This window comes from Sessilibacter corallicola (assembly GCF_021290925.1).
In the GTDB taxonomy this organism is placed as follows: Bacteria; Pseudomonadota; Gammaproteobacteria; order Pseudomonadales; family Cellvibrionaceae; genus Sessilibacter; species Sessilibacter corallicola.
The window spans coordinates 332672-390342 of sequence record NZ_JAJSLX010000002.1 but is presented as its reverse complement, the minus strand read 5'-3'; the positions used below and the strand labels follow the sequence as shown (position 1 = coordinate 390342).

At 42.1% G+C, this 57671-nt stretch carries 42 protein-coding genes and 2 tRNA genes (2 of these 44 running past the window's edge); 20 read left to right on the top strand and 24 right to left on the bottom strand.

The window, feature by feature from the left end; translation table 11 throughout:
• Positions 1–1435, bottom strand: the 5' portion of a protein-coding gene (locus LU361_RS08990; RefSeq protein WP_233088517.1) for a TonB-dependent receptor. 596 nt of this gene lie to the left of the window's left edge; only the first 1435 of its 2031 coding nucleotides appear in the window; the start codon lies at positions 1433–1435; its stop codon lies off the left edge, out of view.
• 750 nt (positions 1436–2185) lie between these two features.
• Here LU361_RS08990 and LU361_RS08985 point away from each other — a divergent pair.
• The 4 genes from LU361_RS08985 to LU361_RS08970 all read left to right on the top strand — a co-directional run bounded on the left by LU361_RS08985 (position 2186) and on the right by LU361_RS08970 (position 9580).
• Complete coding sequence (locus LU361_RS08985; RefSeq protein WP_233088516.1) at positions 2186–3367, top strand: porin; 1182 nt, start codon at positions 2186–2188, stop codon at positions 3365–3367.
• 369 nt (positions 3368–3736) lie between these two features.
• The gene (gene exaC / locus LU361_RS08980; protein WP_233088515.1) at positions 3737–5254 is read left to right on the top strand and encodes an acetaldehyde dehydrogenase ExaC; all 1518 of its coding nucleotides are present in this window, start codon (positions 3737–3739) and stop codon (positions 5252–5254) included.
• Between the two features lie 455 nt (positions 5255–5709).
• Positions 5710–6903 carry a nitric oxide-sensing protein NosP gene (nosP, locus tag LU361_RS08975; RefSeq protein ID WP_233088514.1) on the top strand — a complete coding sequence of 398 codons (1194 nt, stop codon included), beginning with the start codon at positions 5710–5712 and terminating at the stop codon, positions 6901–6903.
• On the top strand, positions 6896–9580 hold the full coding sequence (locus tag LU361_RS08970; protein ID WP_233088513.1) for a hybrid sensor histidine kinase/response regulator: 2685 nt from the start codon (positions 6896–6898) through the stop codon (positions 9578–9580). The genes nosP and LU361_RS08970 overlap by 8 nt, the downstream gene beginning before the upstream one ends.
• 133 nt (positions 9581–9713) lie before the next feature.
• On the opposite strand, the gene LU361_RS08965 is transcribed toward LU361_RS08970, so the two are convergent.
• The 3 genes from LU361_RS08965 to exaA all read right to left on the bottom strand — a co-directional run bounded on the left by LU361_RS08965 (position 9714) and on the right by exaA (position 13587).
• Positions 9714–10358, bottom strand: coding sequence for a response regulator (locus LU361_RS08965; RefSeq protein ID WP_233088512.1), 645 nt, complete (start codon positions 10356–10358; stop codon positions 9714–9716).
• A gap of 459 nt (positions 10359–10817) precedes the next feature.
• Positions 10818–11432, bottom strand: coding sequence for a pentapeptide repeat-containing protein (locus LU361_RS08960; RefSeq protein ID WP_233088511.1), 615 nt, complete (start codon positions 11430–11432; stop codon positions 10818–10820).
• 259 nt (positions 11433–11691) lie between these two features.
• Positions 11692–13587, bottom strand: a complete 1896-nt coding sequence (exaA, locus tag LU361_RS08955; protein WP_350338009.1) for a quinoprotein ethanol dehydrogenase — start codon at positions 13585–13587, stop codon at positions 11692–11694.
• Between the two features lie 589 nt (positions 13588–14176).
• Here exaA and pedF point away from each other — a divergent pair.
• Positions 14177–14614 carry a cytochrome c-550 PedF gene (gene pedF, locus LU361_RS08950; protein ID WP_233088510.1) on the top strand — a complete coding sequence of 146 codons (438 nt, stop codon included), beginning with the start codon at positions 14177–14179 and terminating at the stop codon, positions 14612–14614.
• A gap of 91 nt (positions 14615–14705) precedes the next feature.
• Positions 14706–16787 (top strand): NosR/NirI family protein, encoded by a 2082-nt coding sequence (locus LU361_RS08945; protein WP_233088509.1) that lies wholly within the window; start codon positions 14706–14708, stop codon positions 16785–16787.
• A gap of 472 nt (positions 16788–17259) precedes the next feature.
• Here the strand turns inward: LU361_RS08945 and LU361_RS08940 are convergent, their stop codons facing one another.
• Positions 17260–17727: a hypothetical protein gene (locus tag LU361_RS08940; RefSeq protein WP_233088508.1), complete on the bottom strand. Its 468-nt coding sequence runs from the start codon at positions 17725–17727 to the stop codon at positions 17260–17262.
• A 550-nt stretch (positions 17728–18277) separates the two neighbouring features.
• Positions 18278–18826 (bottom strand): TFIIB-type zinc ribbon-containing protein, encoded by a 549-nt coding sequence (locus LU361_RS08935; RefSeq protein ID WP_233088507.1) that lies wholly within the window; start codon positions 18824–18826, stop codon positions 18278–18280.
• 629 nt (positions 18827–19455) lie between these two features.
• Here LU361_RS08935 and LU361_RS08930 point away from each other — a divergent pair.
• From LU361_RS08930 to LU361_RS08885, 10 genes are all read left to right on the top strand, one after another.
• Positions 19456–20532, top strand: a complete 1077-nt coding sequence (locus tag LU361_RS08930; protein WP_233088506.1) for a TRAP transporter substrate-binding protein — start codon at positions 19456–19458, stop codon at positions 20530–20532.
• 152 nt (positions 20533–20684) lie between these two features.
• Entirely contained in the window at positions 20685–21215 is a 531-nt protein-coding gene (locus tag LU361_RS08925) for a TRAP transporter small permease subunit (protein ID WP_233088505.1), read from the top strand.
• Entirely contained in the window at positions 21212–22501 is a 1290-nt protein-coding gene (locus tag LU361_RS08920; protein ID WP_233088504.1) for a TRAP transporter large permease, read from the top strand. Before LU361_RS08925 ends, LU361_RS08920 begins: the two co-directional genes overlap by 4 nt.
• Positions 22502–23070: 569 nt before the next feature.
• Entirely contained in the window at positions 23071–24462 is a 1392-nt protein-coding gene (locus LU361_RS08915) for a cache domain-containing protein (protein ID WP_233088503.1), read from the top strand.
• Positions 24459–25130, top strand: a complete 672-nt coding sequence (locus LU361_RS08910) for a response regulator transcription factor (protein ID WP_233088502.1) — start codon at positions 24459–24461, stop codon at positions 25128–25130. Before LU361_RS08915 ends, LU361_RS08910 begins: the two co-directional genes overlap by 4 nt.
• A gap of 240 nt (positions 25131–25370) precedes the next feature.
• A complete protein-coding gene (locus LU361_RS08905) occupies positions 25371–25871 on the top strand; it encodes an SRPBCC family protein (protein WP_233088501.1) in 501 nt (166 codons plus the stop codon).
• 729 nt (positions 25872–26600) lie between these two features.
• Entirely contained in the window at positions 26601–28103 is a 1503-nt protein-coding gene (locus LU361_RS08900; RefSeq protein ID WP_233088500.1) for a CoA-acylating methylmalonate-semialdehyde dehydrogenase, read from the top strand.
• A 142-nt stretch (positions 28104–28245) separates the two neighbouring features.
• The gene (locus LU361_RS08895; RefSeq protein WP_233088499.1) at positions 28246–29028 is read left to right on the top strand and encodes an IclR family transcriptional regulator; all 783 of its coding nucleotides are present in this window, start codon (positions 28246–28248) and stop codon (positions 29026–29028) included.
• Positions 29029–29370: 342 nt separating this feature from the next.
• Positions 29371–30336 carry a glycoside hydrolase family 19 protein gene (locus LU361_RS08890; RefSeq protein ID WP_233088498.1) on the top strand — a complete coding sequence of 322 codons (966 nt, stop codon included), beginning with the start codon at positions 29371–29373 and terminating at the stop codon, positions 30334–30336.
• Positions 30329–30931 carry a hypothetical protein gene (locus tag LU361_RS08885; RefSeq protein ID WP_233088497.1) on the top strand — a complete coding sequence of 201 codons (603 nt, stop codon included), beginning with the start codon at positions 30329–30331 and terminating at the stop codon, positions 30929–30931. The genes LU361_RS08890 and LU361_RS08885 overlap by 8 nt, the downstream gene beginning before the upstream one ends.
• A gap of 107 nt (positions 30932–31038) precedes the next feature.
• Here the strand turns inward: LU361_RS08885 and LU361_RS08880 are convergent, their stop codons facing one another.
• From LU361_RS08880 to dctP, 4 genes are all read right to left on the bottom strand, one after another.
• Positions 31039–32064: a porin gene (locus LU361_RS08880; protein ID WP_233088496.1), complete on the bottom strand. Its 1026-nt coding sequence runs from the start codon at positions 32062–32064 to the stop codon at positions 31039–31041.
• Between the two features lie 663 nt (positions 32065–32727).
• A complete protein-coding gene (locus tag LU361_RS08875; RefSeq protein ID WP_233088495.1) occupies positions 32728–34131 on the bottom strand; it encodes a TRAP transporter large permease in 1404 nt (467 codons plus the stop codon).
• Between the two features lie 2 nt (positions 34132–34133).
• On the bottom strand, positions 34134–34772 hold the full coding sequence (locus LU361_RS08870) for a TRAP transporter small permease subunit (RefSeq protein WP_233088494.1): 639 nt from the start codon (positions 34770–34772) through the stop codon (positions 34134–34136).
• A 150-nt stretch (positions 34773–34922) separates the two neighbouring features.
• Positions 34923–35972, bottom strand: coding sequence for a TRAP transporter substrate-binding protein DctP (dctP, locus tag LU361_RS08865; protein ID WP_233088493.1), 1050 nt, complete (start codon positions 35970–35972; stop codon positions 34923–34925).
• 502 nt (positions 35973–36474) lie between these two features.
• Here dctP and LU361_RS08860 point away from each other — a divergent pair.
• The gene (locus LU361_RS08860) at positions 36475–38598 is read left to right on the top strand and encodes an ATP-binding protein (protein ID WP_233088492.1); all 2124 of its coding nucleotides are present in this window, start codon (positions 36475–36477) and stop codon (positions 38596–38598) included.
• A gap of 21 nt (positions 38599–38619) precedes the next feature.
• Positions 38620–39984: a sigma-54-dependent transcriptional regulator gene (locus LU361_RS08855; RefSeq protein ID WP_233088491.1), complete on the top strand. Its 1365-nt coding sequence runs from the start codon at positions 38620–38622 to the stop codon at positions 39982–39984.
• A gap of 20 nt (positions 39985–40004) precedes the next feature.
• Here LU361_RS08855 and LU361_RS08850 read toward each other — a convergent pair whose 3' ends face one another.
• The 12 genes from LU361_RS08850 to LU361_RS08795 all read right to left on the bottom strand — a co-directional run bounded on the left by LU361_RS08850 (position 40005) and on the right by LU361_RS08795 (position 51805).
• A complete protein-coding gene (locus LU361_RS08850) occupies positions 40005–40493 on the bottom strand; it encodes a P-loop nucleotide/nucleoside kinase family protein (protein ID WP_233088490.1) in 489 nt (162 codons plus the stop codon).
• Positions 40494–41054: 561 nt separating this feature from the next.
• A complete protein-coding gene (locus LU361_RS08845) occupies positions 41055–41327 on the bottom strand; it encodes a hypothetical protein (RefSeq protein WP_233088489.1) in 273 nt (90 codons plus the stop codon).
• Positions 41328–41684: 357 nt separating this feature from the next.
• Positions 41685–41761, bottom strand: a tRNA-Arg gene (locus LU361_RS08840).
• A 235-nt stretch (positions 41762–41996) separates the two neighbouring features.
• Entirely contained in the window at positions 41997–44315 is a 2319-nt protein-coding gene (locus tag LU361_RS08835) for a methyl-accepting chemotaxis protein (RefSeq protein WP_233088488.1), read from the bottom strand.
• A gap of 199 nt (positions 44316–44514) precedes the next feature.
• A tRNA-Ser gene (locus LU361_RS08830) sits at positions 44515–44605 on the bottom strand.
• 255 nt (positions 44606–44860) lie between these two features.
• The gene (gene csrA / locus LU361_RS08825; RefSeq protein WP_233088487.1) at positions 44861–45046 is read right to left on the bottom strand and encodes a carbon storage regulator CsrA; all 186 of its coding nucleotides are present in this window, start codon (positions 45044–45046) and stop codon (positions 44861–44863) included.
• Positions 45047–45351: 305 nt separating this feature from the next.
• Positions 45352–46590 carry an aspartate kinase gene (locus tag LU361_RS08820; protein WP_233088486.1) on the bottom strand — a complete coding sequence of 413 codons (1239 nt, stop codon included), beginning with the start codon at positions 46588–46590 and terminating at the stop codon, positions 45352–45354.
• Between the two features lie 205 nt (positions 46591–46795).
• Positions 46796–49429 (bottom strand): alanine--tRNA ligase, encoded by a 2634-nt coding sequence (alaS, locus tag LU361_RS08815; RefSeq protein ID WP_233088485.1) that lies wholly within the window; start codon positions 49427–49429, stop codon positions 46796–46798.
• A 419-nt stretch (positions 49430–49848) separates the two neighbouring features.
• Complete coding sequence (locus LU361_RS08810; RefSeq protein ID WP_233088484.1) at positions 49849–50202, bottom strand: histidine triad nucleotide-binding protein; 354 nt, start codon at positions 50200–50202, stop codon at positions 49849–49851.
• A 91-nt stretch (positions 50203–50293) separates the two neighbouring features.
• Positions 50294–50500, bottom strand: a complete 207-nt coding sequence (locus LU361_RS08805; protein WP_233088483.1) for a Trm112 family protein — start codon at positions 50498–50500, stop codon at positions 50294–50296.
• Positions 50501–50548: 48 nt separating this feature from the next.
• On the bottom strand, positions 50549–51370 hold the full coding sequence (locus tag LU361_RS08800; RefSeq protein ID WP_233088482.1) for a M23 family metallopeptidase: 822 nt from the start codon (positions 51368–51370) through the stop codon (positions 50549–50551).
• A 33-nt stretch (positions 51371–51403) separates the two neighbouring features.
• Positions 51404–51805 (bottom strand): MAPEG family protein, encoded by a 402-nt coding sequence (locus LU361_RS08795; RefSeq protein WP_233088481.1) that lies wholly within the window; start codon positions 51803–51805, stop codon positions 51404–51406.
• A gap of 725 nt (positions 51806–52530) precedes the next feature.
• On the opposite strand from LU361_RS08795, the gene LU361_RS08790 reads away from it, so the two are divergent.
• Positions 52531–53427 carry a choice-of-anchor L domain-containing protein gene (locus LU361_RS08790; protein WP_233088480.1) on the top strand — a complete coding sequence of 299 codons (897 nt, stop codon included), beginning with the start codon at positions 52531–52533 and terminating at the stop codon, positions 53425–53427.
• 67 nt (positions 53428–53494) lie between these two features.
• Here the strand turns inward: LU361_RS08790 and LU361_RS08785 are convergent, their stop codons facing one another.
• Entirely contained in the window at positions 53495–54034 is a 540-nt protein-coding gene (locus LU361_RS08785; RefSeq protein ID WP_233088479.1) for a carboxymuconolactone decarboxylase family protein, read from the bottom strand.
• Positions 54035–54937: 903 nt separating this feature from the next.
• Here LU361_RS08785 and LU361_RS08780 point away from each other — a divergent pair.
• Positions 54938–55801, top strand: coding sequence for a choice-of-anchor L domain-containing protein (locus tag LU361_RS08780; RefSeq protein ID WP_233088478.1), 864 nt, complete (start codon positions 54938–54940; stop codon positions 55799–55801).
• A 123-nt stretch (positions 55802–55924) separates the two neighbouring features.
• Here LU361_RS08780 and LU361_RS08775 read toward each other — a convergent pair whose 3' ends face one another.
• Positions 55925–57671: the 3' portion of a methyl-accepting chemotaxis protein gene (locus LU361_RS08775; protein ID WP_233088477.1), read on the bottom strand. It continues 224 nt past the right edge of the window; 1747 of the gene's 1971 nt are visible here — the last part of the coding sequence; the start codon falls outside the window, past its right edge; the stop codon is at positions 55925–55927.

The window sequence follows — 57671 nt, the reverse complement described above, 5'->3', positions numbered from 1 at the left end:
CTAAATCAGTGACCTGTTGATCACGTTGCAATCGGTACAACTCGGTTGCTTGTGGCGCTCTGAACCCTTGAGAAAGTCTGGAATAAACCAAGACATTCGAATTCACTTTATACGCTGCACTTAATTTCGGTGAAAAATTATCGAAGCTATCTACATCGCTGGCAGGTCGGGAATAGCGACAACCACCAAAACCACATTCAGTGCCGTCGTCACGAGTTCTTCCGGTTAATGTGTTATTGGTGTAGTCGTATTCGGTATCTTCGTAACGCACGCCTAACGTCAGATTTAATTTTTCACTCACATCCCAAGATAAATGAGCGAACGGAGCAACAATTGTCGAATCGACGTCGTAATCGTAGTGAATGCCTACAGGAATGGTTTCTTGTAAAAACGCCGAGCCTTGCGTTGGTTCATCTTGAGACTGCACTAAAGAGCCTTCGGCGTATTCGAAATCTAAGCCAGTAATTAAATGCAATTGGTCGTTGAAAATGTGTTTCCACGAAGCTTGAACACCAAATCCGTCTTGCTCATTTTCTTCCAAGGGTGTGCCCGGTAAAAAATGCTGGAGAAAATCCATGTCTGTGTTGCGATAAAACGGTGTTACCAACAATTGGTCTTGCTCGGATAAATCAAACGAGATTTTTGACCAAACACGCAAGGATTGTGTATCTCGAAAAGCTTCAGGGTTTGGATTACTTTCGGCAATCGAAGAGCTTTTAAACGCATTTAATCCAGTAATAAAACCCGCGGTTTCCTGATTTAAATTGGTAAAGGTTAAGCCTGAATCAATGGAATAATTGCTGTCAGCGTAATGATGTTTAACGGTTATTTTTTGCTGATCGTAACCGGAGCTGTCTCGATAACCGCCGTCACGAGTGGCACTGGTATAAACCCCAATGCGATTATTGTCTTCACCAGCGGCAACACCAAATTTTAATCGAGAAAAATCATTGGAGCCCGATTCAATCTGAATAAAATCACGACTGGTTAACGGGTCTGGCGTGATAACATTAATAACACCGTGTAAGGCATTGGAGCCGTGAAAAGCCGACCCTGGCCCCTTTAATACCTCAACTTGATCAGCCAACTCTGTGTGTGCATCAAACAATTCATTGATGTTGCAAAATCCCGAAGAGCGCACCGGTATCCCATCTTGAGCAATTAAGAAAGCACCGCAGGCACCAGCGCCCGTGAGCACTGGCGATCGAATTGCGGGTAGATACTCTTGTCCTTCACCACGCTGCAAACTCACACCAGAAACCCGAGACAGTGCCTGCTGGATATGGCGGTGTTGAATTGCCGAGAGGGCTTCGTCATCAATCAAAGACAAACTACCGGGATACTCAGAATTATCGACTTCGAATCGTTGCGCTGTGACGTTCACTTGCTCAATCTCGCCAGTGCTGGCAGCGGCTTGCTCCACGGTAAGAGCCATTGAGGAAACAACAAGTACTCTCGTTATTGTATTAGTAACTTTCATCGCTATTAACTCAACCTATTGAAATTGTTATTACAAACCCTTACGACGTTTGTTATTATCTTTTGGTTATTTGAATATTTCGCTTCAACGAACGCTATTCTATTCTTATTTTATATTTTACGTGTAAATACAATCAAAACAGTTTTATAGAAGTATCTTTTATATAAAATATATTATTCATTAAGCAACGGTTCGCTGAACATTTGTATTTTTTATAAGTTCTCAAAGTATATAGCGCGAGGTATTTTTAACAATCTCATCTGCCCGAATTATCGTATATGAACATTCAGGGCACATTACTTGGCGACTTTTACGTATTAACCAGCAATTTAGTACGTCTTCCACTGAATAAAACTTCATCAAAATCCACTTTTCAGATACTTAAGGTGAGAATTTTTACCACCAAAGTATTGGTCACAAGTCGTAGTACTTGGGAACTAATCTAAAGTTCTGTTTTTTAACTGGCCCAAAGTGTTATCGAAATTACTCCATTGACGAATTTCACCAGAGCACCTAGCGGGCAATACTCAACTGTAATTATTGCTTAGCTTGGAAATTGAATTTGTTATCCAAGCGTTTGTATTTGAGAGCATCTATTAAGGCACGTATTTAAAGGTTTTTTCTAAGCTTTCTTAGGAAAAATTAATTACAGAGTCTTTGCAGACTAAAACTATTAAAAATAATAACAGCTAGGAAAACAGAACCATGACTAAAAATAATAAAAGCGTTAAACCGCTTGTGCTTGCATCTTTAATCTCAGCAATTAGCGCTCCAAGTATGGCAGCGATAACTTTTTTTGATGATGAAAAGATTGGTACTGTTTCGGTAGACGCATCATTCAACACCTTTTATTCACAAACTAGCATTGAAAATGACATCACAGGCCAGGATCGAGACCAAGCGCGTGTTCGCTCAGGTTTCCTACCTAACTGGGTTGGCTTTAATTTTAAAAAGGAATTGGAAAACGTCACCATTGGTGGACGTTCGTCGTTTTGGGTAAGCATTAACGACAGTAACCAAAGAATCACCGACACCGGTATTGATGTTCGTCAATTCTACGCAACATTAGACTGGAAATGGGGACAGGTATTAATTGGTAAAGACTTTACCTTATTCAGCCGTTCCAATATTTTCCTAGATGAAATTCTACTGGGTTACGGTAACGTAAACGATTCTTTGGGCTTGGTTGACGGCACCGGCGTATCGTTCGGTAATATTGGTTCTGGTTATATTTATCCGTTACCAACCTCGCAAATTACCTACCGTACACCAGAATTTGGCGGTGGTTTTAAATTGGCTTTAGGTGTTGTTGATCCAGGTAACACATCAGAAGATCGCAACCCAACCGGTCGCAGCAGTGAAGAAAGTGCGCCACGATTTGAAGGTGAATTAACCTACAATACGAAATTTAGCGGTGGCTCATTCCACGCATTCGCAGGTTTCCTAACTCAATCAACCGATCAAGAAAATGAAGATTCCATCGATTCAAACGGTTTCTCATTTGGCGGCAAAATTTCAGTCGGCGGTTTCTCATTACACGCCTCTGGTTTTGACGGTCAAGCATTGGGTCTTTTACTAGGACCTGGTGGTGACGCAGGCTTGGGCCTTAATAACTTCTTAGTTGAAGACGGCGATGAAGTTGATAGCAACGGTACGCTAACTCAGCTTGCCTACAAACACGGTAAAAACCGTTTTGTTTTCTCATACGGTGAAACCGAAGTAGAAACCGATACCGTTGTTGAGAACGAAGGTACTCAAGTCGCTTGGTTCCACGCATACAACAAAAATGTGACGTTTGTTGCTGAGTACAGCATCAATGAATTCTCTGTGGGTTCAGCCACTGAAGAAGCCGACACATTAGCGCTGGGTGCGGTTGTTAACTTTTAAGTGAAATGCTCCGATTAATTCTTTCACGAATTAATCGGAGTTAAAAAGATTTATAAATTCAATTATGCGATTGAATTGAACGGCATTGGTGCCGTAGGAAAGTCTGAATTACCCAGTCAGTCCAATAATAATTCTCGAGTGAAGACCAGAGAAAATAAAAAACGATTTACAAATTTCCGAATGTTGAATTCGGAGGATGCGTGAAGGTTTTCGAATTACCTTAAACAACTTCATTCATCAATTATTTTGGCGTATGTTTTTTCGGGTTAATCATACGTCATCGTCTACCGATAAAACCCATAACAGATAAAACAATTGCGCTTGGTTTATCAAGCCAGTGAACAAATAACTCAATCTGGAGTACTCGTTATGATCTATGCTGCACCAGGACAAGAAGGTTCAGTCGTCACCTTTAACAAACGTTACCAAAACTATATTGGCGGAGAGTGGGTAGCGCCAGTAAATGGTCAATACTTCGAAAACTCTTCTCCGGTAAACAACGAAGTTTTCTGTGAAATTCCACGTTCAGACGAAGCAGATATCAATCTTGCATTAGACGCTGCACACAGAGCAAAATCTGCTTGGGGCGCAACCTCGGCCACCGAACGCTCAAACATCTTATTAAAAATTGCTGACCGCATTGAAGAAAACCTTGAGAAGCTCGCAGTAGCAGAAACTTGGGACAACGGTAAAGCAGTTCGCGAAACACTAAACGCTGATATTCCACTTTCAGCCGATCACTTCCGCTACTTCGCCGGTTGTATCCGTGCTCAAGAAGGTAGCATTGGTGAAATCGACGCAAACACCGTTGCTTACCACTACCATGAGCCATTAGGCGTTGTTGGCCAAGTTATTCCTTGGAACTTCCCATTGTTGATGGCTGCTTGGAAATTAGCGCCAGCATTGGCTGCAGGTAACTGTATTGTTCTTAAGCCTGCTGAACAAACTCCAGCGTCCATTCTTGTACTTATGGATGTAATTGGCGATCTACTTCCAGCGGGCGTTTTAAACGTTGTTAACGGTTTTGGTCGCGAAGCCGGCGAAGCATTAGCAACCAGCACTCGCATCGCTAAAATTGCATTCACAGGTTCTACCCCAGTCGGTTCACACATTCTAAAATGTGCCGCTGAAAACATCATTCCATCGACGGTAGAACTTGGCGGTAAATCTCCTAACATCTACTTCGACGATGTTACTAACTACGAAGACGAATACCTAAGCAAAGCCGTTGAAGGTATGGTACTTGCGTTCTTCAACCAAGGTGAAGTTTGTACGTGTCCTTCACGCGCATTGATTCACGAAAAAATCTACGACGATTTCATTTCTCTAGTCATTAGCCGCACGCAACAAATTAAGCGTGGCGACCCGCTCGATACTGAAACTCAAGTAGGTGCGCAAGCTTCTGCTGCTCAGTACGAAAAAATCTTGGGCTACTTGGAAATTGGCCGTCAAGAAGGCGCTGAAGTACTTATCGGCGGTGGCCCTGCAAACGTTCCTGGTTTCGCCAACGGTTTCTACATTGAGCCAACACTACTTCGCGGTAACAACGACATGCGCGTTTTCCAAGAAGAAATCTTCGGCCCAGTGGTTGGCGTAACTACTTTTAAAGATGAATCAGAAGCATTAGCAATCGCTAACAGCACTGAATTCGGTCTGGGTGCCGGTCTTTGGACTCGTGACATGAACCGCGCATTCCGCGTTGGTCGTGGTATTGAAGCTGGCCGCGTATGGACCAACTGTTACCACCACTACCCAGCTCACGCTGCATTCGGTGGTTACAAAAAATCAGGTATCGGCCGTGAAAACCACAAAATGATGCTTGATCATTACCAACAAACCAAAAACTTGTTGGTGAGCTACGATATTAACCCACTAGGTTTCTTCTAAGTCGATTCGATTTAGAGAAGGTTAGAAACCTTAGGTTAACGGGCACAAGGACGTGCCTTGAAAACCGTGAATACGGGATGCGTTCATGTACGACTTTCCTCTTTTGACGATAGCGTAGGCGTTTAGTTTGCTTTAGAGCAATTAGCTGCCCACCCGGAGTTATACCCTCCTCAATTTAAAGCAAACTCTTGGGCCTCTGTTCACGGGCCCTTTTTTTCTGCTTATCCCGCCAAACTCAAATTTCCATCCAAAGTAGAGTGTCTTACCGACACTTGTTCTCATAAACTTACTAAGGCCATTTAGGCAAATCCGTTTTTTCGGGTCGAGACGCGTTATTAAAGGTCTAGCGGGTGACATCGACAAAAGAGATCAGATCCGTATGATCGGATACTAGAGCCAGTAACCAGCTCTAACGATGCTGCATGACAATTTTCGACTCAACGAATAGGTTTATCATGGAACGCTTATATACAGACGAACCAGACAAAATCAGTCATTCATTATTAACCAGCCCCACAGTACTTAAAGCCAGCTCCAGTTGCTGGAATGCCTCTGAGGCGGTGAAAGAAATCTTCGAATCGTTGGGTCGTATTGAAAACGCTTGCGTGTTTTTCTTCTGCTGTGCAGATTATGATTTGAATTTGTTAGCCGCAGAAATTAATCGCTTCTTTACCGGATGTAACGTGGTTGGTTGCACAACCGCTGGCGAAATTACTCCTCACGGACTCGCTAAACGTTCCATCACCGCATTTTTATTACCGCCAGACCATTTTGTTATTGAATCGAACTGCGTAACCAATTTAGCCGAATTTACCGAAGAAGACGCCAAGCTGCTGGTCGACGATATAATGGGTAAGCTAGAAGCCAAAGCCGTTGCTCCCATTAAAACCCACAGTTTTGGTTTGACACTTCAAGATGGCATGTCGATTCGTGAAGAGCTGGTGTTAAAAGCTTATCGAACCGCGTTAAATAATATTCCGTTGGTGGGTGGTTCGGCTGGCGACAATTTACACTTTCACCACACACAAGTTTTTTACGACGGCCGCTTTCACAGCGACGCCGCTATATTATTATTGATTAATACTAAGCATCCTTTTCGCGTATTTCAGTCTCACCACTTGGTGTCGACTGGCGAAAAACTGGTGGTGACACGAGCCGCACCCAGCGCGCGACGAGTGTATGAACTCAACGCCGAACCGGCGGCATTGGAGTACTGCCGAATCCACAATTTGGATTTAAAAGATTTAAATTCGGAAACCTTTGCTCTCAACCCGCTGGGAGTGCAATTGAGTGACTCCATTTACGTACGCTCAATTCAGCAAGTGCACGAAGACTTAAGCCTCACCTTTTTCTGCGCGATCGACGTAGGTATTGTGTTAACCCAGTTAAATTCTTCCGGTGTTCTCGATCACACCAAATCGCTTTTTTCCGAAATTACCAGTGAAATTGGCGTTCCTGAATTATTGTTCGCCTGCGACTGCATTTATCGCAGAATAGAAATTGAAAAATTTGATCTTTGCAAAAAAATCTCAGACCTGTACGCTCGCCACAATGTAATTGGATTTAACACTTATGGCGAGCAACTTGATGGCATGCATTTAAATCATACTTTTACCGGCGTCGCTATTGGCAGGCATTTAGATGACTAAATTAGATGCGTACAAATCCCACTCTCACTCGGTTGATTCGCGCAGCTTACAAGCGCGAATTGATGAGTTAGAAAAAGAAAACAGCAAACTCAAAAAAATCAATTCCGTATTGATTCAGCGCGTGGAAATGGGCTGGGGCAACCACAGCGATGCCTATCGCTCTTTTGAAAGTGCGGCAATGTTGGCGGCAAAAGTCCAAGAACATTTTTATCAACTGCGCCAAACTCACATTCGCCTTGCCGAAAGTAACGAAAAACTCGAGCGCTCCCAAACCGAATCAAAAATTACGCGTCAACGTTTGAAAGACGCTATCGATAGTATTTCGGAGTCGTTGGTATTGTTTGACGCTGACCGACGTATGATTCTCGCCAACGCTCGATTTAAAGAAATGTGGGGCGCGGGTGCTGATGATTTTATCGCCGGTGAAACAACCTTTAACGACATTTTAAACAGCTCTATTGAGCAACGCGTTATTGATACCACGGTAAAATCCAGCGCAAAATCTGCGTTTAACAATGGCCGTACCGCACCGTTGGTTTTTAAAACTCAATCCGGTCGCTGGATTCAAATGTCAGAACGACCCACCGCAGAAGGTGGTTTAGTGGTTGTTTATACCGATATTACCGCGCTCAAAGCCAGCGAGCAGTTACGCCAAGAACAGGTCTTAAAAGAACAAGCCGAAATTTTGCAGTCCACCTTAGAAAATATGTCGTTGGGTGTGGCGCTGGTCAACAGCGATCTCAAAATTCAGTCTTGGAATCGCCGCTTTATCGAGATGGCGAAAATTGATCCAAAAAATGTTGCTCAAGGCGATCACTTTCCCAATTTAATGGCAGACAGTGAACTGCAAGATGTCACGATACGGCACGCATTAGCAGGAAAAGAGCCCGACTATCAACACCGGGAATTTATTAAACACTTATCCAACGGCCGGGTTATTTTAGTTCGCAGGAATATTATGTCCGGCGGAGGCTTTGTAAATACCTACACTGACATCACCGAACGCTTCCAACAAGAAGCCGCCTTGCGAGAAAGTGAAGAACGAATTCGATTAATCACCGACGCCATGCCCGCGTTGATCGCGTACATGAATAAAAATTTGGTGTACGAATTTGCCAACCGATCTTTTGAAGATTGGTTCGGCGTGAAAAAGAAAGACATGATCGGTCGTCATTTACGCGACTTATACGAAATTGAAGATTACGAAGCTCACCTTCCCCACATTCGCCGAGTCTTAAAAGGCCAGCGAGTAACATTTGAAGTTGAACAACTAAGCGGCGTTGGCAAAGGAAGAATTTCTAAAAAAACCTACGTTCCAGATTTTGGCAGCAACGGCCAGGTATTGGGGTTTTTCAGTCTTGCACACGATATTACCGAGCAGAGAAAAACCGCCCTGGCTCTGGAACACGCATACCATTACATGGAACAGCGGGTTGAAGAGCGCACCCACCAAATTTCAAAAATTAACGAGCAACTACGCAAAGAAATCAGTGAACGAAAAATCATTGAAATTAATTTGCTGAACGCCAAAAAAGAAGCCGAACAAGCCAACGAATCGAAAACAAAATTCCTGGCAGCGGCCAGTCACGACGTATTGCAACCGATGAACGCAGCGCGTTTATTTGCAACAGCGTTGTCGGAACTGAATATGCCCGGCGAAGGCAATGAGTTAGTCAGCTCATTGAATTATTCGCTGGAGAATATGGAAACGTTAATCAATTCATTATTAGACATTTCTAAGCTTGAAGCCGGTGTGGTTGAAGCTGTGCCAGATTCATTTAATGTCGACGATTTATTGAGTAAGCTCGTCGGCGAATTTTCACGGCTGGCTGATAAATCCGATCTATCACTGACTTACGTCCCTTCCAGTGCCTACGTCTATACCGACAGCCAACTGTTGGCGAGAATCATCAGAAATTTACTCACCAATGCCATTCGTTACACAGAAACCGGCAAACTGCTGGTCGGCTGTCGTCGACGCGCCAACGGTTTGGAAGTTCAAGTTTGGGACACCGGCATTGGTATTGCCGAAGAAAAATTAGAAGAGATATTCCAAGAATTCAGACGTCTTGATCGAAAAAATAACCGCTTTGATAAAGGCTTGGGACTTGGCCTTGCTATCGTCGATAAAATTGCCGGTGTGTTGGGTCACAAGGTTAACGTCTCATCTCGCCCAGGCAGTGGCTCTTGTTTCTCGGTTGTTATTCCTTATGGGAAAGCAAAAGTGCCAACAATCATGCCCGCGTTTCCTGCCGACATTCTCAGTGAATCGATTCAGTATTCAAATATTTTAGTGATCGATAATGACCCAGAAATTTGTCAGGGTATGGAATCGTTATTAAAACGCTGGGAATGCAAAGTGACTACAGTACAAACATTGGAAGAATTAAAAAGCCACCTTCTCAAAGGCGGCGATTTACCCGATGTTGTGGTAGCGGACTATCACCTCGACGATAACACAACGGGTATTCAAGCCATCGATTTAATCAAAGAATATACCCTTGCCCAGAATCCCAATAATCCGAAAAATATTCCGGTGATTCTGGCAACGGCAAATTATTCTAATGATTTAAGGCAATTAGCAAAAAGCTTTGGCTTTGTTTTATTAAACAAACCCATCAAGCCGTTAAAGCTTAAAACAGCAATTGCTAATCGGCTACGATTTGTTGAAACCTAAAAATTCTTAGGTTTCACATCGTCCCATAAGTCCGAGCTAATACCTGAATATTTATTATTGAATGGAGAAAATGCCAAATAAAATGCGGTTTTTTGGCAAAGAGTGGACGACGATAGGACGGTAGATAGCCGATTTATTTTGCGTCAGTGGATGATTGTAGAATCGCCTGAACACGGTTGGTTACGTTGAGTTTACGTAAAATCGACGAAACATGAGATTTAACCGTAGCCTCAGCAATGTTCAGCTCATAAGCAATTTGTTTATTAGAACCACCTTTGGCCATAACTTCGTACACTTGAAGTTCTTTTTTACTGAGCTTGGCAAGTAATTCTGGCTCAATTTTTATCGGCTTATCACCACTGGTTTTCTTTTCGTCGGTGTTGCGAATCACATCTGGTGGAAGGTAAACCTGACCATCGAGAATTTTTTCGATCGCTTCGCCAATTTGCGCTCTGTCAGTTGATTTAGTAATAAAACCAACGGCGCCATAGGTCATAGCCTGCAATACCACACTTCTGCCTTCTTCGGCGGAAACAACAACAACTGGGGTCGCGGCAAATCGATTGCGTAACTGAACAATGCCGTTAAGCCCTTCCATGCCAGGCATATTTAAATCCAACAGGATCAAATCTAACTCTGGGCAATTTTCAGCGGCCTCTAATGTTGATTCAAAGTCGTGACTATAGAGTGTTTCTACTTCACCAAGTTGCTTTTCCAATACAGAGGCGATTGCGAATCGAAATAACGGATGATCATCAGCAATAAGGATTTTATACATAGTCAGGTCGCTATTTATTATTATTCGAACACACTTTTGATTTTACCACCGATAGAAACGCATGAGCGTTAAAATGTAACAGGCAGTGTCTCATATTAATTCGAATAATCAATTCCTACAAATGTAACAGATCAATGACTTGCGTCTAAAAGTCGAACAATAATTGAAAATTGTAGCACTGTTACAAGTTTTAAATAAAAACTTTATAAGAAAATAAATTATTATAAAAGAAATATCTACAAGAGATGAATTTAATGATGACAGGAAGTTAGACTTTAGTCGATGCTTTAGTCAAAAGCAGACTCATAGTCGCTGAGCTGGCTCTAAGGCTCTACAAACCCTGTCGCCTTACCTCTAAACCTTGAGAAAAACCAGCGTCAATCAACTACTTTTTGGAAGATAGGGATTCGAAACAAACAAGTATTCGCATGATTGAAAATCAACCATGCGAGATCAATTTTACCAATCGTGCGGGCAGTGCTCGCAGCCTTCCATAATCGCTTCTTGGAAGATGGCGTAAGGGAAGCGCGCACCTTCAAGTTCAGCGTTGGTAAAATTCGCGTTGTAGAACTTAGCTTCTTGTAAGTTCGCATTTTTTAAAATAGCACCGGTCATGTTTGCCTTTGGCAACCAAGCGGCTTCAAGATTAGCGCTGCGTAAATTAGCGTCGATTAAATGAGCGCCTGAGAGACGAGCGAAATTTAGGTTAGCGCCCTGCAAATTCGCTTTATCTAATTTGGCACCTTGCAAAAACGCAGCCCACGCCTGAACAGATTCCATATTAGCGCCGCGTAAATCAGCACCGCGTAAATCGGCGTGACGTATATCCGCTCTTGCTAGATCAGCACCACGTAAATCAGCGCCAGATAAATCCGCGTTATGCAGTTTCGCATGGCGTAAATCGGCATTTTTTAAGTTCACTTTTTTACAAACAGTCTCTGGCTTAATTTCACAACCGTTGATAGTTGGAAATTCAGATGTGCTCTGCTGTTCATCTTCAGCCATGCTTTGAATTGAAAACGCAGATAAAACACCACAAAGCGCAAAGGTCGTAATTTTTCGAATGATGGCCATACTGGCTTCCTTTTTGAGTATTTATTCTTTTAATTATTCAAGGAAATTCTGAGTGAGCCAGAGTTTCCCTCGACACAAAAGTGTGTCGGCTATTTCGAAAACGTTCAGTTGTTGAAACAATTGAGGAATTGAAATTGTCTTCCCAATTTCTGCTCTCTGATTAAATTCAGGATGAATTCATCAGAAATTCCTTTTTAGTTTTTAGCCCCAGACGAAAAACAGGCCATGACGGCCTGTTTTTCATACTACTGAATAACGATTAGTTACCAGCTACTTTTGCACCTTCACCTTCTAGCGCCCAAGAAGGAATCTTGAACACCCAGAAAGAGCCACCTTGAGGAACAGGCTTAGTTAACTCAGCCATGTCACCACCCCAAAGAGGTACAGCACCACCGTAACCAGAAGCTACACCGATGTACTGCTCACCGTCTTGCTCCCAAGTTACAGGAGAAGAAACGATACCTGAACCAGTTTGGAAGCTCCAAAGCTCTTCACCAGTTTTGGCGTTGAACGCTTTGAAGTAACCGTCACCAGTACCGGTGAACACTAGGTTACCTTTGGTTGCTAAAACACCTGCCCATAGAGGTAGACGCTCTTTGTGCTCCCAAGCAACATCACCCGTGATTGGGTTCATTGCACGCAAGATACCAACGTGATCGTCGTACATACGCTTGATACGGAAGCCCTGACCTAAGTAGGCAGAACCTTTCTTGTAGTGTACTTCTTCAGTCCAGTAATCTTCTTTCCAGTGGTTAGCACCAATGTAGAAAAGACCAGTGTCTTTGCTGTACGCCATTGGGTTCCAGTTTTTACCACCTAGGAATGGCGGAGAAACTTCAATGGCCTTACCGCGTTTTTCACCGGGTTCTGGCTTAGGAGGACGTTGACCTTCAACTTCAACCGGGCGACCAGTTTTTGGATCGATGTGAGTTGCCCAAGTGATGTTATCAACGAATGGGAATGCACGGATGAATTCACCGTTTTCACGGTTAACAACGTAGAAGAAGCCATTACGGTCTGCGTGAGCAGTCGCTTTAACTTTTTTGCCTTTCTCTTTGTATTCGAACAATACAAGTTCGTTGTTACCAGAGAAATCCCATGCGTCGTTAGGCGTGTGCTGGTAGAACCACTTAACTTCACCAGTGGTTGGATCAACACCTACTTGGCCAGAAGTGTATAGGCTGTCGTAGTCTGCTGGGTTACCGTCTTTAGCGGTACGCGCCCAACCATTCCAAGGAGCTGGGTTACCAGCACCAATGATGATGGTGTTGTTTTCGATATCGAAGCTCGCACTTTGCCATGGAGCGCCACCGCCGTGGTGCCATGCTTCAACAAGCTCACCGTTTTCATCACGCGGCCATGAAGGTGCGTTGATGTCACCGGTTGGCGTGCTTTCTTTACCGTTTAGACGACCCATGTGGCCTTCAACGAAAGGACGCATCCAGATCTCTTCACCAGTGTCTGGGTCACGGGCGAACAAACGACCGACAACACCGAACTCATCACCGGAAGATCCGTGAATAACCATCACACGACCAGTTTTTTGGTCTTTAACGATGGTCGGCGCACCAGTCATGGTGTAACCAGCTTTGTGATCGCCGAATTTTTTGTTCCAAACACGCTTACCGGTGTTTTTATTTAACGCAACAACACGTGCGTCTAGCGTACCGAAGAATACTTTGTCGCCGTAGATAGCAACACCACGGTTTACAACGTCACAACATGGACGAATGTCTTCTGGTAGACGGTGTGAGTAGCTCCAAAGTTGCTTACCAGATTTCGCGTCTAGCGCAAATACACGTGAGTAGGAAGCTGTCACGTAAATAACGCCGTCGTGAACAACTGCTTGAGTTTCCTGACCGCGTTGCTTCTCGTCACCGAATGACCAAGACCACGCAGGAACTAATTGTTTAACTGTTTTTGTATTAACTTGTTTTAGAGGGCTGTAACGCTGAGCGTTAACGCCCATACCGTACTGGAGAACGTCATCGGTGGTTTTGTGATCGTTGGCGATGTCTTTCCAGGTCACTTCACCGGCGGTTGCACCCAATGACAGTGCGGTCAAGGCTACTCCGGCGATGCTCCCTAGAGCGATTTTTTGTAAGGTAGATGATAACTTGGTGTAGCGAAATTGCCGCTCGCTGATGGGTTTCATACAATTCTCCTTATTATAATTTATAAGAAAATCGGAAAAATAGAAGGATGTATTTGTAGGTGTTGCTCTAATGCAAATACTACAATTACTACATTTAATATAATTAATTTTTTTAGTTTGCACTGTCAGAAAAGAATTTACCAAGCATTCAACAAAAAACGGTATATTTTCAGTGAAAGTACAGCTCAAAAATTATTTCCAACCTAGCGTGATAAAAACTAACTCACGGCCCAGTGCGTTAAAATACCCATTAAGCACCTATTTATTCATCACTAAGTATTAGTTCTTGGGTGGGATAAAATTGCCACTTTTTGCTATCACTAACCGGAATGTTTTTTTCTGCCACCAATTAACCAATTTTTTCCTTACTTAGTAATATTTGGTATAACAACACATTTGGTACACTGTGAAAGTCGGATAAATTAAAAGTTTTGAACGCTACTAACAGTTATTAATCAGTTATTAATCACGTCCAGACAATTATTTTAGAACGGAACAATAATAATTGAAAATGTTCAAAAATGTGGGCTCAGTGCTTTAAATTAAGCGTACACTTAAAATTAAATAATAACCTCTTGAGAGGAAGACTATGATGGATTTTAAATTTAAACGTCTACGCAGTTCTCTAGTTGGCATTTCTTTTCTAGTATGCGGTCAGTTAGCTTTCGCCCACGGTGATGTGGTCCCACAAGCCGTTGACACTTCAGAACTTGAACAACTTGGTGAAGAGTGGCGAGAAGAAAACCCTTATTCAGGCAATGAAAAAGCCATTGAACTTGGCGCAGGTGCTTACAACCAAAACTGCGCTCGCTGCCACGGTTTAGAAGCTAAATCTGGCGGTATTGCTCCAGACCTCCGCGCGTTGGAGCCTGGACTCGACGGCGATGAGTGGTTCACTTACCGTGTTCGCAACGGTGCAACACGAAACGGTATCCCTTACATGCCAGCGTTTGAAGGTATCTTAACTCAGGAAGCTCTTTGGGCTATCCGAGCTTGGTTAGAAACTCAATACGACCCGAATGTGTAGTTCAAAACTGCTTTAAGGGCCTCATTCGAGGCCCTTTTTTTTCAACGCGCTAGAACCTCTACTTTAAATAATAATAATTCAGGTGTTGGTTATGTTGTTCCGTGTATTAGCGGCAGTTATTTTATGCTGTTTATTTTCATCTAACTCCTTTTCAGATACTTCAAGCCCAAAAGGCTGGGAACGAATTTTTCCCCAAGCAACTTCAATTGGCGAAAAAGAATCCAATCCGCCGGTATGGCCGGTTTATCAAGCGTTCGATAAAATCGGTTACGTTTTTCATTCAATAGATTACGTTACTATTCCCGCATTTTCTGGCGAACCCGTCGATATGTTGGTCGGTTTAGATTTAGACGGTCAATTTACTGGCGTAGAATTAATCGAACACAGAGAACCCATATTCTTGCATGGGCTTGGCGAAAAACCACTGATTGATTTCATCAGACAATACGAAGGCCTCGGCATTCGCGATAACGTTAAAGTCGGCTCAGGCACCTCTACCACGGGTACTTATATTGACGGCATCACAAAGGCAACGGTTTCGGTTGTGGTGATAAATCAATCCATTGTACTTTCAGCGCTGGCAGTTGCCCGACAAAAATTGTCTGGGTTTGAAGCACCTGCGGATGTCAAAGTAAAATCCGAATATTACGAACAGCTGTCATTAGAACAATTACAAGAAGAAAATTATTTACAAAATTTACGATTAACCGAATCTGAAATCCAAACACACTTATACGATTATCGACAAAATGCGTGTCCTGAGTGCGAGCACGCAGTTGATTTAAAATTCGGTTATTTGAATATTCCCTCTATTGGTCGGGCACTATTAGGGGATTCTGATTTTGAACGCTTGCAAAAAACCTTGGAGCCCGACGAACACGCTGTCGTACTGTTATCAAACGGTGATTATTCCTTTATCGATCTAGATTTTGTCCCTGCCTCTGTTCCCGATCGTGTCTCGATAGATCAAAGAGGTTTCCCCATTGAAATTCGAGACCTCAACTTTTTCGATGTGTTTGATCCACAAACAAGCATTCTCAATGACGCAAGCGATGTAAAAGTATTCAGCATTAAACCGCAAACCGGATTTAATCCCGCCAGTGAGTGGAATTTGTTGCTCAATATTTCTGCGGGTAATCCAGTTTTATATACCGTCGAGAATTATCAATTTATGGCCAATTATTCATTGCCTAAAAAATTCTTTGATGAAATTGAAATTATCAGCGACGGTTTTTCCGAACAACCACTTTGGGTTGGTCTTTGGGAGAGCAAGCGTTTTCAGATTATTGTGTTGCTGATATCACTCGCTGCACTCACGGTTATTTTCGCTCGCCAACACCAACTTGTTAAAAATCCGAAAAGATTTCACGCAATTCGCTGGGGATTTTTAACCTTTACGCTGATTTATATTGGTTGGTACGCACAAGGCCAGCTATCAATCGTGAATATCTACCCGATATTACAATCGTTCACACAAGGGTTTAATTTAGAAACCTATTTAATGGACCCAATTATTTTCATCTTGTGGCTGTACGTATTCATCAGTTTATTCATTGTCGGTCGCGGCTTGTTCTGTGGATGGCTGTGCCCATTTGGCGTACTACAAGAAATGGTCAGCTGGTTTGCCAAGAAATTAAAAATCAAACAATACCGCGTTAAACCAGCATTGCATAACAAACTTACCTGGATGAAGTACGCAATTTTAATTGGCCTCGTGTTAACGTCTTTTTATTCGGTTGAAGTTGCCGAAGTGTGGTCAGAAGTAGAACCGTTTAAAACCTCAATAACACTGCACTTTGTTCGAACTTGGCCGTTTGTGGTTTACGCAATTTTCCTATTGGGCTGTGGATTATTTATTCACAAATTTTACTGCCGTTACGTTTGTCCACTGGGTGCGGGCTTGGCAGTTTTAGGTTGGTTTCATCCGGTCAAATGGTTAAAACGTCGTTCAGAATGTGGCACGCCTTGTACGTTGTGTTATCACAAATGTGAAATCAAGGCGATTAAACAGTCAGGCGAGATTGACTACAAAGAATGCATTCAATGTTTGGAGTGTATTGTTTATCACAACAACGATGACCTATGCCCACCGCAAAAAGTGAAAATAAGAAAGCAGGCTAAACGTAAAAAAGCTGAAGCCTTAATTCCGGCAACGGCGGTTGAAGTTATTTAATAAAATTTGCGAGCCCGAATGTGATCATTCGGGCTCTTTTTGTGATTCCCTATTCATTTCTACAAAACGCACTTAAATAGCGCACTCAAATCCATCCCTCTAAAATTTCTCACAAGCTCAACAGCACAGCAGTGATATTGAGATTTTGAATCACACCTAGAGAACAACGGAAATTTGAATTAACCCATTAACTTTAGAGACGGAATACAGAATAAGGAAAAATTAATGACGAGAATAAAGACAAGCTTTATTTAAAAAGATAAGAAAACTTATATCAAAGAACTAACGCGTTAGATTTAACAAACTATCAAACAAAAAACCGAACGTAACAGAAATGCTGCCTTCATGAAAAACACAATCCAAACATCTACCCAAAAAGCTCACAAATTAGCTATGAACTCACAACTTATGAATTCACAATCTACGAACACACATCCATGAAAACAGCGACCCAGATGAACAAACAACTCAATTACAGGAATTTAAATAAATCAGACTTTAATTTATCGAATTGTTTGAAGCTTTCCATACTCTCTGCCCATTCAGCGTAAAAACCTCTTAATTCAAAGCAATCTTTCACGTTTGCAATTTCGGTTTTTAAACTCAAGTATCCGTACTGCCCGTGGAAATGACCAATCGTATTAATCATGAAATTTTTGGCTTTATCAAATTCAGCCGCCGAACGATGGCTTGGCAACATAACTAAGTCTTGATTGTAATCGCGACTTTGTTTGGATTCATCACCATTGGTAATGTAGTTTTCTTCCAACAACCACTTTAGATATTTTTTTGCATCCGCTTTACCTGCAGCACCAATAATCTGGTCGGTGCTGGTTTGTCCATTACAAAGAATCAACATTCTGCGCGCTGTAGGGTTTACTTCTCCAGATCTTGAACGCATCTCGTTGATGCCTTTAAGGGTTTTAGCATAAAAGTTCATTGTTTGAGCCCCTTAAAATTATTTTTATTTTGACTGAAAAACCGAGAAATATGAAAAATCGTGACACAATCTTATTTTTATATGTGACAGGATTGACAATAGAAATATCAAAACTCTTTTTGGTCGTCAATTCTTAAAAGGTATGGAAATTGTAAAGTAATGGATAAAAATCATCAGTGTTACCTAATATTAGGACAGGTAACACTGTGTGTGTATTTCAGAGACACCGTTAATTTCGATTTATAATTTAGGGGTCATATATAAATTATAATTTCGAATAAGAAGATGGCATTATTTCAGTGGATAATATTAATTGCCTTACATTAGAAACAATTAATACTTTAAATATAACGATCGTTCCACTCTGGCAGAAATACCAGTAGACCCGCCTTTACCGAACAAATAATGAGCTAAAACCAGAGCTAGGTAACACCCTAATATTGTTTCTAAATTACCTATATTAATAAAATTAAAATTAGCTCTCATGAAACATCTATTTTTCAATAAAATGAATTATTGAGTTAATCAGTTAATCGAAAAAACGGTTTCTTTAACGTTCAGCAGAATAAGGATCAGCCGCATTTAAATAAGCAATAAGTTCAGATTTTTTGGGATGGTGTTCAAGCCAATGACGAAAAATTCTCACACGTTCGTAATCCATATTGCCAAACTTGGTTCGATACAGTTTTGCAAACTTGGCGTGAGTTTGATTTTCTCGAATCATTTTTTGCCAATGCAAGGTAAAGACTTTATTTAATGAGCCAGCGTAACCCTTTTCTTTTAATAATGACCATTCGCCCTTATCCAACCAAACGCCACCTACCGCGTGGCTGTAATTTAATTTATGCTCAGATTCCGCATCGATTCGGAATTTTTGCATAATCGCACCGGTCATCGGACAAATAAGTGCTTGTTTGGATTCGTCGAGTTCAAATTCGGGATCTTGCTGGAATTGGTGGCTCTTATGTTGATCGAGCCAATTTAAATAATCTTCAATCAATAACCAATGACCATGACACAAATTGCAAGTGTGCCCTCGAAATAAAGAATCAATAAAGGAAGGAACTAACGTTTCTGTTTTACAGTGCGGACATTTCATAGGCGACCCAATCAACATAGATTAATCGAAATGAACTGCTTATTATTTTTTGGTATTTATATTTATTAGTACTTATATTTATTTTTAGTAGCTGTTTTTATTGGAGCCTCTAATTAAAAATGCTGGTCTGAATGTGACCGACAACCCATTCATTAGAATAAATGCATGAACGTTTACCAGTAATCGTTATTAATTTGATGTCAGTAGACGTAATGGCAAAATAAATTTGAAACTATTGTTCATAATCACGAACAAAGAACGTAGAACTGTTGAAAATACTGAGTGAAGCTCTCGTTAAACCCGTGATTTTCAGGTATCTCTTTGATTTATACTAAAGTCGAATAGTAGAAAACATATATAATTTCGCCTTGAACGATCAACTCAATCGCTAACGCGACAGCCGAAGCCACGGCGCCCCTCAACAATATTCGACCTTTTACTTAATTTTAACCTAAGTAGTTATACGCAATTTCCATCGTCAAATCCCACCTCAGTTAAGTAGATTCCTAACCAACACCGCACTCCACCGAATAGATCGTATCGGTTAACTAATACACACTAACTACGCCGTAAAGGTGCTTTCTGCCCACGCGCTTCGTATTTTTGAATGACGAGAGGATAAAAATAACATGTTCAAACTTTCTAACGTAAAACGATGGCTTGTTGCCGGTGTTGCTAGCTTGGCGCTCGCAGCCACTGCACACGCTCAAGACAAGGTTTACAAACTTAAGCTTGCAGAAACCTGGCCAAGTAACTTCCCTGTTTTTGGGGATGCTCCGCGTAACATGGCTGCAATGGCCGAAAAAATGTCTGGTGGACGTTTACAAATCACCATTGATTCAAGAAACAAACACAAAGCACCATTAGGTGTATTCGACATGGTTCGCGCTGGCCAATACGACATGGGTCACTCTGCGTCTTACTACTGGAAAGGAAAAGTACCAGCGACATTATTCTTCACCACCATGCCATTTGGTATGACCGCACCAGAACAATACTCTTGGTTCTACTACGGTGGCGGTATGGACTTGATGCAAGAAGTGTATGGTAAATACAACTTGATGAGTTTCCCTGGTGGTAACACTGGCGTACAAATGGGCGGTTGGTTCCAAAAAGAAATTAAATCTGTTGAAGATTTAAAAGGCCTAAAAATGCGTATCCCAGGTTTTGCGGGTGAAGTTATTGCAGAGCTAGGTGCAAAACCAACTAACATTCCTCCTGGTGAGTTGTACACCGCATTAGAGCGTCGCACCATTGATGCACTTGAGTGGGTTGGCCCTTCTCTAGATTTACGTATGGGTTTCCACAAAATTGCACCTTACTACTACACCGGTTGGCACGAGCCAGCAACGGAATTGCAATTCTTAATCAACAAGCGTTCTTGGGACAAATTACCTGAAGATCTTCAAGAAATTCTACGTGTTTCAATGCGCGCCGCTGCTTACGAAATGTATATCCACTCTTACCACGAGTCTTCTGAAAACCTAGCAGTTATTAAAACTCAATACCCTAACGTTGAAATCAAAACTTTCCCAAGCGAAGTTATTGAAAGTATGCGTAAAGTGAATAATGACTTGTTAGAAAAGTACTCTGCTAACGATGAACTTGCTAAGAAGATTCTTGATTCACAAGCCACCTATTTAGAAAAAGTTCGTAAATGGACTGAAATTTCTGATAAGGCTTATTTAAACAGTATTGCTCAGTAGTTCAATCAATGCCGGGGCGCACGCCTCGGCCTTCTGCACTCTACCGATAAAATAATAACAATAATAAGAGCGTACACAATTTCAAAAGCAATAAAGCTCACTCTATAAATCTATAAATATAGAAAAACGCTTCTCGCGCTACAGGAGACGTTATGCTAGTTAAAGCCGAACAAATGCTGAACGGGTTCTCGGAACTGCTCGGTAAAATTTCGGCCATTTTATTTGTACTGATGCTGATCAACGTATTTGTCGACGTTGTTATGCGTTACGTTTTTAACGACGTTTCGATCGGCATGCAAGAAATGGAATGGCACCTATTTTCGTCAATGTTTATGTTAGGCGTACCTTACACCCTAACCGCTGGCGGACACGTGCGAGTTGATCTCGTTTACGAACGAATGTCTAACAAGATTCAATGTTGGATTGATATTTTTGGCGGACTCATTTTATTAATTCCGTTCTGCGCACTGGTAGGTTACTACGGTGTTGGCTTCGCAAGAGAAGCTTTCGAGCTTGGCGAAGGTTCTGGCGATCCAGGCGGCCTTCCCTACCGTTGGATTATTAAAGCAGTCATTCCGTTTGCTTTCTTTGCCACGGCAATTGCAGGTTTAGGACTGATCCTCGGCCGAATCAATGAATTAAGAAATAATAAGAACCACAATAATCCGCAGGTGACGCTATGATCGGTATTATTATGTTTGTTGTCGCCTTGCTGATGTTGCTATTCGGATTTCCGGTAGCCTTCACCTTCGGCGGTATTGCCCTTATTTTCGGAATTATTGCCGAAGGGCCAGAGATGTTTGCGTTTATGCCTTTCCGTGTGCAAAGCATTATGGAAAACGTGGTTTTAATGGCCGTACCACTGTTTATCTTTATGGGTATCGTGCTTCAAAAAACCAAATTGGCTGAACAATTACTTGAATCTATGGGTAAATTGTTTGGCGGTATTCGCGGCGGTTTGGCAATTTCTACGGTATTGGTTGGTGCTTTACTCGCAGCCTCAACCGGTGTTGTAGGTGCTTCTGTTGTGGCAATGGGATTAATTTCTCTGCCAGTTATGTTGAAGTATAAATACGACAAATCTCTTGCCTGCGGCACCATTTGCGCATCTGGTACTCTCGGTCAAATTATTCCACCGTCAATCATTTTGATTATTTTAGGTGATGTACTGGGTATTCCAGTAGGTGACTTATTCCAAGCAGCAATTGGCCCAGGTTTATTGCTGATCGGTGTTTATGTTGCTTATATTTTAATTTACACCTACATCAAGCCAGAAGCTGCACCGGCACTTCCCGTTGATGAAGATATCGAGCACAAACACGAACAATACGTTCGCGCATTAAAAGCGATTATTCCACCGCTTGCGTTAATTTTGATTGTATTGGGTTCGATTTTTGCCGGTATTGCAACACCGACTGAATCTTCTGCCTTGGGTGGTATTGGTGCCTTGGTTCTTGCGGCAGTTTACGGCCAATTCAGCTGGAAAATGGTGTACGAATCAGCACAAGAAACCGTAAAAATTTCGGCGATGGTTTTTGCTATTTTACTTGGCGCAACCGCTTTCTCGATGGCCTTTACCTACACCGGCGGTGATTACATTGTTGAAGAAGTGTTGACCAACTTACCTGGCGGTGCAACGGGCTTCCTTGTTCTATCAATGATTGCAATTTTGATTCTCGGCTTCTTCATCGATTTCGTTGAAATCAGCTTCATTATCGTGCCAATTTTGGCGCCAGTTGCCGATGCCTTAGGTATTGCACCACTGTGGTTTGCCATCTTAATTGCCATGAACTTACAAACGTCGTTCCTGACACCACCGTTTGGTTTTGCCCTATTCTATCTGAAAGGGGTCGCACCGCCTGAGATTAAAACGACACAGATTTATCGCGGAATTATTCCGTTTATCTTAATGCAAGTAGCAGTATTGGTTTCAATCATGGTATTCCCGGGCTTCTACGGATTGGTTTAAGAGTAAATACGAATAGACTGATAGATTTTCGTATTTGTTTTAGATCAAAGTCTTATTTACCAGAGACCAAAAAAAGATCAAAGTTACTTTATTGGATTATCGTTCGTTGGTTATTTATAGACCTTTTGGCCCCGCAGTTTCTGGGGCCTTTTTTATTTCTGTTCTAGAACTTCTGTTTTTCCAAAAATGAACTAAACCTTCGCTAACGAAACAACCCTCGTATTACAAAATCACGCCGAGTTACACACGCTCCTCAACACTTAATAACATAATTGCCTAAAAATAAGATTACTAATAACAAAGCATATAACCCGTAAAGCAGCAAAAAAACGCAGAGTTTTTCTTAGCAATAGCGACTGAGCAGCCGCCAATATTAACGGGTAAAATTCGTCTATATTGATCAATGAAAAGCGAATGAAAATAAGAAAAGACTGTTAAATATTGATCTAATAAGTTTGCTAGATAAAATTTTTTCTTCTCAATTATCCCAATACTATCTACTATTGGGGAAAAATTACCCCAAATTACAATAATTCAAATAAAAGCAAGCAACACGAGGTGGATTTCTAATGCCACTAAAAGCCAAAATACTGCTGGTATCGATCCTGCCGCTCATCCTACTTTCCATTGCGATCAGTTGGGTTTATCAACAACAAGCGAAAACGCTCTCGCAGCAACAAGCGGAAATTTTTGAAGAAACGTTAATTACCGACAAACATAAGTCGCTGGAAAATTACGTTACTCTCGCGATGAACTCCATCGACCCTATCTTAGAAGAGTTGGAGTTAGGGTTAGAAAAATCCATCGCCGAATACAAAATCAAAGATACATTGCGCGGTTTGGTCTATGACTCAGACGGTTATTTTTTCGTGTACGATCAAAATGGCGTTAACCTCGTTCACGCCACTCAGCCTGAGCTAGAAGGTCAAAACCTTATAGATTTTCAAGATGAAACCGGTCAGTACGTTATTCAAGAATTATTGCAAGTTGCCAATAATGGCGGCGGTTTTCACAGATACATTTGGAAAAAACCTACGGTAAAATCCGAACGCCATAAACTCAGTTACGTTGTCATTATTCCTGAATTGAACTGGATGATGGGAACCGGCCTTTACGTTGATAATATCGCCGCCGACGTAACCATTATGGAAGAAAAAGTTTCTGCTAATGTACGCAGCAGTTTTTTAGCCGCTACTTTTTTATTGTTAATTACACTCGCGCTGGTTGTGGTTATTGTTATTGTTGTCAACACGCACACCGCTCAGCTGGCCGATAAACGTTTACAAGAATTGGCTAATCGGTTTATTACCTTTCAAGTCATTCAACGCAGAGGTTTTTCCCGCGAACTTCACGACGGTATCAATCAATTATTAGTGTCGACTAAATTGTGGTTGAATATCGCCGAGAAAAAATGGGGCGAGCCCGATTCGGTTGAACACTTGGAAAAAGCCGAAAATCAATTGAATACCGCGATTCAAGAAGTCCGACGTATTTCAAAAAATTTGCGTCCTATTATGCTCGATGACTTAGGACTGGAATCTGCAATTCATGAATTACTCGACGAGTTAGAAGAACAGTCAGACGTGAATGTGAATCGCAAAATTCAATTGCCGAAACAGCGTTTACCCGACGCCGTAGAAATGACGGTGTATCGAGTGATTCAAGAAGCCATTACCAATATTCGCAAGCATGCTAAAGCAACCACACTGACGATTAGCATCAAAAGCTACACCAACAATTTACAATTAAAACTCTGTGATAACGGATGCGGGTTTTCGACAAAACGGCAAAACCAAGGTATTGGTATTATTAATATGCGCGAACGCGTTGAATTGCTCGGCGGAAAGTTCACCCTGGCGAGCAAAACCGACGGCGGTACCGTTTTAAAAGCCGTTTTTGAATTAAACCCCAAACCCGTCGCCGACGAATCCACATTATCTTCTGAAGTAATTAATATATGAATCAAGAAAGCGCTCGTGTTCCCATTCAAATTATTATCGCCGACGATCATCCTATGGTTCGCGACGGACTGAAAGTAAGTCTTGAAAGTGACAAGCACATTGAAGTTCTCGCCGACGTTAGCAACGGTTTGGAAGCTCTCCAAGAAACCGAGCGACTATCACCCGATGTTGTGTTGTTAGATATTTCCATGCCCGAAATGAACGGCCTTGAAGCCTGCCAAAAAATCCGGGAAAAATTTCCCAACGTCGGCTTGCTCATCGTTACCATGCACGATAACCGTGAATACATAACGCGAGTTATTCAGGCCGGTGCGTCTGGCTACGTTTTAAAAGACGCGCCCACCGAAGAAATTATTTTAGCGGTTCAAACAGTCAATCAAGGGGGCACTTATTTCAGCTCCAGTGTTGCTAAAACTCTTTTCAGCGAATTCACCGAAACTCCGACCAATGAAAATAGCAATAAAGCCGGTCTTTCTGCGCGCGAAACCGATGTTCTGACCCACTTAACCGAAGGCTTGGGCAATAAAGAGATTGCCCGAAAAATGGATATTTCCGTTCGCACCGTTGAGGCGCACCGACTTAAAATCAAGCAAAAGTTAGGCATTAATAATTCTGCGGGATTAATTCGCTACGCAATTGATAACGGCATTGGCGTTTACAAAAAATAGTCGTGTATCCCTAGAAAACAACCAGCGCATGGGTGTGGTAATTCCCCCAATTAATCATTGCCCATGTTGCGCTTCGGTTGGTTTATCAGCTTCAAAAATCTATTCATTCGATCACAACGCAGCTCCCTTCCCCCAGCAGTAACCGAGAACTTGCTACAATTGCTCGAACCTCAGTAAAACCAACGTAGACCAAACCCAATGATTCGGCATTTTCTTATCGCCCTCAGCTTAGTGATTCCTATGAGTTTTTCGATCAGTGCAGCATCGAATGAAGCCAGCCGTGATGACATCGTCGATTTAGACGGATACGCCTTTAAGTTATCGGTTAAAACCCAAGCATCAAAAGCCACTATTTGGGGTTTGTGGGAAGATGTAGACAACTGGAAGTCATTCGATGAGCGACTGATTTACTCGAACCTCGAACAGGGTTACGAATTCGAAAATGGCGCAGTCGGCTATTTAAAAGGCAAAGGCACGCCGTCTCGGACAAAGTTTGTCTTACAGAACATCGATACTGGTGTATCGTTTGAAGAGGTTTTGAAGCTGCCACTGGGGCAAACAGTGCTGCTGAAACGCTACTTTGAGCCATCGGAAACTGAGGAAACCATCTTTACCCATGAAGTGGTGTTTCAAGGCTCTATGGCGGGGCTTTTTACGCTGATTCTTGAGGGGCCTTTTAAGAAAGACATTGTTCTTGTTATGAACAAAATGAAATCTCTAGCGGAAGCTTCTGAGCCTTAAGCAATTCTTTTCCACAGCTTTCTTCCAACTAACGCTTTCCAACTAGTTTATCCAACTATCAATAAGTTTCTCTTTCAGACTCTAGGGTACTCGCTGCCCTTTCAATATGGCTGAATCTATTAGAAATAGATCAATATTGAGAGATCAGGTTTCATTATAGTAACTAATTGACAAACCAAAACCGCGAGAGTAAAACAATAGCGGGATTTGAAGTTTCATTTAATAAAAATAACGAACTGCTTATGATCCGCCAACTTATTCTGCCAAAAACTCTGCCCATCGAGACCTGCCAAGCGGTGCTCGACCACCTCCGTTTATACAACCTATTCACACATGAACAATAAACGGTTCAAGCGCTACACACACAAGCGCCAATGCTCATACACTGATGCAGAAATGGGCCCAACCATCACGTGCTTCTCAAGCATTGATCATGCTAAAAACGGTAAAAAACTCTCTGCTGTGATATTGGATTTATGCCAGTTGCCGCCCTAGCCAATTTTAAATTAACGTTAAGTTCAATGAGAGCATCTGCTCCAGGAACTCAAGTAAATAAAAAGAACGAGCAATACAGAGCCTTAAATAATTTCAGTTGACGAAAATCGAATTTTCGACAACTTAATACGGAAAACAGAACAATAAACCGAGAATAGTGGCTTCTCCCAAAATACAGTGACTATTCCCGAAATAATGAACGCTTCCAACGTGTTTGGAAACAGGAGTAATTTAATGAAAGTCCTAGGAAATTTTATTAACAACAGCGCTGTCGCCAGTGCCTCTGATCGAACCTTTCCGGTATTCAATCCAGCCACCGGCGAACAGCGCGCGCAAGTTACCTTATCAACCGTAGAAGAAACCAAAACCGCCATCGCCGCTGCTGAAGCTGCCTTCCCCGAATGGTCTAAAACTCCGGCGGTAATTCGCGCGCGTGTTCTTTTTAAATTTAAAGCGCTGGTAGAAGAAAACCGCGACAAACTGGCTGAATTAATTTCTCTTGAGCACGGCAAAGTGTTTTCCGACGCTCAGGGAGAAATCACTCGCGGTCTGGAAGTGGTTGAGTTCGCCTGTGGCATCCCACACGCCAACAAAGGCGAATATTCTCTCAATGTGGGCCGAGAAATCGATTCCCACACCCTCATGCAACCTCTCGGCGTGTGCGCCGGTATTTCACCGTTTAACTTTCCAGTGATGGTGCCCATGTGGATGTTCCCTGTTGCCATTGCTTGCGGTAATACCTTCGTCATGAAGCCATCAGAAAAAGATCCGAGTGCACCACTGTTCTTAGCCGAACTGCTCGCTGAATCTGGGTTACCCGAAGGCGTATTTAACGTTGTAAACGGCGACAAAGAATCTGTGGATACCCTGCTCACCGACGAACGCGTACAAGCCGTCAGTTTTGTGGGCTCAACCCCCATTGCCGAATACATCTATTCCACCGCGTCTGCCCACGGCAAGCGCTGCCAAGCGCTCGGTGGTGCCAAAAATCACATGGTCATCATGCCAGACGCTGAGCCCGAGCAAGTGGTTAAATCGCTGATTGGCTCCGCTTATGGATCCGCTGGCGAACGCTGCATGGCAATTTCCGTAGCTGTGTGTGTTGGCAATGACGTTGCCGATCATTTAATTGAAAGCCTAAAAACTGAAATTGCTCAAATGAAAATCGGACCAGGCACTGGCGTTAGTCCTGAACCCGACATGGGACCGGTGGTAACCAAGCAACATCAAGAAAAAGTACTTTCGTACATTAATTTAGGCATTGAAGAAGGCGCCGAATTAATTACCGATGGTCGCGGCGTCAAAGTTGCTGGATGTGATAATGGCTATTTTGTCGGCCCAACGTTATTCGACAAAGTCACCGCCGATATGCGCATTTACAACGAAGAAATTTTTGGCCCTGTGCTTTGTGTTGTCCGCGTCGATTCTTTTGATGAAGCTCTTAAGCTCGTCAACGATCACGAATTTGGCAATGGCACCTCTTTGTTTACACGTGACGGCGATACCGCTCGCCAATTCGAAGAAAACGTAAAAGTGGGTATGGTCGGTATTAATGTGCCGATTCCAGTGCCAATGGCGTTCCATTGTTTTGGCGGCTGGAAACGTTCTATTTTCGGCCCATTGCACATGCATGGCCCCGATGGCATTCGCTTCTTCACTCGCATGAAAACCATCACCAAACGTTGGCCAACCGGTATTCGCGCTGGCGCTGACTTTTCGATGCCAACTATGAAATAATTACTGGATATCAGGCCGAGGTTTATTTCTTATTAACTGCGAACTTAATAGGTAGTTTTTAATAAGAATAAACCTCCGTTTGAATATAGGAGCATCATTAATCAACAATAAAATAAAACAATACGGACGACGTTGTTAATCCATGCCACAAACTCCCCGCGAAAAAGGCTCATCCATTATTCGAGTACTCGAAATGCTCGAAACAATCGCACTTGCGGAACGCCCCATGTCAGCAACCGACGTTGCGTTTGAATTAGAAATTCCCAAAGCATCAGCTCATCGCCTGGTGCAAACCTTAGAAAATGAAGGTTATATTCAAACCAACATGCGCGGTAATTTAGTAGCGGCAAAACGACTCAACAACATCGCTTTAGGCATTCTGCAATCTTCTAATTTAAAAGATCAGCGTCGAGCAATTTTAGAAAACCTCACCTTAGAAATTGATGAAACCTGCGGAATCTCCCTGCCAGATGGCACAGAAATGATTTATTACGATCGAGTACAGGCCAACTGGCCGCTGCAAGTGTATTTGCCCATTGGCAGTCGAGTGCCGATCAGCTGTACATCCGGCGGCAAGCTTTATATGAGCCAAATGCCCGTTCCCAAATTAAAACGTTTAATTGACAATATTCCACTGACCAAGCGCGCACGAAATACAATTATCGATAAACAACAGTTATTCGACGAAATCATGCACATTCGTGATTCAGGCATTGGTCTTGATAACGAAGAATTTATCGATGGCATGGTCGCCTGTTCAGTGGCAATTAACGTACACGGAAAATTTCACGCCGCACTTTTTTGCCACGCACCCGTAATCAGAAAATCCATGGACGATCTTTTATTGTACGCACCACATTTATTGAGAGCCGCAGGAAAAATAACCGCGATACTTGAGGAGCAAGAAAGTGGGTGTATTGAGTAAGTTATTTCTAAACTTAATTATGATTCTTACATAGCAGGAAAATCATAGTTTATAAACTTTTAAGGTATATAGCTGAAATGAGAACATGAAAACCTCTCTAAAAAACATCGTATTTTTTATACAATATTTTCTTGATTAATGTCCCAACCGTATATTCTGCTACAAATTTACATGATGAAATTGGCACTTAAGTTTATTAAGCAGTCATTAAATAGTAAAAAATCGATTAACACTCAACTTTTTATTAATAATTAACAGAACCTCTACTTCATACAACTGTATACAATATGTTAAATTTCTGCCTTCACAAAATTTAGTTTATTACACATGGAGGTGTCGAAAATGACAAGTATTAGCAAGGCAAATTTAGTTAATCTCAGCTTTTTAAATTATAGCGTGGGTAAGAACGGAAAAAATCTCCCCCTTGATGTCCTCACAATACAAAGATTAATCAACGGCTGCAGCAAAATGTATCCAGGTAAAAAATTGCTTACTGCAGATGGATTCTATGGAGAAAAAACTTATATACAAATTAAAGCATTTCAAAAAGAGGTTATGAAAATATCCTCTCCAGACGGATTAGTCTCTGTAGGCAAAAACACACATAAAAGCCTTCAAGCACACCTTTCTTCAAACTATAAAATTGAACATATAACACTCGCTTATATAAACCAAAAGAATAAAATAGACATCAGCTTATTTATAAATCTGTACTACAAACAATTTCCTAGAGAACGCAACAAACAGTATCTAAAGCGATTATTAACGAGCTTAATGAACGATACTGCCATAACTGATATTCGATGGGTTGCGTATATGCTAGCAACAGTAAAAAGAGAATGTGGTGCTACTTGGCAACCTATAAAAGAATGGGGACTCGGGAAAAGACACTTGTATGGTAAAGAAATAGACGTGACTGACCCAGCCACTAAAATTAGTAAAAAGAATATTTACTATGGTAGGGGATATGTTCAGTTAACGTGGGATTATAATTATAAAAAACTAGGGAATGAACTTGGAGTTGGAAACAATCTCTACATAAACCCCGATAAGGTATTAGATCATGACGTAGCGTACAAAATAATGTCCGTAGGGATGAGAAAAGGATTATTTGCTAAAGCCAGCCTACCTCAATTCATCTCAGGCAAAAAAGCTGATTACATAGGAGCACGATGGATCATTAACGGACAAGACCACGCGACTGAGATTGCAAATGATGCAATAATGTTCGAATCACTATTATTTGCCTCATTATCTAAATACATATATCGCACTATCAACCAAGGTAAGTATAACAGCTATGCTTAGAATAAAGATATTCCTTGTCCTACTTACAGCATTGACAATTTATTCATGTTCAGTAAACAGTTTAGAAACTGATAACTCTAAACCAGAAAACTTACATAAATTCAAAGATTTACCAGACAAGTGGATTAATCTAAATTCAAGTGATTGGAGAAAGGAACTTAATATTGCAAATGATTGTGACAACCTAAGTAACGAAAGTGAACTTCGATTAAAAGAAAAAATATCGATTGACAAGAATCATTTTCTACTCACCCTTACCTGCAAATTAGGCTCCTATCAGGATGCATACTATGTGTATCTGATTGATTCAGAAAAAAAACAAATAAGAAATGTTACTTTTGAAATACCACAATACCAAAACACGTGGGATTTTCACTCTAAGCAGCTGATCTGGGGATCGATTAACAAACAAAGCAACGATACTCAACTGGAAATCATCAACTTATCTTCAGCCACAGGGATGTGCGGATATCACGGATATTATGCAATTTCAAGCATTTTGGCTTCAAACCTTGTAAAGCTACACCAAGCTAAGGGAGATCACGATTGTTACAACGGCGTAACGGTTGAATCATGGCCAATCATCAAAAACTGAAAATTTTCAACAAACTCATTAAATATTAAAGTTAAGTCTACACTCTTTGTAAGCCTCTGAGATTCTTTATAAATCTCAGAGGCGAATATTACTCTTTCAGTAATAAACTAAAAATCAATTCGTAGACCGGCGGTAACATCGTCACCTCGCCCACGCAAAATTGCAGCTTCTTCATCGTAATCAACATACTCTAGAAATAATTGGCCACGCTTACCAAATTTTCGAGTAATACCAACCGCTATTTGATTACCATCGATCACACCATTATCTAAATTATAAATTCTTGCTTGAGCTTCAATTCCGGCTTTTGCAAATTGATAAGAATAATAACCGCCAATAGTGGTGAATTCTGTATCGTCGACGATGTCTTCATCTTGGTAACGAATCACGGCTTTGTGAACGCCTTTTTTATATTGCACGGTTGCAGCGAAGGTTTCTGCGTCAGGGCGTTCGGCGCCATTGATTCGAATATCGTCGGCACGATCAAAATAAGATACACCAACTTGCCAAGGTCCATTGTTGTATTTTGCCGCTAAGTTGTAGCTATCAACACCCGATGACTCAGAGTCATTACCGTCGATTTCAGCCAGTGCGGCTACGCTAAACCCGCCCAGTTTTGGGGAAAAATAAGCCACAGAATTGGCTTCACGGATGGACGAGTTTTCGGAGGCATTCCATCGAATATTGTAATGTCTTGGGTTATGCAATGTGATGTCTATGGGTAATATGGTCCACAAATAATGTGGTGAAAATTGCTTTCCGATTCTGAATTCACCAACATCCTGATGTTTCATACCAATGTAAGTAACACGTCGATGAAAGTCGTTATCTTCACTGAGTATCTCCCCGGAGTCAGCCAGAACTCGTCCTTCAAGGCGGTACACGCCCTGCCAACCATCGGTTAAATTAACATAACCTCGCAGGCCGATACGGGAAATGCCGTCTGCAATATCGGTTTGACGATCAATGCCATTTGCCTCTTCAGACGGGGTTGAATTTTCATCGGTAATTAAGACTCGAATGCTGCCGTAAAATTGTGCTTTTCCCCAGGAGTCTTCAATGGCAATTTCGGCACTGGCAAAACTAGCCGCAAACAACAACGAAGAGAATACGATTGGCAATTTGTGATTCATGAGATCTCACCTTAATCAATTATTATTAGAATGGTTTTAATCGTCTTAAAATTTACGAAGAAATTTATTCACGGCACAAACTGTCTCAAAAGGCTTAAGCTGTTAGACATTTGATTTAACAGCTTAAATTTGTAAGTACTAATTCTTGGTAAGCTTGCACTGTGACGATCGGTCACAACAATGCATAGGCTATGCCCAGGAATACAAAGAGGTGACATAAATTATTGATTAGCAAGAATTTCCGAACAATCAACCGTACTTTTTTCGAATCTTTAAAAGTACTATCGAAAATTTTTTTGATACCGTCAAATCGACAACTTTACCTTGTCATATTTCAACACGGCGATTAACAATGACTTAACTTGATTTAAAAACTGCAGAAGCGTCTCAAAAGAGGAGAAAAAAAGAAGACAAAATAAGAAAATAAATTCTTACTCAAGATGAAAAAGCGAATAAATTTTCTGTACTTCAAAAAAACTCTAATATGACAAGAACGCAGAGCATTTACTCCAGACATAAAAAAACCTCCGATGGAGGCTTAGGACCCACCGGAGGTAATCGCATATCACGACTCAGTGTTTATCAAAAATTCAAAGTTTCAGGATTGTGTCTTTCACTACCAACCTTTGTTACGACAAGTGTTTTTGGTTGGATCACATGAATTTATTGTATACCCATTGTTAATTTAGGCAACCAAAGCACAATCGCCGGAAAGGCAATCAACACAGCAATGGTAATGACATCGGCAATAAAAAATGGAGTCACACCACGAAACACATCCTGGACGGATAAATCTGGTCGAACACCAGCAACCACAAAACAATTAAGTCCAATGGGTGGCGTTATTAAGCAAAATTCGGCCATTTTAACAACGATAATTCCAAACCAAATGGCACACCCCGTACCAGATACGCCGAATGCTGATTCGGCAGCGGTTACATCGGGTCCACCGTTCAAGGCAATAATTGCCGGAAACACCACAGGTAATGTTAGAAGCAACATTCCAATGGCATCCATAAACATACCGAGCACCGCGTAAGCCAATAAGATAAACAGTAAGGTAATAAACGGATTTTGTTCTAACCCACCAATCCAATCGGAAAACTCTCTGGGTAAATCCACGAAACCAAGAAATCGTACGTACAATAAAACGCCCCAGATAATCGTGAAGATCATGACCGTTAGTTTGCCCGCTTCCATCACGGCATCTCGAAAATTGTGCCACTTCATGCCGTTGATAACGGCCATGATAAATACAACAAAGGCACCCAACGATCCGGCTTCTGTGGGCGTTCCCCAACCGCCGTAAACACTGAAGATAATAATGGCGACAACAAAAAAGATTGGTAAGGTTGGCGGCAACGACTTCATTTTTTCAGACAAACTGTAGCCTTTAATGGGCGGACCAAACTTTGGATTCATCATTGCCAAACCCACCACCAGTGCGCCGTAAATTAACGCCGAGACCACACCAGGAATAAAACCCGCCATCAATAACGCACCGACGTCTTGCTCAACGATAATCGCGTAGATGACCAAAATGGCCGACGGCGGAATCAGTGACGCCAATGTGCCACCAGCGGCGGTCACGCCTCCGGCGAAGCGTTTGTCGTAGCCGAGTTTTAGCATTTCTGGAATCGCAATGCGTGCAAAGACGGCTGAGGTAGCCACCGACGCACCGGATACTGCCGCAAATCCCGCGGTAGAAAATACCGTTGCCACAGCCATGCCACCGGGCAACCAACCCAACCAGCGTTTGGCTGCCTCGAACAGAGCTTTGGTTAAGCCTGCGTAATAGGCTAAAAATCCAATTAAAATAAACACCGGAATTAACGACAACGCCGAAGACGAAACCTTGGAGTGAGGAATGGTGCCCGCCATTTTCACCGCAACACCAAATGCTCGCTCAAATCCAAACTTTGCCGTGAAATACCAGAGCAATCCCAAGAAACCAGCGATAGCCGCAGCAAACGCCACGCGCATTCCCGCAACCACCATCAACAGCATAAATGCCGTGATCCAGATGCCCATTTCGATAGGCTCAACCGATAAAAATGCCTCAATCATGGTTACACCTTTGTATTTTTGTCACTGTCGTTATTGTTATCGGTTAAACCATCCGTCTCGTGGATGGCCTGTTCACTCGCACTCTGAATCATCGGGACTGCGGCCGGTTTTTCTAAATTAAAATAAAACGCTCTTAAGTATCCCCAAATGTTTAACAGCAAACGTAAACACAAAATGGCTAACATCACTGGTACAACTAATTTTGAAGGCCAAGTCGGCAAGCCAATATCAAATGAGCTATCACCGTTGACGTAAGCACGTTCAAAGTGACTGTAAGCACCAAACACTAAAATTAACGAAATACCAAACATAAGCAGACAAGAGAAAGCTTCTGTTAACCACAACCATCGGCGAGACAATTTTCCGACGACAATATCCATTCGAATATGACCACCAAAGCGTTGGCAATAAGAAATGCCCAAAAACGCGAAGAACGCCATGAACTGTTCCATCCAATCGATGTATCCGTTTACCGGTGTATCAAACAGTTTTCTTCCCAAAATGTTTGCAACCGCCAGTAACACAATTAAAAATATGGCCAGACCGCCGATTAAATTAAGAAATGCTTCCAGCTTTAAGAAAATTCGATCCAACCGACTGACCAGTGATTGATCTTCAACGATTACGGATGCCCCAGACATAGGCCTCACCACATTCAAATTAAAAGGAACAGAGAATCCCTTGCCAGTCTTTAAAAGCGATTCTGACAATTTAAATCAGAACACGCTGGTAAAGATCGGCAATAAAAAGATTCAACAACTAGGGGTAAAAATTAGGATTTAAGCGTATTTTTAGAATGCAGAAATCTGCTTGTATTCTGCAACACGGGATTCCATGTGTTTTTCAGAAACCAACGATTGCATGTATTCAAACAATTCTTTTGCTTTGAATCGTTTAGAATTATCTTTGATCCATTGTTGGCGGACATCTTCTGACAGCGCTTGCAATTCTAGCGTTTGCTCTTTAGAGAAGTTAACTTTTGTAATTCCCTTTTCTTCAAGCAATGCTTCGTACTTACCCACCACATTATTTTCGTAATTATTGATGTAATACTCTAACGCCTCAGGCACCGAGTCCATTAACGCTTTATGGAATTCAGGTTTCAACGACTCTAACGCAAGAGTATTGACCACAACCGGGCATTCACCAGTACCAAGATTCAGATTGGTTGTCGCCCACTTGCCCACCTGAATAGAGCCAAACGCCATGTGTGCGTGGGGTGCGAAAGCAACGGTATCGATAACACCGGCATCCAGCGCTTGACGTACTTCGTTAGCCGCCACGCCGGTTTTCACCGCTCCGAGCTTACTCATTACGTTGGTAATACCACCTGGACCGCGCAAGCGACGCCCTTTGAACTCAGCGAGGCTTTCTGGCGTGTCGCCGACACCAATGATGTTGTACTGAGGCAGTGGCGACGGCATCAGCAAAGTGGCATCCCAGCGGGCTAGATCTTTTTTAACAATAGGATGTTGATAGATTTTTAAGGATATATCACTGATGTCTTGCAAGGAGAGGTTTTTTGAGAAAGGCAATTCAGTCACAGTAATCGATGGATTTTTATCTTTATGATAAAAAGAACAGAACTGAGCCATTTCAAATGCGCCGATAGCGATTCCGTCTAAATTCTCTTTATTTTTCGATAAGCCGCCGTAAGAGATATTGAGCTTGAACTCTCCGTTGGTTTTTTCTGAGACCAACTCCGCCAGTTTCTCAACGTGCTCAGTAAAAGCACGGCGTTTACTCCACAGAGAAACGCTCCACTCTGTTGCGGCCAACACAGATCCACTCGCCAATGTAAGCGACAGCCCCAATGCAACTGATTTAAGTTTGGTAATCATTGTCTTCTCCTAGTTGTTGTTATAGAGAGATTTTATCTTTGATTATCTTCAAGACATGTACAAATACTGTACACACTTGAGTTGTTATTACGAATTCGATTCTATCGTTAAGCTCAAATAACCGAATCTTAATTCGTGTAATTTTACGTTCGCTCAATGACGGATAAACCCTTAATGGCAGTTTACGTGCCAAAACTGTAATCGCAGTTCGGCTACCAGTTTTAAGGGGTAAACCCGAGATAACCGCAATAAATACGAACTTTTCTTCTTAATCACTGAAAAATAGGAATAAAATTTCCGATTTGCACTAAGTTATAAATTCACCCCCATATTGACTGATTATTTTATATCGCAATAGGGTCCCGCAATAAAGTTAAATATCAAGAAAATAGCCGTTATTGGGCTTCTCATAAACCAAATAACTCGTTAAGAAGCAACAATGAACTTGGCAAGAAAAGTGCGTAAACTGGTATCAAATACAACACAATACCAATAACGATAAATGAATACGGTAAAGCCAATTCGAAACTACATTAAGCAAATTGCGTTCATTACTTTCGCGATTATTGCCAGTGGGCTTATATTCCATTCCTACCTGATTAAGAAAACAATTGCGGATAACCACAATGCGGTTATTGCGTATGAGCAATCGCTAATTTCCGTTATTGATAAGTATAAATACCTTCCTGAAATCATCGCCGCTGACCCTCTTACTGTTCAGCTACTTACCCAAAAAAGTACTAGTTATTTTAACGCCAGCGACAAACTCGCCTTTATAAAACTCACTTCTGGCGTAGATGTGGCTTATGTGATGGACGAACAAGGAAACGTTGTTGCAACAAGCAATTACGCCAATAAACAACAAAGCTTTTTAGGCAACAACTACCACTTCCGCCCGTACTTTTCTGAAACCATAAAACACGGAACTCAGCAATATTATTACGCCATTGGCGCAACCACGTTTATTCCCGGTTTATTTATTTCTGCACCGATTTATTCTGCGGATAATCAGCGCATTGGTGTTGCCGTGGTCAAATTAAGCTTGTCCAAATGGGAATCAGATTGGGAGTTACCGCAAGCGAATGTTGCTGTGGTTAATTCCGATAACATTGTGATTTTGAGTTCCAATGATCATTGGCGATATAAGACATTTGGCACGATCACCGAACCGTCGAAACAAAAAGTCGCCTACGAGCAGCAGTTTCCCGGTCAGAAACCACAAGAATTAATGGAGAAATCATTTTATTTACCGACCGTATTCGATTCTGCGCAGTTGGCAGGCTTTATTGATGGGGATTTATACCTTATTAGCGATTTCGATCTGCGTGATGTTCATTGGAAAGTCCTGTATATCACTCCGCACAATAACATTAAGAATCAAACATTATTATTTCTTGTTGTTGTCTCATTATTAGCAATGATGACATCCATCATCGTACACAATCGCCGAGAAATTCAGGCGGCACAGGAACACCAACGAGAACTCAAGCAACGCAGAAATGAAGAACTGCAAAGTATTATAGATAACATTCACATTGGTGTTTTGTCGATGGACAGCCACGGAAATTTGGTTTCTTTGAACAAGCACGCGCAATATTTACTGTTTGGCGAGGAAAAAAGTTTTGAGCAGATTAATATCACCGATTTATTACCAATAGACTTTGCAAACATTGATAATTTGTTACTCAATGAAATCAGTGTTGCCGCTTATCATGAAACAGAAACTCTGTCGCGAACTCAAAAACAAATTCCAGTCATGTTTGCTGTTTGCCAGGTCGACACTTTAGATAACGGCAAACTGTTAATGACATTGATTAATATTGAGCGAAGGAAAAAGGCCGAAAACGATCTTAAATCGGTTAATTTAAATTTAGAACGAATCATCAGTGATCGTACTGAACGTCTGCAAAAAGTTCAAAAACGGCTGATACAAAAAAACAAAACCGTTGCCTTAGGTAATATGGCTGCAACGATTGTTCACGAGCTTTCCCAACCGTTAACTGCAATGAAAAGCCTGATTGGTGTGATAAACGCAAAGTTTGGCAACGAAGACTGGAACACTCTACCGACAACAATCGGCCGATTAAACCCAATTGCCGATAATATGTCGTCGATTTTATCGCTGTTAAAAAACTTCAGTTATCAAGATAAGAATACTCACGATATTAACAGTATCAGTCAACTACTTGAATCGACACTAAAAAACACTCAAGAGTTATTATCGGATAACCAGGTTGACGTTTTATTGACTAACGACGAGTTTCTCGCACTGGTCAGTATAAACGGTTTAAAGTTCGATATCGTTATCAATAACCTAGTACGAAATTCCGTGGACGCGTTGGCCAATAAAGCCGACAAACGTATCTGGATTGATACACGAGTTGACGTACAAAAACATCTAGTTCAAATCACACTTGAAGATAACGCGGGCGGCATTCCCGAGGAAATTAAGGTGAATTTGTTTAATCCTTATTTTACCACTAAGGAAGTTGGTAAAGGATTGGGGCTTGGATTAGCGATTACGTATGAAATTATCCAAGAATACCGCGGCCACATTACCGTCACGAATACCGAGCAAGGCGCAAAGTTCGAGATTCAACTTCCACTCATGAACCCGAGTCTTTAATAGAAAATAATACGAACAACTATGGCTGAGAACACACTGAACCCAACACGAATCATCGTTATTGATGACGATTACGACATCAGAATCAATACCGCAGAGCTTATTTCAACGCGATTTAATCAGGTAGACGAATACGAATCGCCTTCGGCAGTAGAAGCGGAGATTATCAAAGGCGGTAATGTGGTTATCTTAACGGATTTGAGAATGCCCAATGATGACGGCCTGGAATTTGCCAAACGTGTATATAAAATCGATCCCGAAATTCCCGTTATTTTAATGACCGGTTACGGCGATGTTTCTATTGCTGTCGATGCTCTCAAACACGGCGTGTACGACTTTATCGAAAAGCCTTTTGAAGCGGATCATTTATTGGAAGCCATCAATAGAGCGGTGGACAAACGACGTTTAACGCTATCGGTTGAACAACTGGAAAAACAAAGGCTGAATGAGAACTCCATTGACAGCCAGCTCATTGGTGAAAGTCATCCTATGCGGCGTTTAAAACGCGATATTCTAGACTTCGCGCCTATGGATATTCCGGTGATGATTCACGGAGAAACCGGCGCTGGTAAAGAGTTAGCGGCGCTTTGCTTGCACGAATACAGCCGCCGTAAAGACGGTAATTTTGTCGCCCTCAACTGTGCAGCCATACCAGAACAACTGGCAGAATCGGAATTATTTGGTTTTGTAAAAGGTGCCTTTACCGACGCAAAACAAGCAAGAACAGGGAAACTGGAATACGCCAATGGCGGCACATTGTTTTTGGATGAAATTGAAAGCTTGTCACTGAATATTCAGGCTAAGCTGTTGCGCGCGATATCGGATCAAAAAGTGATTCCCGTGGGTTCTAACAAATCAATTCCGATTAATTGCCGTATTATTTCGGCAACCAAAGAAGATTTAAGAAACAACGCTAACTTCCGACAAGATTTATTTTTCCGCTTACAAGTAGCGGAAGTAAAAATTCCTCCGCTTCGCGATCGCAGCGATGATATTGTGCATTTGTTTGAAGTATTTACCATCAAGCATTGCAAGCAGTTATCAACGCAATATCGGTCCATTACGCCCTACGCACGCGAACGCATATTAAATTACGATTGGCCAGGTAATGTGCGTGAACTTATTAACGTCACTACGCGTTATGCCATCAAGAATTGCTCCGATATTGATTATGCTCTCGAAAGCGACGATCGCGTTATCGATCAATCTCAGGAGTCATTGCCGTTAAAACAATTGGTGGAAGATTATGAAGCGTCTGTCATTAAACTAAAATTGCACGAACACAAAGGTAAGGTCTCTAAGGTATTGGAAGAGTTGTCTATTGAACACCGTACCTTTAACCAGAAGCTCAACAAATACGGCATACAAACCAGTGATTACAAATAACGTTAAAAGTTTGAAACTCGCTATTTATTGATTGTTGTAACGTTGAACCCTTCGTCTGCTGTCGGCGCAGAAAAGTATTGAGTCACTTGCGCGAACATCTCGGCGGTGTCGGTTGCTGCTCTTTCCGGTTGTTCAATGCATCTTCGTTGAATTTGCTTAAGACACCGATCATCAGGCGCATCAATAAAAACCAATTGATGGGGCGCGTTGATTTCTGAAATTATCGTACGAAACCAGGCGCGCTGAGACTGAGTGTTGGCCGGAAAATCCATAACCACGTGTGTGCCCGTGGCTAAAATAGACTCTACTAGCTGTTTTATTTGCGGCTTTAATAAACCTGAATATTTAAGATAGTCTTTTAAAGAAGTTATTTTATCGGGATAAATTGAGGCCAGCCATTCGTCTTCTGAAAGCAGTACGGCGTTCGTATCACGGGCTATTTTTTTTGCTTCCGTCGATTTGCCCGCCCCCATTTTTCCACAGAAAAACGTTAATGTTCCTATTTTCATCGCAAGACTTTTTATGACAGGACCCTTTTTATAACAAGGCTTGTTTCATCACACAACGCTTCTCACTGTGAACCGCGTATTTACTCGGAATTATCAGATTTAAATTGCTTAAAATCGATATCATAAATCGAAAGTGGGTTACCCGTGTGTATGAATACTTCTCTCGCACCAGCTCCAAAGCAGAGTTCCTTATACACTCGCTCTTCAACCGTTGTGACGCCACCTTCTAGTTTTTCCATAGGTTGGAAAATAACTCTCGGGCTGGGTAAAAATATTTTACTCTCGTGAATTAGCCTAGAGGAGCCTCTGATTAACCTCAAAATTACTCAGCGTGGTCTCAAACGTGCAGTTGCAAGGCGCCGTTTGTAATTAATGGCCGTAGCCCTTAATAAGAACGGCAACGCCGCAAGTGTGCGTTTGAGACACGCCCTACGGGGCCTGCCAGTTTTTTCCTGCTCTGCGTTGTGCTTTCTCGATTTAACCCGTTAGACCTTCAAAAGCACGCCTTGATCAGAAAAAAACTGATTGGCCTGAGTGATCTTGAGGTTAATCAGAGGCTCCTTAATGCATGATGATTTTTTCGGCAACAGTAAAATCGTGCACCAGCAACCGTGGATGCTTAAAAGGGTTCACTATGGTTTCATATTCAGATTTGACGAGTGCCTTCACAGAGTTGCCAATGGCAACGACAATCAACTCGCCCTTTTTATCAGGCTTCAGCGCCATGAGAGGCTCTTCATCAAAAGTTTTATCAACGCTTGAAACTTTTAATCTGTCTTCCCAGACCTGCACATAGAGGTCTTTCGACATTTTTCCTTGAATGTATTTAATCATAGTTGCTTCTTATTCATCCGTTATATCGGTCAATCCCCATAGAAGAGTGTCAATGAGCGAGAAGTACTCGCACGTGAAATAATTGCTTTAGTGTATGACAGACAAAAAAGCTGCAATTTTCTGGTGTTGAAATGAGAGAGCAATCGGTTTTAATTGAGAATTGTAAGGCAAGTAAAACGAAGGAAATATGAAACTACAATATTGGGAACTGTTATAGGGAGTACTGCTATTGGGGATACTGTTCTGGGAGAACAATTACTGGGAACACTTTTCTAGGAATACTATTATTGAGAACACTCTTCTGAGAGTGCTATAACGAAAAAAGCCTAGTAAGATCACTTACTAGGCTTTCGAATATGGCGCACTCGGAAGGATTCGAACCTTCGACCGCTCGGTTCGTAGCCGAGTACTCTATCCAGCTGAGCTACGAGTGCGTTTCTTTTGTTGTCTTCCCTGTGGAAGAGGCGCGCATATTAAATAGAATTCGCTGAGTCGTCAACACTATTTTTCAGATTAATTAAGATTATTTTTTCTCAGTACAATCAACCAGCAACAAGATGAAAATTCCGTCAAATCAGTGGGTTAAGCGATTCCATCAGTACTACTCGGGGTATTTTTCACAATTCTTGAATACGCCTTAGAATGCCCAACCAATTATTTGAATTTTAATTACACCTTAAATTGGGAAATGCTCTGTTTTAAGTTAGACGCCAATAACGATAAATCCCCAGAGGCAGACGCACTCTCATTAGAGCTTTTTGCCGTTTGGTTGGCCAGCTCATTAATGTTAGTGATTCGCCGGTTCATATCATCGACTGTGGCTAACTGCTGCTCGGAAGCGTTGGCAATTTGAATGTTGTAATCGCTGATGGAGTTCGAAGAGGAAACAATCGACTCCAATGAATCCGACGCCGACACCGCAAGTTTGAGCGTATTCGAGGCGTATTTCTGGCTGTCGTCCATGGCTTTAACCGCACCGGTAGTACCACTGCGCAACCGCTCTACGGTTTCTTCAATCTCATGCGTCGATTGCTGGGTTTTCTGAGCCAAGGTTCTTACCTCATCGGCAACCACCGCAAATCCACGCCCTTGCTCACCGGCACGTGCAGCCTCAATGGCGGCGTTAAGCGCCAATAGGTTGGTTTGCTCGGCAATGCTTTTGATAACGTCAGTGATGGCACCAATACTCTCTCCTTCCGACTCCAGAGATTGAGCAACATCAGATGCATGGGCAACGCGTTCCGACAGCGCTTGTACCGCATCCGTCACCTGCTGAACGATGGCTTTACCGTCATCAGCGTATTGAGTGGCTTGTTTTGCCGCGTCGGCGGCTTCTGAGGTGTTTCTGGCGACATCCTGAACGGTGGTGTTCATCTGGTACATGGCCGAAGCGAACTGTTCCAACTCTTTACTCTGGCCTTCAACATTTTGAGCGTTCATGTTCGACTTCGCAGTCAACTCTTGAGAAGACGAAGCCACCGTATTGGTCACATCTGAAATGTTGTGGATAAGTTTCGAAAATTTACCCAACATGCCGTTGTAGGCTGTTGAAATAGCACCGAGTTCATCTCGACTCTGAATGCTGACTCGCTGAGATAAATCGCTGTCTCGCTCGGTAACTTTTATCACTTGGTTCAAATGAATGATGGGTTTAGACAGTGAACTCGCCACCCAACCACCAAGCACCACACACAATACGGCAACGCCCGCTATCACCATAATGGTGGCGACAGATATTTCCTTGACCAGATGAGAGGCACCCGCAAACGCTTCGGCTTCGGTTATCTCCGTGAGTAATACCCAATCAACACCACTGATGTTAACCGGTGTGTAGGCCGATAGCACAGACTCACCTCGATAGTTGGAGAAAATTTCAAAACCCTTATCCCCTGCTAACGCTTTACGTACGCCGATGGTATCGATGGTTTGCAAACCAATATTGGTATCTCTTAAATCGATCTCACGAATCACTCGATCTGACACACCGTTGTTTCTTAAGGCGTCCAAGAAACCCTGTTTATCTTCCACCAGTTTTCGATTTACCGACCGTACCAGTTTATCGCTGCCCACCAAGTAAGACTGACCCGTTTCTCCCAAACCGGTTTGACGCCATTGTTCGCCGTTGGTCATGATGTAATTAAGACGCGCAATGGGCATTTGGAAAATTAAAACGCCAATCACATCACCGTTACTGCCTTGAATCGGAGAAGAAATAAATGATGCTTGCGCTTCGTAGGATGGAGAGTAAGGAGCAAAATCTGTTAATGCTGTGTCATGAACATCACGAAGATCTAATGCGGCTTTAAATGACTGAGCAATCCCTGAATTTGAATAAGGGCCGGAAAATAATGAAGTGCCAAAATCCAGCTCTTTAAATACCGAATAAACAATATGGCCGGATTTCGCATCCACTAAAAATACGTCGTAGTACTCAAAGTTTTCCAAAAAGCGAGTAAATCGCGGGTGATACACTTTGTGTAATGCATCGTAATTAGACGCCAAATCCGCTTGATTCATTAAGTGCTTGGAGCCCAACGGATTAGGGTTATTTTGGATGTACTGCAATTGCCAGTATGCCGCCTCAGGTGATAAGTCGGACAGTAATTTTGTCGCGTCTATTTTTTTATCTGGGTTTAATTCGTTGTACTGTGGCTGAAATGCTGACTGATAGTAACCGGATAACTCTTGCTTCCATACTCGGCTCGACCCAAACGGCGTTTCAGTGAACGCGTCGGAAAACCCCTCCATGGCTTCGACAACCATGGTACTTTCAGACAAGCTAGAAATTTGATGCCCAATTCCACCAAAGTAAGATTCAATTTGTTTTTGCTTGCTGTTGCGAGTAGAAACCAACTGCGCTTGTGCCCGCTCTCTGAATTCTTTACTCGCGATATTGGAGGAAATTGTCCCGATAACGATTGAACTGACCAACACACAAAATACAGTCACCGCTACAGTGGATAAGGTAATTTTTAGCTTGATATTCATGAAGCAATCCTTCGAAATTTAACACTACTAAACGAGTCTAGTAGAGTTTTTTAGGATTCTCCCGAAAGAACGTAAAGTTAACCGCCCAGATAATTTAATGATTGAAACGCATAATTCGACCGATGAATTTAACTGTTTCGGCAGAATTCAGATGGACTAAAGAAGAAAAAAGAAAGCGATTTTGAAAGGGAAAAAGAAATGGCGGAGAGGGAGGGATTCGAACCCTCGATACCGGGTTAGGGTATACTCCCTTAGCAGGGGAGCGCCTTCGGCCACTCGGCCACCTCTCCGAAAAATGTCGCGGCATAATACCACAAACTTCGAAAATTCAAAGACTTAACTTCATCTTTCAAGAAATTTTCTTTTGCCTAGATGCTTTATAACCCGAACCGTTCAAAATAAGAACTATTCTATCGATTATCATTCAATATGCACAAAGCAACAGATATAGGAAAACACCTAAGTGATTCTAGGTGTGGGCTTGAAGAACACTAACTGCTCAAATAGAGATTTTCAACAAGCCGAGAAAATACAAGCTAAAGGAATTATTTACTTTGTTCTTGTTCTTTTTCTCTTTGAATTCGCTGATAAATCTCCTCACGATGCACAGCAATTTCTTTGGGTGCATTGACACCAATTCGAACTTGGTTGCCTTTGACGCCCAATACGGTAACCGTTACTTCATCACCAACCATTAAAGTTTCGCCAATACGACGAGTCAAAATTAACATAGGTATTCTCCTTTATTCTTCCTGCTTAACGAAGAGAAAGCGCTTATCGTTGATTTGGCTTCTCTTGACGGCTATTCACCTAACCCGATTAATCGCAATGTTTGGGGTTCGCAGGGCTTCCTATACTTAGAAACAGACCTGAAATTGTGCATTCAATAAGATTAAGCAGTTTTTTTGTTATTTTCCTCCTACGATGCCCAGTTTTACAAAAAGATTACTAATCAGGGCAGGAAAATAACGTCTTATGCGCACTTATAATGTTAAATAGAACGATTTTTCTTTAAAAAATTAAAGAAATTTCTGCATTAATCTTCAGTTACTGTATCAGCATCTAAACCAAAAGCAGAGTGTAACGCTCTAACGGCTAACTCTAAATACCGCTCTTCAATAATAACTGCAATTTTTATTTCCGAGGTGGTAATCATTTGAATATTAATATTGTCGTTCGCTAATGCTTCGAACATCGTTGAAGCAACGCCCGCGTGAGAACGCATACCCACACCAACGATTGATACCTTAGCTACTTTAGAGTCAGAGATAACTTCACGAGCACCGACTTCTTTGGCAACCGTCTCTAAAATAGACTTCGCTTTTTCAACTTCGTTGCGATGAACAGTAAACGTTAAGTCAGTTGTATTATCTGCTGAGATATTTTGAACAATTACGTCAACTTCTATATTAGCAGATCCAATCGGTGCAAGAATTTTAGCCGCCGCTCCCGGGGTATCGGGTACACCAAGAACGGTTACTTTCGCTTCATCGCGGTTAAATGCGATTCCAGAAACAACTACCTGCTCCATTGCAGATCCTTCCTCTTCTAGAGTAATTAATGTGCCAGGACCATCAACAAAACTGGACAGAACTCGCAAAGGCACTTTGTACTTACCGGCAAATTCAACGGATCGAATTTGTAATACTTTCGACCCTTGCCCGGCCATTTCAAGCATTTCTTCAAAGGTGATCTTTTCGAGGCGTCGAGCACCTTCAACCACGCGTGGATCGGTGGTGTAAACGCCATCGACGTCTGTGTAAATTTGGCATTCGTCGGCACCGAGAGCCGCAGCGAGCGCAACGCCGGTGGTATCAGAACCACCGCGGCCAAGTGTTGTGATATTGCCGTCTTCGTCGACACCTTGGAAGCCTGCGACAACCACAACCCGACCCTGCTCTAGATCGCCGCGCATGTTTTCGATATCAATGTTTCGAATACGCGCTTTGGTGTGCGCACTGTCGGTTAGAATTTTGACTTGATTACCGGTGTAAGATCGAGCTTCTACACCGCGTTTGTGTAACGCCATGCACAGTAACGCGATGGTTACTTGCTCACCGGTAGAAACCAAAACGTCTAATTCACGCGGTGCCGGTTGTTCTGAAATTTCACCCGCCAAACCGAGTAAACGATTTGTCTCACCGCTCATCGCTGATACCGCGACGACAACGTCGTGACCGTTCGCTTTAAAACCAGCAATTTTTTCGGCTACAGCTTCTATTCTTTCGACAGAACCGACTGATGTACCGCCATATTTTTGAACGTATAAGCCCATTGATCTTTCTCGAAAACGCCCGATCGATACCGATTACGCTTATATACAAGGTATATAAATGCTTCGGCGGAAAACGAAAGGGGCGCATTAAACAATAATATGAAGTAAATGTTAACCTGTTTTCATGGGCAAAAGTCACAAACCTTTCGAGTTTAGCACCTGTTTAATACCAAAAAGTTATTACAGGCAAAAATTCGTCAAGTTCTTACTGAATGATTTTGCCAGACAACCATTCGTAAGCCTGGTTGATTGCCGCATCGATACCGCCAGCGTCAGTACCGCCGCCGCGAGCCATATCGGGACGACCGCCACCTTTACCACCCACAAGCGGAGCAACTTCTTTAATTAGGTCGCCTGCTTTAACCACTTTGGTCACCGGCTTACTAACGCCGGCAATTAAGGTTACTTTTTCACCTTCTGTACCAAATAAAATAACCACTGCATCGCCAAGCTTATCGCGAATCTTGTCCACCATATCGCCGAGAGATTTAGCGTCAACACCGTCAACCCGAGCGGCCAAACATTGAATATCGGCGATTGAGCGAGCTTGAGCAAGCAAATCATCGGTACCCGCTGCTGCCAACTGGCTTTTTGCACTGGCCAACGCTTTTTCGAGTTCTTTAAGTTCAGACTTGAGTGTGTCGACGCGCTCAACCACTTTTTCGGGTTTGGTTTTCAGCAGTGCACATACATCCGACAACAAAGATTCTTGTTGATCAACCCAAGCCAACGCAGCTTCACCGGTAATCGCTTCGATTCGTCGAACCCCAGCGGCAACGCCGGATTCGCTGACGATCTTCATTAATCCCACGTCGCCAGTGCGGTTAACGTGAGTTCCGCCGCACAACTCGACCGAGAAATTATCCGTACCCATGCTCAAGACTCGAACCGAATCTCCGTACTTCTCGCCAAACAATGCCATCGCGCCGCGTTCTTTTGCGGTTTCCATGTCGGTAACTTCCGTTGCCACGGCGGTGTTGGAGCGAATTTGTGCGTTCACCATTTGTTCAATGGTTTTTAGCTGCTCTGGAGTTACGGCTTCAAAGTGAGAAAAGTCGAAGCGCAGTTTTTGCGAATCATTCAGAGAACCTTTCTGGTTGACATGATCACCCAACACATCTCTCAGCGCAGCGTGGAGTAAGTGAGTCGCCGAGTGATTGCACGCGGTTTTAGCTCGAATGGAGTCATCCACAGACGCAGTAACAGCCGTGCCGATCTTAATCTCGCCTTCAAGCAATTTACCGTGGTGCAAATGATGAGCACCTTGCTTAGTACAATCGGTGACTTCGAACTTGGCGCCATCACTGGTAATAAATCCGGTATCGCCAACTTGACCACCGGATTCTGCATAAAATGGCGTGTGGTTAAGCACAATTGCAGCTGATTCGCCGACACTAAGAGTATCTTTCGATTCACCTTCAACAATCAACGCGGTTACCACACCAGAGTTTTCTAATTCTGAGTAACCTAAAAATTCGGTCGCACCATCGAGCTGAACAACGTTGCTGTAATCGACTTTAAATTGGCCCGCCGCGCGTGACATCTCGCGCTGCTGAGTCATCAACTCATCGTAGCGCGCTTCATCAATGGTCAAATCGCGCTCACGGATGATGTCGGCGGTTAAATCCAACGGGAAACCGTAGGTGTCATAAAGAGTGAAAGCAACGTCACCGCTTAATTCTTTACCGCTCAATTGTGCAAGCGCGGATTCCAAAACAGCCATACCTTTTTCTAAGGTTTTCGCAAACTGCTCTTCTTCAAGTAAGAAAACTTTTTCAACTTGTGCCTGTGCTTGAGCAAGCTCTGGGTAGGCCTCGCCCATTTCTTTCACAAGTGCTGAAACAAGCTTATGGAAAAAGGCATTGGTTTGACCCAATTTGTGCCCGTGGCGGATTGCTCGGCGCATGATTCGACGCAAGACATAACCACGGCCTTCGTTTGAGGGCAATACACCATCGACCACTAAGAATGCGCACGAGCGCAGGTGATCGGCAATAACGCGAAGCGATTTATTCTCCAAATCGGTTGAATTGGTTGCCTCAGCTGTCGCGTTTAACAGATTCTGGAAGAGATCAATCTCATAGTTTGAATGCACGTCTTGCATTACCGCAGCGACGCGCTCAAGCCCCATTCCAGTGTCGACACTCGGCGCTGGCAATGGATTCATCGCCCCGTCTGGTGTGCGATTGAATTGCATGAAAACAATGTTCCAAATCTCAATGTATCGATCACCGTCTTCTTCGGGAGAACCGGGAGGGCCACCCCAGATAGATTCGCCGTGATCGTAGAAGATTTCGGTACAAGGGCCGCAAGGACCGGTATCACCCATTGCCCAGAAATTATCGGAGTTGTATCGTCCGCCCTTGTTGTCACCAATACGAATGATTCTGTCTTTTGGTACACCAATTTGGGTTGCCCAAATGTCGAACGCTTCATCGTCTTCGGAGTACACCGTTACCCAAAGCTTTTCCGCAGGAATGGCCATCCACTCTTTGCTGGTAAGAAATTCCCACGCGTATTTGATGGCGGATTCTTTAAAGTAATCGCCAAAACTGAAATTACCGAGCATTTCAAAGAACGTATGGTGACGGGCAGTGTAGCCAACATTTTCTAGATCGTTGTGTTTACCACCGGCACGCACGCAGCGTTGAGAGCTGGTCGCTCGTGTGTATGAACGCTTATCTTCACCAATAAAAACATCTTTAAACTGAACCATACCGGCGTTTGTGAACAGTAAGGTTGGGTCGTTTCCAGGTATCAAGCTTGATGACGGTACAATAGAGTGTTCTTTGCTGTTAAAAAACTGCAAAAAGGCTTGGCGGATCTCTGCGCTTTTCATAGGTAACTACACTTTTCAGATGCAAAATCACATATTTTTTAATGATGACTACGGGTTAGCGACCCTGACGGTTCGCCCGCAAAAGCGAGCTAGTATAAAGGAACCTCAGACTTAACTCCAAAATTACTCAGCGTTCACGGGCTTTCTTTTTCGAACCTGCCGAAATTTTTCCGTGCTTTTCATTGTGAGAAAAGTGACTTCTGAAATACCGAGAAATTCTCTGTTATGTTTCGAGCAAGCAAGATCCTCTAAAACAGAGACAAGCGTTTATTAGGTAGGAATTATTAGACAGTGTGAAGAGAAACGGGAGTTCGCTGAAAAAACTGAATTTTAATTCAAAGAAGGTTTTATCATTGAGCGATTAAACCGATTAACCGCTCAATGTACTTACGACAGAAATACCAGATTAAATGAGAAGTCTAAAAACCAAGACCATCCGTTTCTGTGTATTTTTTGTTACCAAGAATGTGAAGGTGTAAATGAAACACCGTTTGGCCGCCACCTTCACCGTTGTTCACAATCAAGCGGAAAGCATCATCGATTCCTAATTGTCGGGCAATATCACCCGCTTTGAGCATTAACCGCCCCAAGAGAGCTTCGTCTTCTGCGGTGGCATCTGCCAGTTTTGGAATTGGCTTTTTCGGAATTAATAAAACGTGGGTTGGCGCTTTGGGCGAAATATCATTGATGCAAATACAATCGTCATCTTCGTAGATTTTCTCTGCAGGTATCTCGCCAGCAATGATTTTGCCGAATACGGTGGTTTCACTCATGACTCTTCCTTAAAAACGGGTAATGGTTAGCCCAAGGGCAAAATCTGAATGCCGCAGCCTATTGCAAGAGCGACATTCAGCATTCAATTGATCACCCTTTGGTCGCTGCTTTGTGCGCTTCTTTTTCTTCGACGGTCAATTCTCGGGCTTCGCTTTCTAACATGACTGGGATGTCGTCGCGAATGGGGTACGCTAAGCCGCTTTGCCAACAAACAATTTCATTGCTGTCTTTGTTGTACTCAACCGGCGCTTTGCTTACAGGGCAAACGAGAATACTGAGCAATTTTTTATCAATCATAATAACTTCCAAACTTTTGTGTTGCCTCGCGGCTGATTAGCGCTAACTTTACTGAGTTGGCATGGGTCCGACAAGCAATTGCGGATCAACACGCTTATCAAACCAGTTCATCCGCCAATCGAGATGCGGACCAGTCGAGCGACCGGTTGAGCCCACCTCAGCAATTTCATCGCCAGCCATAACCATTTGCCCGGGCTCAACCAAGATTTTACTCAAGTGAATGAACGTTGAACTGAGACCGTGACCGTGATCGACAATCAAAGTACCGCCTGAGAAAAACATATCTGGGTGCGCCAAACGAACTTGACCAGAGGCAGGAGCGACCACGCGAGTTCCCGTTGGACGAGCGATATCGACCCCGTAATGTGGTCGTTTTGGTACACCATTATAAATTCGTTGGCTGCCATAAACGCCAGTAATCGGTCCGGTTAAAGGCCAACGGAATTCCGATTTAAAAAACGTTAAATCAGAATTGTGATCGCGAGCTTTCCATGCCGCAGCGGCTTCTTTTCGAGATCGAGCAACTTGTTCGGGGTTTGGGCTCACTGTTGATTGGGGAACCCCTTCAATTTTTTGTAAACGGTATTCGCGTTGTTTTACATCGAATGCTTTGGTGTAAGACTCTTCTGTTCCCTGCTTTTTGACAGTGAAACTCACGCTCTTCGGCGCATCTCGATCGAGACCGACAACAAAATAACCGTCTTCGCTTAACTTGAGTTCTTTACCATCGTAGACAATCACTTCGTCAGCGTCTGCCTTACCAATGAGCACAGCGCCTTGCTGAACATCGCCAGAAATCTCAAACGCGTTAATTTGACTGCTACAACCCACCAGCACGCAGCCAACAAATTTAAATAATTTTTTCAGCATCAATTAGAGCACCTATAGATTTCAATATTTCCATCAATGGTTTAAAGAGTACAGAATCTCTGCAATTGCACCATAAGCAGAACAGACAATAAATAGCCCGGCCACCAAAAAACTCATTGCGACACCGAAACCTCGGGATGTTGGGTTGCGAATATATGTCACACAATAGATAAGACGTGCAACTGCGAACAATACGCCGAGTAATGGCGAAAGCCAGTAGGGATCTACAAATAAGCCCATTAACCAAATCCCCGGCACAACGATAATCAACAACTCCAAGGTGTTCATCTGAACGCGGTAAGTTCGTTCAAAAACCGGGTGCCCCACCGTAGCAGGAGCTTTTATGGAGTATCGTACACGCGCTCTGGCCGTTAGTAAGACAAAAATAAGATACTGGGTGATAACCAAGACAATGGCCAACGCCGAAAAAGCCACGACCTCTCCTTATATGTTTAAGAGTTAAAACCAACGCTCTAAGCAATAGAGCGACATCCATCAACGTTGATTATATTCCAAACACAATAACATCATAAGACTTTTGCCATCCGACGCTAACCGGGAGCAATCGTTGGAAACAATTTATAGTGAAAAATAAATAGCTGAATTTAATAACGACAACGTGAAAACTCACCCACTAACAAGCATCACTCAAATAAAAATAAAAAACCTGAAAAATATTAATAAAAAATAAAATCAAAACACTTAAAAAACACATTAAAATTTATTAAAAATAAAAAATTAAAATCAAAAAAATAAAATTATTTATAATTATTTTTCAAATAAAAAGCCAAAAACACAAAACCAACACACAAAAATACGCACACACCACCAGCCAACCAGTACTGACACACCATTCCAAGTGAAACAACAGTCAAGTAATAAAAACAAAACAATGCTTATACGAATATACGTAATGTCGTTTAAATCTATCACATAAAACAAACCTTAAACTAAAAACAAAAAATTATGCGACAAATAAATCCATATATTCGCATACATTTTCCTCACTATTGTAAAAAATCAACTTGAGGCGAATTAAATGATAGAGAAGCAATTGAACGTTGATACTATTGAACAGCTTTAGGAATAACTATTTATTTCCAACACAAGCACACCATCTTTATAAAATTCAATTAATGAATTTTCCAGGAGGGAACTCAATGGAATTTAAAAAATTAGGTATTGCAACGCTTGTTACTATGGGCATGGCCTTCAGTTTGAACACCCAAGCCTTTTCAATTGATCTAGACAACGAAGCCAGTGCTGACACATTAGCTTTCAGCCTTTTTGACCAAGGCATTTCTACTTTTAATGCTAACTTTACAGGAAATGATCTTCAATCCGGTACTTACGTTGACAACAACACATTTCTTACTGATTTTGGAATAGGATCGGGAGTAGTTTTATCGACTGGCTCAACAGTTGATGCCGTTGATCTCAGCAATAACCGTTTTTTTGCTAGCACTTCATTTGGTAATCCAGGATCAGATTTTTTATCTGAAACCATCGGTGAACCTACTTTTGATGCAGCAACTTTATCGTTTGATTTTCAATTTGATAACAACATCGGTGGAAATATAGAATTTGCGTTAATTTTTGGATCTGAGGAATATCGCGATTTCCCGCCTTTCCGACAAAACGACATATTTTCTTTTTCAATTGATGGCGTAAATCAATCTCAATTCTCTAACGGAGATAATATTTCTACCGCTTCAATTAACCGTAACTCTAGAGCTAGAAGCTTCATTGACAACGGTGAACCAGCAACAGTATTACCGACTGAGGCCAATGGATTAACCCAGATATTAACATTTGACGTCAATGGGCTTGATGCTGGTGTCCACACAGCTGAATTTAGAATTGCTGACGGGTTTGATGATCGAGGCGATAGCTTTGCATTTTTCACTGCTTTCGTAACTGACCCTGAGCCAGTGCAAGTCCCTGAACTCAGTGCCCGTGGCGCGTCATTGGCGATTATTTTCTTAATCAGTATTTTGTTGTTGATGTCTGAAAACAAAAAAGCGGGTGGTCTTCGACTCAGAAACCAGCTTGCCTAAAGCGACAAGATAAAAAGACCTGCCACAAAAAAAGCCGCTAACTAGCGGCTTTTTTATGAACTATAACTTAAGCAAATTTGGCAAAAGGCTCATCAACTGGAGTTTTTGCTAAATGATTGGTGAAGTTACTGATGGTCTTTTGCGCCAAGCCCAACAAGATTTCAATCGCTTGTTTGTTACCGTAACCGGCATCATAAAACTTAGTGAACTGCTCTTCAGACAAGGCTCCGCGGGTTTTCATGATCGCAAGGGTAGTGTCGCGCAAGGTTTCTAGCTTGGCATCCGGCAATGGGGTTTTATTGCGTAAACCTTCGATAATCGCTTGATCAATGTTCATCATATTGGCGATCGCAGTATGTGCAGGAACGCAGTAGTGACACTCGTTTTCAACATTGATGGTCATCCAAACCACAGTTAACTCTTCTGGTGAAAAGCTGGTTTCCTGGAATTTTGCGTGCATCATTTGATAACACTCAAGCGTTTCTGGGGATACAGCAAGCACTGCCGCTAGATTTGGCACCATACCAAAATTCTGAAGTGCCGCATCCAGTAAAGGTTTGGATTCTTCTGGTGAGGTTTCATGATTATAAAGAGTAAACTCTGCCATATTCTTCTCCAGGACAATGCCCTATTCACATGTGAAATTAACGTCAAGAATTGAAATTAAGCGACATACACCTTATAAAGGTTGCCAATGCCGCCAAATTCTTAATCAATCGATAAAATTAGGTACGAATCGCTAACGAAAGCGACGTATGTTGTGAATTCTGAAACATCGCTGTCACATACAGATTCAGCAAACACCTAATGTTGGCAGCAATGATAGAAAGAATTAGATAACCTATAAAATATCAAAGTATCAAACAGTATGTTCTAGAAAATGAGACAATGGTGTTTGAAACTATTCCCTACATTTCCTGTCTGCAGCTTTCTTGTAAAGAGAGTTATTCACAATTCAATAATCAGTAATAACCGTCAGAAACCTATCCTTTCCTACTCCGCATCACGGTGATTTAAATTGACTTGTCATTTAACGCAGACAGTCACTTAAATTAAATTCTGAAGTGCATTACTATTTTTTATAATTATTTTATTATCACTGCATTCCCAGTGGCATTAAAATCCACCAATCAACCATTTTTAATGTCAGAAAACAGTAATTTCTACTCACCTTTATTAGTACTTTATTAAGATAACTCTTCGCGATTATTTATCATTTTTTTAACCAACAAATATTATTATGCGGCCAATTTTATTGTGCTAAATTTTAACAGTCGCTCCTAAATTTTAGCGAAATATTAGTATTTACTAAAAACCAGCAACCAGCACAATCTGCATAAACTTATAAACACACCTTTAGAATCAACGTCTTTTAGAGAATTCTAATTAGAGCATTCGTAATAAGTCATTACCCAGAAATAAAAAATTAGAATTTTCACTTGTGTTCAGTGGCACCAGAAATCATCGATTTGGGACGACGTTTAACAATGATTTCAACGTGGAGACTCTAATGTTAAAACGATTTATTACACATCTACCGCTGTCAGTTATTTTATTAGTTCCATTTAATTCCAATGCCTTACAAGTCACTCTTGAAAATGACGCAACTACATTAGCCGAAAACCTGGTTGGGTCGGGTGTCTCTGTATTTGACGCTAATTTTATTGGCGACCCCTTACAATCTGGCTTTTTCTCAGACGGAATCTCCAGTGGATTCGGAATTGATAGCGGCATCATCTTTTCTACAGGTTCAGTTCTAAATGCCATTGGTCCCAACACAGCAGCGCCATCGACAGTGGATTTTGGCAATCCAGGTTCCGGTAGTGTTTCAGGAATTTCAGGCTTTCCCAGCTTTGACTTGGCCAGTTTATCTTTTGATTTTGAGATCAATAACTCATTTGGAGGGGATTTAATATTCAGTCTCGTATTTGGTTCAGAAGAATACAACGAATTCGTTAACACGCAATTTAATGATGCATTCCTATTTTCAATTGACGGTGTTAATCAGGCGGTATTACCCGATGGTAACGCAGTTTCTGTCAACTCAATCAATAGAGACCTAAATTCGGACCTATTCGTCGACAACACTGCCAACGTATTTGACACTAATATTGACGGCTTCACCAATCTGCTAACGTTTCAGGTGAGCGGTTTGGATGCTGGCGTACACACCGCTGAATTCTCGATTGCCGATTCCAGCGATGGCCTTCTCGACTCGTGGGTATTGTTCGGTGCAGACACGTTTGTGGGCGTTACTCCTGTGCCCGAATTAAATACTACAAGTGCATCAACCGGTATTCTATTTATTTTGTCGATGTTACTTTTGTTAAATGAACAGCGTTCACGACGATTAATCCCGGTAAAACACGATTAATCTTATTATTAAAATCGCAGGGAGGCGATTTTAACGGTTTTCCAATAATACTATTTTTTATTTCGCACAAGTTTTTCTGGCTTTTTCCCGCCTCAAAATTCAAACCAACCAACTGGACAATAATTAAATAGAAAACTTACGAGCCATCGATTCTAACGACCCCGCCAGATGCGCTTGCTCTTGAGTGGATTCTGTAACTTGCTGACCTCGCTCCAATATTACTTTAGAAGCAGACTCTATTTCGCGAGCGTCATTGGCAATTCTGTGGCCGACTTGAACTTGGCTGGTAATTGCTGAGGAAATATCCGCTGACATGCCTCTCACTTCTTCTATAGAAGCAACAATACGAGAGAGTGACTCTTGAACCTCTTTGGCTTTACCAACACTTTGATCTACCAATTCTCTCGATTCTGACATTTCTTTAAACGCGTTATTACTGTCTTCTTGAAACTTACTGACCATGACTTCAATTTCAGACGTTGACTCGTGAGTTCTTTTTGCCAGTGAACGAACCTCATCGGCAACAACAGCAAAGCCTCTGCCCTGCTCACCTGCACGAGCAGCTTCTATGGCCGCATTTAGCGCAAGCAGATTGGTCTGCTCAGCAATACTCTTAATCACATCGACAATACTGTTGATATTTGAACTGCTTTCATGGAGTTCTTCAATCGTACTGGATACCGACGCAATTCGATTGGAAACCGCAGAAATATTATCACTGGAATTGACAACCAACTGGTCACTTTCAACCACCAACGATTCTGCCTTAACGACGGATTCAGTTGTCTCATTAATGGAATCTTCAACTCTTTGAATAGAATCCGACATCTGCTCGATGGAATCGACCATTTGCAAGACATTTTGCTGCTGCTGATGTAATGATTGGGCATCAAGGTTGACCGATGTGGATATCTGACCGGACGCAATGGCCAGCTGTTCGCTGGAACTCAAGATCACTGACATGGATTTCGACAATTCAGTCAACATCTGATTTAAATTCTCGGCAATCAAACCAAATTCATCATTCGAATCAATATCGACGCGTTTTTTTAGATTTTTATTCGATGCGTTTTTAATGGTGATTAATATCAATTCAATTTGGCGATGAATATCTTTCACCAAATTAAAATTGAAATACACCAGGAAACTGAGAACAACACTCGTAACAGCGATGGTTAACCAAAAACTGGTTATCGTATTATCAACCACGGTCCGAGCAAATTCAGCCGTATTATTCGAAATAGCATCGTCTATCTTTTTCAGAGAATTAATACGTTGTGTGGCAAGATTAAACCATTCTACAGAGTCGTTCGATAGATCATATTCAAACGCACGACCACGAATTTCTTCTATTTTTTCTGATACTTCACTGCTTAACACATTTTGGTACGCTTGTTTTTCTGAGTCCGAGGCATACACCAAAAAGCTAGAAAAATAACTGTTTTGATCCGCCACTAAGGTGACGAATTTTTTGTACATACCTTCGGGAAAACTGTTTTGGCTCAACGCATTAGAAAGCACTGCTCGCTCTATACCGGCTCGTTCTTTTCCTTGAAGAAACTCATAATAAGAAGCCAATTGAATTCTTATATCAGCTTGCTTTGTATCAGCCAAAGCAATACCCGGACTTGTCAGAAGATGGCTGTTGATATTGGTATAGAAACCCAGAGCCTCTTTATTACCAATATCTAATTGATCGACACGTGACCTTATTTTGTTGAGTTGAGAGAACTCGTTTTCAAGCGCAGATATAAGTGAAGTTACACCTTCATGATTGTTAAGATGAGAGCCAAAATTTTTGGTAAAACCTCTAAAATCAGTCAGTTTTTTATCGGTTTCTGTTCTCTGCTTTGCTAATATTTGTCCGAAG

What these genes read in the sequence shown, in the direction of transcription:
- LU361_RS08985 (WP_233088516.1), top strand. Translation starts at nt 2,186, where the DNA reads ATGACTAAAAATAATAAAAGCGTTAAACCGCTTGTGCTTGCATCTTTA.
- exaC (WP_233088515.1), top strand. Translation starts at nt 3,737, where the DNA reads ATGATCTATGCTGCACCAGGACAAGAAGGTTCAGTCGTCACCTTTAAC.
- nosP (WP_233088514.1), top strand. Translation starts at nt 5,710, where the DNA reads ATGGAACGCTTATATACAGACGAACCAGACAAAATCAGTCATTCATTA.
- LU361_RS08970 (WP_233088513.1), top strand. Translation starts at nt 6,896, where the DNA reads ATGACTAAATTAGATGCGTACAAATCCCACTCTCACTCGGTTGATTCG.
- LU361_RS08965 (WP_233088512.1), bottom strand. Translation starts at nt 10,358, where the DNA reads ATGTATAAAATCCTTATTGCTGATGATCATCCGTTATTTCGATTCGCA.
- LU361_RS08960 (WP_233088511.1), bottom strand. Translation starts at nt 11,432, where the DNA reads ATGGCCATCATTCGAAAAATTACGACCTTTGCGCTTTGTGGTGTTTTA.
- exaA (WP_350338009.1), bottom strand. Translation starts at nt 13,587, where the DNA reads ATGAAACCCATCAGCGAGCGGCAATTTCGCTACACCAAGTTATCATCT.
- pedF (WP_233088510.1), top strand. Translation starts at nt 14,177, where the DNA reads ATGATGGATTTTAAATTTAAACGTCTACGCAGTTCTCTAGTTGGCATT.
- LU361_RS08945 (WP_233088509.1), top strand. Translation starts at nt 14,706, where the DNA reads ATGTTGTTCCGTGTATTAGCGGCAGTTATTTTATGCTGTTTATTTTCA.
- LU361_RS08940 (WP_233088508.1), bottom strand. Translation starts at nt 17,727, where the DNA reads ATGAACTTTTATGCTAAAACCCTTAAAGGCATCAACGAGATGCGTTCA.
- LU361_RS08935 (WP_233088507.1), bottom strand. Translation starts at nt 18,826, where the DNA reads ATGAAATGTCCGCACTGTAAAACAGAAACGTTAGTTCCTTCCTTTATT.
- LU361_RS08930 (WP_233088506.1), top strand. Translation starts at nt 19,456, where the DNA reads ATGTTCAAACTTTCTAACGTAAAACGATGGCTTGTTGCCGGTGTTGCT.
- LU361_RS08925 (WP_233088505.1), top strand. Translation starts at nt 20,685, where the DNA reads ATGCTAGTTAAAGCCGAACAAATGCTGAACGGGTTCTCGGAACTGCTC.
- LU361_RS08920 (WP_233088504.1), top strand. Translation starts at nt 21,212, where the DNA reads ATGATCGGTATTATTATGTTTGTTGTCGCCTTGCTGATGTTGCTATTC.
- LU361_RS08915 (WP_233088503.1), top strand. Translation starts at nt 23,071, where the DNA reads ATGCCACTAAAAGCCAAAATACTGCTGGTATCGATCCTGCCGCTCATC.
- LU361_RS08910 (WP_233088502.1), top strand. Translation starts at nt 24,459, where the DNA reads ATGAATCAAGAAAGCGCTCGTGTTCCCATTCAAATTATTATCGCCGAC.
- LU361_RS08905 (WP_233088501.1), top strand. Translation starts at nt 25,371, where the DNA reads ATGAGTTTTTCGATCAGTGCAGCATCGAATGAAGCCAGCCGTGATGAC.
- LU361_RS08900 (WP_233088500.1), top strand. Translation starts at nt 26,601, where the DNA reads ATGAAAGTCCTAGGAAATTTTATTAACAACAGCGCTGTCGCCAGTGCC.
- LU361_RS08895 (WP_233088499.1), top strand. Translation starts at nt 28,246, where the DNA reads ATGCCACAAACTCCCCGCGAAAAAGGCTCATCCATTATTCGAGTACTC.
- LU361_RS08890 (WP_233088498.1), top strand. Translation starts at nt 29,371, where the DNA reads ATGACAAGTATTAGCAAGGCAAATTTAGTTAATCTCAGCTTTTTAAAT.
- LU361_RS08885 (WP_233088497.1), top strand. Translation starts at nt 30,329, where the DNA reads ATGCTTAGAATAAAGATATTCCTTGTCCTACTTACAGCATTGACAATT.
- LU361_RS08880 (WP_233088496.1), bottom strand. Translation starts at nt 32,064, where the DNA reads ATGAATCACAAATTGCCAATCGTATTCTCTTCGTTGTTGTTTGCGGCT.
- LU361_RS08875 (WP_233088495.1), bottom strand. Translation starts at nt 34,131, where the DNA reads ATGATTGAGGCATTTTTATCGGTTGAGCCTATCGAAATGGGCATCTGG.
- LU361_RS08870 (WP_233088494.1), bottom strand. Translation starts at nt 34,772, where the DNA reads ATGTCTGGGGCATCCGTAATCGTTGAAGATCAATCACTGGTCAGTCGG.
- dctP (WP_233088493.1), bottom strand. Translation starts at nt 35,972, where the DNA reads ATGATTACCAAACTTAAATCAGTTGCATTGGGGCTGTCGCTTACATTG.
- LU361_RS08860 (WP_233088492.1), top strand. Translation starts at nt 36,475, where the DNA reads ATGAATACGGTAAAGCCAATTCGAAACTACATTAAGCAAATTGCGTTC.
- LU361_RS08855 (WP_233088491.1), top strand. Translation starts at nt 38,620, where the DNA reads ATGGCTGAGAACACACTGAACCCAACACGAATCATCGTTATTGATGAC.
- LU361_RS08850 (WP_233088490.1), bottom strand. Translation starts at nt 40,493, where the DNA reads ATGAAAATAGGAACATTAACGTTTTTCTGTGGAAAAATGGGGGCGGGC.
- LU361_RS08845 (WP_233088489.1), bottom strand. Translation starts at nt 41,327, where the DNA reads ATGATTAAATACATTCAAGGAAAAATGTCGAAAGACCTCTATGTGCAG.
- LU361_RS08835 (WP_233088488.1), bottom strand. Translation starts at nt 44,315, where the DNA reads ATGAATATCAAGCTAAAAATTACCTTATCCACTGTAGCGGTGACTGTA.
- csrA (WP_233088487.1), bottom strand. Translation starts at nt 45,046, where the DNA reads ATGTTAATTTTGACTCGTCGTATTGGCGAAACTTTAATGGTTGGTGAT.
- LU361_RS08820 (WP_233088486.1), bottom strand. Translation starts at nt 46,590, where the DNA reads ATGGGCTTATACGTTCAAAAATATGGCGGTACATCAGTCGGTTCTGTC.
- alaS (WP_233088485.1), bottom strand. Translation starts at nt 49,429, where the DNA reads ATGAAAAGCGCAGAGATCCGCCAAGCCTTTTTGCAGTTTTTTAACAGC.
- LU361_RS08810 (WP_233088484.1), bottom strand. Translation starts at nt 50,202, where the DNA reads ATGAGTGAAACCACCGTATTCGGCAAAATCATTGCTGGCGAGATACCT.
- LU361_RS08805 (WP_233088483.1), bottom strand. Translation starts at nt 50,500, where the DNA reads ATGATTGATAAAAAATTGCTCAGTATTCTCGTTTGCCCTGTAAGCAAA.
- LU361_RS08800 (WP_233088482.1), bottom strand. Translation starts at nt 51,370, where the DNA reads ATGCTGAAAAAATTATTTAAATTTGTTGGCTGCGTGCTGGTGGGTTGT.
- LU361_RS08790 (WP_233088480.1), top strand. Translation starts at nt 52,531, where the DNA reads ATGGAATTTAAAAAATTAGGTATTGCAACGCTTGTTACTATGGGCATG.
- LU361_RS08785 (WP_233088479.1), bottom strand. Translation starts at nt 54,034, where the DNA reads ATGGCAGAGTTTACTCTTTATAATCATGAAACCTCACCAGAAGAATCC.
- LU361_RS08780 (WP_233088478.1), top strand. Translation starts at nt 54,938, where the DNA reads ATGTTAAAACGATTTATTACACATCTACCGCTGTCAGTTATTTTATTA.